This is a genomic window from uncultured Stenotrophomonas sp. (assembly GCF_963519925.1).
Taxonomy (GTDB): Bacteria; Pseudomonadota; Gammaproteobacteria; order Xanthomonadales; family Xanthomonadaceae; genus Stenotrophomonas; species Stenotrophomonas maltophilia_AE.
Genome location: NZ_CAUQPH010000002.1, coordinates 1 through 57671 on the forward strand (window position 1 = coordinate 1; position 57671 = coordinate 57671).

Below are 57671 nucleotides of genomic sequence, written 5' to 3' on the forward strand. Positions count from 1 at the left end.
GGGCACCACCACCGCGACCACGCTGCAGCCGGCGCTGTCGGCGTTCGCCGGCCTGCTCGCCCTGCCTGCAGTGCAGGCATCACTGCCGTCCCTGCACCCACCGCCGCTGTGGATCAGCGTGGATGCGGACGGCAGCGTGGTCGCGCAGGATGCCAGCGGCGTGCTGCATCCGCTCGACGCCACCGCGCCATGGCGGCAGGATGCGGCGGCCGCACCGTTGCTCGCCACCCTGCGCGACGTCGCCGCGCAGCTGGGCGGGCCGGTGCGCTCGGACGGCCGCGTCAATGTCTCGGACATCCTGACCGCACATGGCGGCTGTGGGCCGGAGGAGGAAACCCATTTCGATGGTGCTGCGCGGTGCGTGGAAAGGCTGCTGGGCGAGCTGCGGCTGGGCATGCGCGCCGATCTGCTGCACGCCTGGGACGCGCTGGATGCGTATGACCTTGAGCGGATACGCACGGCCACGGCCGCGTTCCTGGCCCAACGCGCGCCCGAACCACAGACCCTGCTCGAATACCTGGCGCGCCCGCTGCTCGAAAACGGCGACATGGGCTGGAACCAGCTGCACCGCACCAGTTACCTCGTCGCCAGCATGGCGCGCACGCCGCGCGCATTGCGGTTGCAGGCCGCCTTGCTGGATGCGCTGGGCTGGTACGCCGGCGGCGCGCACGCACCCACGTCGCCCACGCTGCTGGCCAGCCTGACCCGGGTGGCGATCGTGCTCGACCTGGGTCCGCCATCGGACCGCGATGCCCGGGTGCTGCTCGGTTACCGCCTGCACAAGTCCTCGAACTGGGGGCGCACCTTCGCGCAGATCCGGCTGGACTTCCAGGACTACCTGCACAGCATGGGCCGCATTCCCGCTTCGGCGCTCGGCATGGCCACCGCGCTGGCCCTGCAGGATCATGCGCCCGAGCTGCTGGCGACCGATGTCCCGGCGAACCTGGTGTACGCCAACACCATCGCATCGATCCAGTTCGTCAGCGGCGTGCACCTGGCCGAACGGATCCGTCGCGGCCTGTCGCAGCAGATGCGGTTCGGTGAGCTGCTCAGCCTGTCTTCGGAGTTCGCAGAAGGCGTTGGCGTGCCGGACCTGGTCAAACAGATGACGTTGCAGGCACGGCGCCTGCCCACCCATGACTGGTACGTGTTCCGCCAGCTGGAACGCGGCCCGGCACCGCCGCTGCGGCCGTCCGGGCGGATCGAAGCGGCGCTCCTCGCCTTCGACCAGCGCGTGGCAGCGATCGAGCGCGCGGTCGCCGACGTGCTGGCTCCGCTGCCGTATCGCATGCCGCTGCTGGAAGCGGAGATCCGTCGGGTGTTTCCACGTTTCCCCGGCGTACTGGCCGGGCATGCGTGGAATTCGACCGACTTCCTGCTCTGCCATGACGACAACCATTTCGGGCGCAGTTTCCCGTTCTTCGAAGTCGTCGCTGCCGGGGCGCTGCGCACCGACGCCGACCGCTGGCGTCCGTGCCGCACCTTCGTGCCGGACACGCCGCTCAACCGTGCGCAGGGCAACCCGCGTTACGAGGCGGCACTGCAGGACGCCTACGCGCTGATGCGGCCGGCGCTGCCGCGGCTGGCCGACATCAACGCGCGCTACCAGCGCCGCTTCGACGCCTATTTCCGCCACGCGCAACGCGGCTATGGGGTATTGATCGAAGAAGCGCTGTACCAGCGCCCGGAGGAGGAGCGGCACGCCCTGATGCAGGGCGCAGTGGAGGTGTTCACCCTGCGCACGCACGAACCCGACCTGGAGGCGCGGCAGGAGACCCGCAACGACACCGATCCCTACCGCGGCCGCTTCGGCGTGGTCTACACCCTCACCCTGTCCGGGCAGCCGCGCCACTTCCAGCTGTTTCCGCTGCAGAGCGGGATCGTGCCGCTGTCGCTGGACGGGCCGCTGCCGCTGGGCGGCGAACTGCAGAGCCGCAAAGTGCGCCTGCGCAGCGGCAACATGGCCACCGTGCAGGTACGCCGTGGCACGGCGTTGCCGGTGGACTGGGAAGCGTATGCCACCGACAAGGCACCGGCCGAGGGCCGCTCCTCGGAGGTGATCGTGGAACGACTGCTGACACCGCCGCACGCGCAGCGCGACAACAGCACCCTGGCCTCGCCGTTCCATGCCCTGGTCGAGCCGATCCAGCACGGCTTCTTCTGGCTCGATGCGGACAGCTTCCGTCGCGAAGGTTGGGCCCCCACCGGCTACGAGCTCCACCTGGACGACGCGCCGTTGTGGCTGAAGACGGTGGACTTCTTCGTGCCCTTCGTGGAAAACCTGCGCCGGATCTCCTCCCGGAACCGCAACGAGTTCGCCATGGCCGCGTTCGGGCTCTACCTGGAAGCGATCATCGTGGTCGGGCCGGTGGTCAGTGGCGTGGCCAAGGTGCTTGCCCGGCCTGGACTGAAACTGACCCTGCCACGCTTCGCGGAACTGTCGCGCGTGCTCGGCCACGGCACCCTGGATGCGCTGAATCCGGCCGCCGGCAGCCTGTCGCTCCTGCGGGTGGGCGTCAGCGTGGCGCAGCGCACCGCGCGCGGCAACGTTCGGTTCCTGTGGTCGGTGTTGGGCCGGCAGGCCTCGCCCGCCCAGCCACCGGTCATGCGCTGGGCCATGCGCGAGGGCATGGCCATTGCCAAGGAAGGCGGCGCATTGGCGTCGCCGCTGTATGAGATCAAGGTGCGTACCGTGGACGGCATCCCCGGCGCCATGGTCGCGCCGCCGCCGCTCGCCAGTGGCAGCCGCACCCTGCACCTGGTCGACCCGGCCACGTTGAGCCTGTACGGCCCGGCGCTGCAGGAGCGGCTCGGCGAAAGCGGCGGCGCGGCCGGGATGCTGATCAAGGTCGGCGGCAGTCCACGCACCCCGCACGTGTCTCCGGGCAAGGCGCTCAAGCCGATCAAGCAGGGCCCCAAGACCTCGGACGAACAGCCCGATGACGATACCGGACGGCTGCAGCCACCGGTGCTCACCCTCCCCGACCACCGCGCGTTGGGCGTGCCCGCCGCGCGTCCCTGAGCGTTCTGGGGTCAGGGCTCGTCGCGGGCCGGTGCGGGGTCGCGGACCAGGTGGATGTCGGTGGGCGCCGACAGCGCGATATCGGCGGCAGCGAAGTTCTGCAGCATGGTGAAATACAGGTCGCTGCGCACTCCGTACACCGCGCGCGGACCGGACGTGTAGGCAAAGCTGTTGATCGCGACCTGGCCATTGGCGATCGAATCGATGAACACCGACGGCGCCGGGTCGGCCAGCACCCCGACATGCGCCGCATAGGCATCGAGCAGGATCTGCCGCACCGCGGCGACATCGGTGCTGAGCGGCACGCTGAACTGGATCTGGATCCGTCCCTGCGCGTTGCCCATGGTCATGTTGCGGATGGTCTTGGTGATCAGCTCGGAGTTGGGCACGATCAGCGTGGACTTGTCGCCCACCTGGATTTCAGTGGAACGCACGTTGATGCGCTTGATGTCGCCTTCCTGGTCGCCGAGCTTGATCCAGTCGCCGATCTTCACCGGCCGCTCGGCCAGCAGGATCAGGCCCGACACGAAGTTCTGGGTGATCGCCTGCAGGCCGAAGCCGATACCCACCGACAACGCGCTGACCAGCAGCGCCAGGCGCTCCAGGCCGATGCCCATCGCGGTCAAGCCCCACAGCACCGCCAGGATGATGCCCAGGTAGCGGGTGACGGTGCTGATCGAATTGCGTGCGCCGGCATCGAGTTCGGTCTTCGGCAGGTAGGTGTCGGTCAACCAGCGCTGGAACGCCTGCATCGCCGCCCAGACCACCAGGAACGCCAGCACGGCATAGACCACGTCGCTGGGCTTGAGCGTGACCTTGCCCAGGGTGATGCCCTTGGACAGGGTATCCAGGCCACCGAACAACGCATTGGTGTTGCCGAACGGCGCGGTCAGCGCCAGCACCGCCAGCACGATCACGCCGATGCGCAGTACCGCCGACAGCAGCACCCCGCCCTGCTCCAGCCGCGACGCGCTCAGGCCCGTGGTGAGCACCACGGTCTGGCCGATCCGGCCGCTGGGCGAAAGCAGCCAGATCGCCAGATCGTCGGCGAACTTCAGCAGCAGCGAGGCGGCCAGCAGCACCACGGCGCCCCAGATCAGCTGCTGGCCGACGAACAGCGCGAAATTGAGGTAACCCAGCAGCGTGGCGATGACCGCTGCAGACACGACCACGTTGCCGACCACGCGGGCCAGTACGATCCAACCGCTCCTGCGCCCGCTGGCCTTGGGCTTGGCCGGGGCATCGGCGCCCTGTGCATCCAGTTTGGCCTGCACCTCGTCGGCCTGGCGGCGGTGCATGCGCGCCAGCGACACCAGGATGGCGATGATCAGCACCATGTAGGTGATGGCGATCAGCCCGTCCACCGCCACCGTGGTGACCTGGCTGGTGCGCGCCTGCTTGTTCAGCGCCACCAGCAGGATGCTCACCCAGGTCAGTCCGGCCGCGTACCAGGCGTACTTGCGCAGGCGCCAGGCCATGTCGTCGTCGAGGTTCATCAGGCGCCACGAGGGCCGCTTGGGCATCAGCAGCGCCGCGCTCAGCGCCGCCATGAACGCCGCCACGAAGGTGGCGACTTGGAAGTTGAGCGCCACTGCTTCCAGCCGCGGCGGGATCGCACCGATTTCCTGCAGCGAGCCCACCAGCATCGCCGCGGCGAAACCGGGCAGCAACGTGCCCACCGCCAGCAACCAGACCGCCAGCCCCGAGCGCCGCAGGCGACCGTCGGGCGCGCGTTCGGAGGCCGCAAAGCGCCGGCCCAGCGCGCGCAGCCAAAGGCGCAGCGGGAAGAACATCAGCAGCGCCACCACCGCACCGAACAGCGGCGTACCCCAGCCGTGCTGTGCGATGGCCTTGCGCGCGGTGGATTCGCCCTGCCGGTACAGCGCCGCAAGCCGGTCCAGGTCGGCCGGCACATGGGTCGCGAACTGACGCCACAGCGAGGGCGACAGCGGCGAATTGACCTTGCGCACCAGCTCCTCGCTGAGCTGGGTGGCGCGCATCTTCTCGATATCGGCACTCAACTGCTTGGCATCCACGGCCAGCAGGCGCGCCCGCGCGATGGCCGCCGCGATATCGGCCCGCTCCTGGTTCAGGGTCTTGCGCTGCTGGGCCAGCTCACGCGATTCCACCGTGCCTTCGGCAACCGCGCCCAGCTGGGAAATGCGGATGTCCAGCTGGTCCAGCTGCGGTTGCAGCGCGCCCACCGCGTCATCGGCGCGGCGCTGCACGCCCAGGGCCCGGTCGGACAGGGTCTTGAGCGTGTCGCGGGTGTCGGCATCCTCCAGCGACCGCTGGATCGCGGTCAGGTCCTTGCCGGCCTGCGCCAGCTGGGCGAGCGGCTGGTTCTGCGCGTCATCGGCGCCCTGCGCGAATGCGACAGGGGCGGCCAGCAGCCAGGCGGACATCAACAGGCCGAGCAGCGGCCGCAGCAGGGGGAAACCAGGACGGGAAGACAAACCAGCAGTACCAGGGCAACACGCGGACCACCGCGCCTTGGCGGACTATAAACCGCTCCGTGTTCACATCGGGTAAGCGCGCCCGGATGGCTGTCACGCGCGGATCGTTCCGGCTTCACTTGGCCGTGGCGGCGGCCCCGGCATCGTGGATTCCATGTTCCTACCGAGGCCCGCAATGAGCACCCACGCCGACCTGAAAACCGTCACCGACCTGCAGCTGCCGCGCTATCTGGGCACCTGGTACGAGGTCGCCCGGCTGCCGATGAAGCATGAACCGGATGACTGCACCGACGTCAGCGCCCACTACGAGATGAAAGACAACGGCCATGTGGCCGTGCTCAACCGCTGCCGCGTGGGCGACAGCATCGAGGAAGCCGAAGGCGAAGCGTGCCCGGTCGACAACGACCCCGCCCGGCTGGAAGTGAGCTTTCTGCCCAAGGGCCTGCGCTGGCTCCCCTTCACCAAGGGCGATTACTGGGTGATGCAGGTGGCGCCGGACTACAGCGTGGCGCTGGTCGGCAGCCCGGACCGCGACTACCTGTGGCTGCTGGCACGCCAGCCGCAGCTCGACGCCACCGTCCAGGAGCACTATCTGGCCCAAGCGCGCCTGCAGGGCTTCGACCTCAGCCGGCTGATCCACACCCCGCACACCGGCCGACCCACTGCCTGACCCCGCATGGACCTCAAAAGCGGGTACCCCTTCTGGGCCATCAGCAACGGGCTGATGCACGCCTTCCCGCCGTTGCGCGAGGATCGCAGCTGCGACGTGCTGGTAGTGGGCGGCGGCATCAGTGGCGCGTTGATCGCCAACGAGCTGTGCGCGCACGGCCATGACGTGGTGCTGATCGAACAGCGCGACATCGGCTGGGGCAGCACCGCCGCCAGCACCGCGTTGCTGCAGTATGAAATCGACACCCACCTGGTCGACCTGGCCAAGCGCTTCGGTGAAGCCGATGCGGTGAAGGCCTATCGCGCCTGCGCCGAGGCGATCCCCGCCCTGCGCAGCGTGGCAGCGGGTTTCCGCGGCGTGGACTTCCACCCCATGCAGAGCCTGTACTACGCCAGCAAGGGCCGCCATCGGGCGGTGCTGCAGGAGGAGTACGCCCTGCGCGACCGGCACGGCTTCGACGTGCGCTGGCTGGACGCCGACGCCGTGCAGGAGGAATTCGGCATCCAGGCACCGGGCGCGATCCTCAGCGCGCTGGCCGCGCGGGTGGATCCCTATCAGCTGACCTACCGCCTGTTGATGCGGCTGGCCAAAGCGGGCTGCGCGGTGCATGACCGCACCGTGCTGCACACCCTGGAGCCCACTGCGCGCGGGGTGACTGCCACCACCCCGGAGGGCGTGCGCATCCGCAGCCGCCACGTGGTGCTGGCCACCGGCTACGCCGGCCAGCGCTGGCTGAAGCAGAAGGTGGCGCGCAACCGCAGCAGCTACGCGTTCATCACCGACCCGATCGATCCCGGCCTGCTGGGACCACTGGTCGACACCATGGCCTGGGAGTCGGCGCGCCCCTACCTGTACCTGCGCAGCACCGGCGACCACCGGCTGCTGGTGGGCGGGGAAGACGATGCGGTGGACATCCCGGCCCGGCGCGACGGTCGCGTGGCCGGCAAGACCGGCACCCTGCTCAAGCAGGTGGGGAAGCTGTTCCCCCACCTGCCGCTGCAACCGGCGTTCTCGTGGGGCGGCACCTTCGCCGAGACCGCAGACGGCCTGCCGTTCTTCGGGCCGCACCCACAATGGGGGCCGCGGGTATTGTTCGCGATGGCCTACGGCGGCAACGGCATCACCTACTCGATGGTCGGCGCGGCCCTGCTGCGGGCCCGTATCGAGCGTCGCCGCCATCCGCTGGCGGACCTGTTCGGGTTCCAACGCCTGGACAGGTGATACAAACCGCGTCACGACAGGCATCATTCAAGCAACGGCTGCTAGCGTCAGCGCTGTCGGCCGCCTTGCCTGCCCCGGAGCCCACCATGATCCGCCCGCTTTCCCTGCTGCTGTGCCTGCTGGCTCCCGGCGTCGTGCTGGCGCAATCCGCTGCCGGTGCCACCGGGCCGCAGTCGGCCACCGACCTGGACCTGTCGCTGCCGCAGGCGCCGCTGCAGTACATGAACGACCCCACCCTGCGCGGCGACCCGCCCGGCACCTTCTACGGCGACAAGAGCGGCCGCCGCGCCCTCCCGCGCGACGCGGCCGGCAACCGCGTTGCCGGAGTCACCGATGACAAGCTGCGGGTCAATGGCAGCATCACCACCGGCATCGGCTACGCCAAGGGGTTCGGCAACACCCACTTCAACGCCGCCGAGTTGAACCTCAACAAGAACTACACCAACGACGACGGCAAGACCCGCAACATGAACCTCAACATCCAGATCAGCGAGGGCAAGGGCCCGGGCTTCTATGGACCGTATGGTGGGGGTTACGGCGGGTACGGCCCCGGTTACTGGAACGGTCCGCCGCCGGTCGGCTGGTAACAGACTCAGTCCCACCAGTCTTCGCGCTGGATCGAGATCACCCGGCCGTCGTGCCCGCTCATGCGCACGTCCACGCGCTGGTTGCGGGCGTTGCGCGCTTCCAGCGTCCAGGTGGCGCCATCGCGTTCCACCGATTCGATCTTCGTCAGCCCAGCTTTGCCGGCACGGCTGAGGATCTGCCCCGCGTCCAGCATCGGCCGGTCGCTGTACGGGTCGAAGATCTCGCCGGTGCCCGGGTCGATGATCACCTCGGCGAACCTCCCATCGGCGCGGGTGACATCGGCTTCCCACACGCCGTCGTCGCGCTCCAGCTCGTGGACCTGGGTGTAACCGGCAGCAGTGAGCCTGGCCTGCACGTCGGCAGCGTTCAGCGACTTGGCGAAGGCCGGGGCGGCGGTGAAGGTGGCCGCCAGCGCGGCGGCGAGGATCAGCTTGTTCATGGGGGCGTTCCTGGAAAGTGACCGGATCATCCCGGCGCCGCCAGTGTTGCAAGCGCCCTTAAGCACAGCATGAGCCCGGTTGTTAGGCGACGTTTAAACGCCGCCCGTATACCGTATCCACCCCTCCCGAGCCCCGCCGCCATGACTGCCCTGTCGCTGCTGCTGCCCCTGCTGCTGACCGCCTCCGCCCAGGACCCGATGCGGGTACTGGATGGCGGCGCGCGCCAGCAGCAGGCGGTGCGCCAGGCGGTGCAGCAGGGCCGCTACGTGCCGCTGGAAACGGTGGTGCGCGACGCCCTGCGCCGCTATCCCGGCCAGCTGCTGGAAGTGGAGCTGGACGACGGCAAATACGAGATCGAGATCCTGGGGCCCAATGGCGTGGTCATGGAGCTGGACTATGATGCGACCAGCGGCCGCCTGCTCAAGATGGAAGAGGACTGATGCGACTCCTGCTTGCCGAGGACGATGCTCTGCTCGCCAGCCAGCTGCAGCTGCTGCTGGAAGACGCCGGTTACGTGGTGGTGCACAGCAGCGAGGGCGTGGACGCCGAGTACCAGGGCCAGGTGGAAGACATCGCCGCAGCCGTGGTCGACCTGGGCCTGCCGGGACTGGACGGACTGAGCGTGATCGAACGCTGGCGCCAGGCCGGACGTGACTTCCCGGTGCTGGTGCTCACCGCGCGCAGCCGCTGGCACGACAAGCTGGCCGGGTTCGACGCCGGCGCCGATGATTTCCTTACCAAGCCGTTCCAGCCCGAAGAGCTGCTGCTGCGCCTGCGCGCGCTGATCCGCCGCAGCGCCGGCCACGCCAGTCCGCGCCTGCAGTGCGGCCCGCTGCGCCTGGACGTCAATGCCGGGCGCTTCGAGCTGGATGGCGTGCTGCTGCCGCTGAGTCCGCAGGAGCACCGCATCCTGAGCTACTTCATGCACCATCCGGACGTGGTGATCAGCCGTTCGCGGTTGGGCGAGCATGTGTATGAAGCGGGTTTCGACCCGGATTCCAACACGTTGGATGTGCTGATCGGGCGCATCCGCCGCAAGCTCGGCAGTACCCTCATCCACACCCACCGCGGCCAGGGCTTCCGCCTCTCGGCGCAGCCATGAAGAGCCGCTCGCTGCGCAGCCGCCTGCTGCTGGCCGGTGGCCTGGGCATGGTGCTGGTCTCGGCGCTGGCCACGTGGTGGCTCGGGGCGATGTTCGAGCGCTCGGCGCGTACGGCGCTGGACCAGCAGCTGGGCAACGACCTGATCGCCGTACTGGCGCTGGTCGAAGTGGACGCACAGGGCGGCGTGCAGGTGCGCGACGAGCTGCGCGACGAACGCTACCGGCGGGTGTTTTCCGGCGCGTACTGGCAGCTGCTCGATGCCACCGGACAACCGCTGGCACAGTCGCGTTCGCTGTGGGACGAAACGCTACCGGCACCCGCCGCGCTGCGGACCGGACCGGCGCTGCCGTTCGACACCAGCGGACCGTTGCAGCAGCCGCTGCGCGCCCTGGCCCAGCAGGTCACCCTGCCGCGCGCGGACACACCGCTGCGGGTGGTGGTGGCCGCCGACCGCAGCCAGCTCGACGCGCAGGTCACCGCCTTCCGGCAACGCACGGCGCTGGCCCTGCTGGTGCTGATCGCGCTGTGGTTCGCGGTACTGGTCACCCAGGTGCATTACGGCCTGCGTCCGTTGGCCGAGCTGGGGCGCATTGCCGAACAGGTGCGTAACGGCGAGGACGTGCGCTTCCCGCAGCAGGGTCTGGTGCGCGAGGTCGCGCCGTTGGCGGCCGAGCTCAACGCGCTGCTGGACCATCACGGGCGCATGGTGCAGCGCGCCCGGCGCAGCGCCGGAGACCTGGCGCACGCGCTGAAGACACCGCTCAGCGTGCTGAGCAACGAAGCCGCCGGCGCAGGTACTGACTGGCGGCAGACCCTGCGCAGCGAGACCGCGCGCATGCAGGCCAGCATCGACCGCTACTTGGCCGCAGGCATGGCCGCCGACCACCAGCAGCGCACACCGGTGGCCCCGGTGCTGGGCGCACTGTGCGGATTGATGCAGCGCGTGCATGGCGAGCGTTCGGTGGTCTTTGCCTGCGATGCGGACGCGGCGGGCGTGTTCGCCGGCGCGCGCGAGGACCTGGAAGAGATGCTGGGCAACCTGCTGGACAATGCGGGCAAGTGGGCCGCGCAGCGGGTCGAGGTCACGGTGATCCAGGTGGGATCCGGTTTACGGATCGAGGTCAACGACGACGGCAGCGGGCTGCCGGAAGCCGATCTCGAACGCGTGCTGGGTCGTGGCGTCCGGCTGGACCAGCGCGCGCCGGGCAGCGGCCTGGGCCTGGCGATCGTGGCGGACATTGCCGAGAGTTACGGCGGCAGCCTGGTGCTGCGCAATGGCGCCCCGGGGTTGCAGGCAATGTTGACGTTGCCAGCGGGTTGACGGCCCGACGGGTAGTGCCGACTGTTAGTCGGCTGCCTTTGGCGACAGACAACCAACGCCCGGATCCCGCGCTTCGCGCGGCAGCCGACTGACAGTCGGCGCTACCGGGCTGAGTGCATCCACCAACAGTCGATGGCATCCAGCACGATGTGGATGATCAACCCGATTCCAAACAGCCGCGTCTTCTTCGGTACACACAGCCCCGCGTACACCGCGATCGCCGGCGCCGTATGCAATGGATGGAAGCCGATGCTGCAGCGGTTCGGCGCATAGATCGGATCCGCCAGCAGGTGGTCCAGGTCAATGATCCAGCCGAGCAGCAGCAACGCCCACGCCGACAGGAACCGCTTGCGCCAGAACATCCACGCCAGCAGTGCCGGCACCGCGGCATGCAGGAACAGATGGAAGATGGCGCGGCTGCTCATCGAGCCGCCGCGCCCTGCCTGCCGCCGTGCGCCCCGCCGATCAGATCAGCGGCTCGTCGGACAGGTAGGTGTAGCCGGTCAAGCCGGCCTCCAGCGCCGCGGACAGCTCCTGCGCGCGTTCCGGCGACAGCTGGGCGGCGGCCACGCGGTCGGCATAGCTGGCACGCAGCTCGGCCAGGCTGTAGCCCACGTAGTCCAGCATCACGTCAGTGGTATCGCCACGACGCTGCTGGGTGATGGCGTAGCCATCGGCATCGGCCAGCACTTCGACCGCGTCGGTGTCGCCGAACAGGTTGTGGATGTCGCCCAGGATCTCCTGGTACGCCCCGACCATGAAGAAGCCGATGCGGTAGCTTTCGCCCGGGCGCACCGCGTGCAGCGGCAGCGAGGTGTCCAGGCTTTCGTTCTCGACGTAGGTCTTCACCATGCCGTCCGAATCGCAGGTCATGTCGGCGATGATGCCGCGACGCTGCGGCGCTTCGTCCAGTCGCTCGATCGGCACGATCGGGAACACCTGGTCGATCGCCCAGGCATCGGGAATCGACTCGAACACGCTGAAGTTGACGAAATACTTGTCCACCAGGCGCTCGTTGAGCTCATCCAGCGCCGGACGGTGGCTCTTCTCGTCGTAGCTCAGGCGTGCGCGCACGGCATGGGCGATCGCATAGAACAGATCGTCGATGCGCGCCCGCTGCGGCAGGTCGATCTGGCCCAGCGCATAGCTGGACAGGCCTTCGGCATGGAAGTGCTGCGCTTCCTGGAACAGCTCCACCGCCGGGCGCTGGTCCAGGTCGTCATGGATCTCGCGCAGGTGGCGGATCGCGGCGGGCTCGTCGTCGTGCTGGTCGGGCACGCGGCCCTCCTGCGCCTCTTCCACTTCCGAGACGTTGGCGATCAGCACCGCGTGGTGCGCGGTCATCGCGCGGCCGCACTCGGTGACGATCCGCGGCGGGGTCAGGCCGTGCTCTTCGCAGGCGTTGGCCAGCGGCTGCACGATGTTGCCGGCGTACGAATCCAGCCCGTAGTTGATCGAGCAGAAGCTGCGCGAGCGGGTGCCTTCGTAATCCACGCCCAGCCCGCCGCCCACGTCCACGTGGGTGATCTTCGCGCCCAGGCGCGAGAGCTCCACGAAGTAACGGGTGGCTTCGCGCATGCCGTTGGCGATGTCGCGCACGTTGGAGATCTGCGAGCCCATATGGAAATGCAGCAGGCTCAGGCAGTCGGCGTATTCGGTGTCGCGCAGCGACTTCCACAGGTCCAGCAGCTGGCGCGGGGACAGCCCGAACTTGGCCTTGTCGCCGCCGCTGTTCTGCCACTTGCCCGCGCCCAGCGAGGCCAGGCGCATGCGCACGCCCAGGCCCGGCTTCACGTCCAGCGCCTTGGCTTCCTCCAGAACCAGCTTCAGCTCGGAGGGCTTCTCGATCACGATGAAGGTCTGCAGGCCCAGCTTGCGCCCGATCAGCGCCAGGCGGATGTACTCACGGTCCTTGTAGCCGTTGCAGACGATCAGCCCGCCCGGTCGCGACAGGGCCAGCACCGCCATCAGTTCCGGCTTGCTGCCCGCTTCCAGGCCGAAGCCCTCGCCGTGGTGGCTGGCCAGGGTGCCGGCCACGCCACGGTGCTGGTTCACCTTGATCGGGTACACGGCTGTGTAGCCGCCCGGGTAGTCCCAGTCGGCCTGGGCCCGGCCGAACGCGGCCTGCAGCTTGCCCAGGCGCTGGCCAAGGATGTCCGGGAAGCGCACCAGCAGCGGCAGCTTGGCCCCGCCCGCGCGCGCGGCGTCCACGATCTGCGGCAACGACACCACCGGGCCGTCCTGGCCAGTCGGTCTCACCACCATGTGTCCAGCCTGATCCACGTCGAAGTAGCCATCCGCCCAATGCGGAATCGAGTAGGTCTTGCGGGCTTGGTCGAGGGACCAATCGGTCATTTCAGTGGGCCTGGTTGGTAAAAAAGGGGGTGCATGATAACGCCTAACTGGCGACAGCTCCGTTATCATGCGCGCCCGCGCCCGACCCGGGGGATTGAACCTGAACAGGGCGCGGACCCCGTCCGGACGTGGCTAGACCACGCGGCCATCGTGCCGCCAACCCGGCTCCAACTTCTCCGAACAGGACCGTTACACCATGACTGACAACACCAACTGGTATATCGAGCATTTCGAGCGCACCGGCTCGGCCATCGGCTACCGCCTGAAGGGCAAGCTCGATGAAGTGCAGTCGCCGTTCCAGAAGATCGAAATCTTCGCGACCACCGACTGGGGCAACCTGATGACCATCGATGGCGCCATCATGCTGACCAGCAAGGACAACTTCTTCTATCACGAGATGATCAGCCACCCGGTGCTGTTCACCCACGCCGCGCCCAAGCGCGTGGTCATCATCGGTGGCGGCGACTGCGGCACCCTGCGCGAGGTGCTCAAGCACCCGGGCGTGGAGAGCGTGACCCAGTGCGACATCGACGAGCAGGTCACCCGCATGGCCGAGAAGCACTTCCCGGAGCTGTGCGACTCCAACGACGACCCGCGCGCCGAACTGATGTTCGACGACGGCGTGGCCTACATGGCCAACTGCCCGGCCGGCAGCGTGGACGTGGTGATCGTGGATTCGACCGACCCGGTCGGCCCGGGCGAAGGCCTGTTCAACAAGGCCTTCTACGAGAGCTGCTTCAAGGCGCTGAAGGAAGACGGCATCCTGGTGCAGCAGTCCGAATCGCCGCTGATGCAGCTGGACCTGATCAACGAAATGCGCACCGAGATGGGCAAGGCCGGCTTCCAGTCGTTCAAGACCCTGCCGTTCCCGCAGCCGTGCTACCCGACCGGCTGGTGGAGCGTGACCCTGGCGCGCAAGGGCCAGAGCAGCTTCGATTTCCGCCAGTCCGATTCGGCCTCCAAGCCCTTCGAGACCCTGTACTACACCGCCGCGCTGCACACCGGCGTGCTGGTGACCCCGCCGTTCGTGGCATCAGCCCTGAAGGGCTGATGCGCCGTATCAACGCGTTGCGTTGATACCCCACGGTTTGCACGGCAAACCGCGGGGCCCGGCCTTACCAGCACCCACAACCCCTGCGCCTGTCGGCGCGCCCCCCTTGACTCAAGGGGGGCTCCTCACCGGACAGGCCACATGGAATGCTAAAAAAACCCGCGCTGGCGACAGCGCGGGTTTTTTGATTCCGGTAGCGCCGGCCGTTGGCCGGCCCTCGCGATGTCGGATTACAACGCCCAGATCCCCGCAATCACCAGCAGCACCAGGCCCCACTTGATCGCGTGATAGGCGAACGCGCTCTTCGCGCGCAGCGCCTTGGCCTTCAGCCGCACCTTGTACAGCCCACCGAATGCCTTGTTGACCCCGCCGGTCGGGTCACCGGGGAAATTCGGCGACGCACCACCGGCCAGCAGCGTAGCGGCCACCGCGCGGTTGAACAGGCCCGGCAGCCCGAACCGCAGCGGTCGGGCGATGTCGCAGAACAGGATCACCCGGTCCTGATCGGTTTCATTGTGCGCATGGTGGATGTAGGTCTCGTCGAACATCATCCATTCGCCGTCGCGCCAGCTTTTGCGCACGCCGTCCACCTCGATGTAACAGCGGTCATCGTTCGGCGTGGCCAGGCCCAGGTGCAGGCGCAGCGACCCGGCAAACGGGTCGCGATGCGGGCGCAGCTCGCTGCCGGGCGGCAGCTGGGCGAACATCGCCGCGCGTACGTCGGGGATGGATTCCAGCAGCGCGGTGGTCTGCGGGCACAGCGCCAGCGCCGACGGATGCGACGGGCCATACCACTTCAGGTAGAAGCGCTTCCAGCCGCGGCGGAAGAACGAATTGAAACCGGCATCGTTGTACGAGCTCGACGCGGCGATCTTCTCGGCATCGCGCAGCGCCAGCGCTTCGTCGCGGATCATCGTCCAGTTCGCCCGCAGCGGTTCCAGCTGCGGGAAGTCCCTGCCCGGGTCCAGGAACGGCGTGGTCGGCACCTTGGAGAACAGGTACATGATCACGTTGATGGGCGCCATGAAGCTCGAATGGTCGAGCAGCTGCCGCGACCAGCGTGCACGCACCTTGCCGCGGTAATGGATGTACAGCACGCAGGCCACGAACAGGGCCACCACAATAATCTTGATCATCAAGCTTCCACCGGCCAGCGCCGGAACCCATCAGGGCAAAGGGAACGCGGAACCGGAACCGGCCCGCATCGGGGGGGAGCGCGTGCGCGACGGAGACGTGCCGACGGGTGCGGGACTGCCACGCAGGCTGCTACAGCCTGCCAATGGTCGGGACGCGCCGGGTCGCGGTCAACCCTCGTCGCATTCAGGCGGGGGCGAGCATTTGCCTAACTCATTGAATTATTTGCATTTCGAATAATTGCCGCGTGCAGCTTTCCCACTCTGCGCGACGAACTGTTCCACGTCCGGTTACTACATTTTTTTGACAACTACTGGATTGGTGTACTGGGGAGTACTAAAATTAACGAAATCTTGATCTTCCCCCATTCAGCAGCACCGGTACGCCTGACGCTTTGCGCCGACCGCCGGGTCGCCCCAGAATGTCATGAATACAACCGTTGCCTTGTGTGTCGACGACACCGCCCCCGCCGAGCTGCTCAAGCGCGGCGAACGCCTGCTTGAACCCGACGTCTACCGCACCTGCCTCAACGGGCAGCCCGCAGTGGTCAAGGACTACACCCGTTACCGCGGCACCCCGCTGTCGCCGGTGGCCCGCCTGCTGGTGCGCCGCGAAGCGCGCATCCTGCAGCGGCTGGCCGGCTGGAAGCACGCCCCTGCCCTGCTCGGCACCATCGGCGGCCTGGCGCTGGGCATGGAGTTCATTCCCGGCCAGACCCTCAGCGCCGCCCAGTCGGTGGGCATCGAGGTGTTCGAGCAGTTGCAGATGGCCCTCAGCCGCCTGCATGCCGCCGGCATCACCCACAACGACCTGCATGGCACCAACGTGATGGTCAATGGCGGCGTGCCGGTGCTGGTGGACTTCACCTCGGCCTGGCGCAGCCCGCGCTGGCTGCCGGTCCACCCGGTCTCGCGCCAGCTGCGCCGCAGCGACATGAAGAACCTGCTCAAGATGCGCCAGCGCCTGACCGGTGCCCGACCCAGCGCTTCCGAAGCGGCCCAGGTGGCCGACCCCCGCTGGGTGGCCGGCGTGCGGGTGGCCTGGAAGCGCTTCTACCGCTGGTTCAAAGCTTGAATGCCTGCCGGGCTCTGCCCGGCAATCCCCTTACAGCGCATCGGCGTCCAGTTCACCGGTGCGGATACGCACCACGCTGCCCAGGTCGTACACGAACACCTTGCCGTCGCCGATCTTGCCGGTCCCGGCGGCCTTGACGATGGCCTCCACCACCTCCTCGACCTGATCGTCGGTCACCGCCACCTCGATCTTCACCTTGGGCAGGAAGTCCACTACGTACTCGGCACCCCGGTAGAGCTCGGTGTGACCCTTCTGCCGGCCGAAGCCCTTCACCTCGGTCACCGTGATCCCGGTGACACCGCGTTCGGCCAGCGCTTCGCGTACATCATCGAGTTTGAACGGCTTGACCACCGCCATGACCATCTTCATCTGTTGGCTCCCTTGATCTGCGGCGCAAGGATACCGCTATCCTAGTGCCTGGCCAGCCCCACCCGCAGAGATCCCCATGATCGACCTCAACCAGCTCGATGACCTTGCACGCCGCCTGAGCGACATGGTGCCGCCGGGCCTGCGTCAGTCGCGCGAAGAACTGCAGGCCACCTTCAAGAGTGCCCTGCAGGCCGGCCTGGGCAAACTGGACCTGGTCACCCGCGAGGAATTCGACGTGCAGCGCGCGGTGCTGCTACGCACCCGCGAGAAGCTGGAAGCGCTGGAAAAGACCGTGGCCGCGCTGGAAGCATCGGCCAACGCCGCGAACGCCGCGCCGGAACGCCCCGCGCCCTGACCCGCGTGCCGATGCGGCTTCTCCTGATTCCGCAGCACGGCACTGCCCGACAGCCAAAGCCCCCGTACCCGGCCAAGCTCGCAGATCGTTGAGCCAACCCGGAAACCTGCATGAGCCTTGCGCTGGTGCACAGCCGCGCGCGCGTAGGCATTGCCGCCCCCGCTGTGCGCATCGAAGTGATGTTGAGCGGCGGCCTGCCGCATACCACCATGGTCGGCCTGCCCGAAGCGGCCGTGCGCGAATCGCGCGACCGGGTGCGTGCCGCGCTGCTGTGCGCACGTTTCGAGTACCCGCAGCAGCGCATCCTGATCAACCTGGCCCCGGCCGACCTTCCCAAGGAGGGCGGGCGCTTCGACCTGGCCATCGCGCTGGGCATCCTTGCCGCCAGCGACCAGATCGACCGGCAGCTGCTGGGCAACTACGAATTCCTGGGCGAGCTGGCGCTGACCGGTGAACTGCGCGGCGTGGACGGCGCGCTGCCAGCCGCGATCGCTGCTGCGCAGCAGGGTCGCACCCTGGTGCTGGCCGCAGGCAATGGCGAAGAAGCAGCGCTGGCCCAACACGCCGACGTACGCGTGGCCCGCACCCTGCTCGAAGTGTGCGCATCGCTGGCCAGCCGGTCCCTGCCGCATGCGGTGCCCGCGCCGGTAACGCCGCTTGCGGTTGCGGACCTGCGCGACGTGCGCGGCCAGCAGCAGGCGCGGCGTGCGCTGGAAGTGGCCGCCGCCGGCGGACACCACCTGTTCATATGATAGCCGATTAACTGGTGAAAAGAGCGGGTGACCTGCCCCACGGGTGCCTGCGCCCTAGCCAAGAGGTTGCAACAACTTGCGATAGCTGCAAGCCTCCTAAGCCACAACGGCTAAGGAGGGTGAGATGGGCATATACGACGAGCTGAAGGATGCTCTTGAAGGGGAAGAACGGCGATCGGTGGGCGACAGCTTTGGAGGGGAAGGCGCCCGATCGGTGTTTAGCCTTGACCCGGCGTATCAGTCCTTAATGATGGGTGTCACTGATTACCCCTCAGACCCTCTTGGCGTGCTTATTGTGGACCTGGCACGTCGGGTGCACGATGCTCGCCTGTTCCGCTGGATGATCGGTGATGCCATGCGGTTCGCATTCCTTATTGAGCTGACCAATATCCGAGTGTCTTCGACAAAGAAGAAGACTCGCTGGATGGCGGTCCCCACGAGCTCAAACACCTCTACAAGCTTTGGGTCGACCCCGCCGTTCGACCAGGCTCACGATCCACGCGCTTCCAGCTACGCGGAGTGCTACGAGATATTCGGGAGCGTGCTCGAACTCTTGCTTAACGATCTGGAGTTCCGATCCACTGCCCTCACTCTTGCCGGACGCAATGGAGAGTGGACCTACCCTCTGACGTACCAGGTTGAAGACGCCTCACACATCCACACTGGTTCTAACATCCGTAAGGCGGATCTCACTGACCTGAACTGGCTACTGAAGGTGGAAGGCATCCTGATGCAACCGCCAAGCTTCGGCGTCGCTCCCGTTCTTGACATGGATACCGTCAAGAAGATCCGGACTAAGGCGTACCGTACAGACAGGGCGCAGACTGGCACCACGCAGACAAACCGCGCAAAAAGGTGGGAAGCGTCTTATCGCGACTACCAGTATGCAAATGTCGAGTCATGCTGGTCGGTAGAGAGAGCCCTGCTCCAGTCGCTCGCGGATTTCTCTGGATTCCCCTCGCAAGCTCGTGCGCTACTAGTCGCGCATGGTCTCGCGGATGCTACATGGGACATGCAGCGATGCCCAGTCACTCTGCAGGTGCATGGCTTCGCTGACTTCACTGCACAGATGTCCATAGGTAGATCGGACTTCCACGTTGGACACCTTCATCCGCTGAAGGCTGGCGGTAGGCATGTAGGGTCCAACGTAGCGTGGCTATCGCGGGACGGCAATCGAATTCAGGGCGATCTGTCCCTTGAAGATACGCACTTGCTTATCCGCACCATCGCTCAGCGGCTTGATACCCCCAGCTAGGCGCCAGAGACCCGCGCCCTGGAGGTGAGGGGTAGTCGGCGAGGACGGGCAACGGTATGATTCCATGATCTGTTTTTTCGTTCGAGCCAGCCAGTTCATGAAATCCACGCCCGACCCGTCCTATCAGCCTAGCCAGGCTTTCGCGGAGCTACGAAACTACCTGGCTGGGCGAGCTCTAGGCATCAGTCGCGACTCATCGCTCATGCACGAAATCGTGAAGTGCATGTTCTGTGTCTCCGTATTCCCGGACCTTGCTGGGAAGTCTTCTCCAGAGGAATGCGCTACGGCTTACCGGGAAGCCTTCCGCAAGGTAGCTGCCATGCGACAGACCGTCTTTAAGCGCGATGAAGAGTTGCTGCTTGACCCCGGCTCCATCCATCAGGTGGACAAGGTACTTTCGCGCTTCGACTTTGAGAGCGAGCAGCAAGATCCGCTCAGTGAACTCTACCAGGTCTTCGTGTCGAACGAAGTTCGAGGAAGAGAAGGACAGTTCTTCACGCCGACCGTAGCCGTGCAATGGATCGTCGAAGCGCTTGATCCCCAACTGGGCGAACGAATCATCGATCCCGCCTGCGGCGCGGGAAGCTTCTTGAGTTATGCAGCTCGTCATATGCGAGCTAATGGCGCCCCGCGAGAGAAGATCGTGAAGTCGCTGCATGGCATTGAGAAGGATCGCTACCTTGCAGATCTAGCCTCCACCCACATCGCTCTCACGTCACTAGTGCCAGGCAATGTGGTGTGCGCAGACTCCATTGAGCGGCGCATGGAATCAGGCGCGGCAATCCCGTTTGAGCTGGATGGGACGTTCGACGTGGTCGTCACCAACCCTCCGTTCGGCTCTAAAATCAAGGTCGGCACAGAAGCAACTCTGCGTGGATTTGACCTCGCTCACAAGTGGTCGCGTAAGCGAGACAGCACGATCTTTACTCGTACGGACAAGATGGCCACCAGTCCTATGCCCCAGATCCTGTTTCTGGAGCTATGTCTGAGGTTGCTGAAGCCAGGCGGGAGGATGGGTCTTGTCCTGCCGGAAAGCATGCTTTCCAACACTTCGTCGGGCTACATCAGTCAGTACCTCCTAGAGAAGGCGCACCTTGAGGCGGTCGTCGGCATGCCAGAGAACCTGTTCAAGACGTCCGGCAGTGGTGGCACCCACACCAAGACATGTCTCGTCATTGCCCGAAAGAAGGCGCGCAGCAGCAAGAGCACGTCCGTGTTCATGGCTGAAGCGAAATGGTGTGGTCATGACAGCCGAGGCTCCCGCATTCCCAATAACGACATTCCTGAGATCTTGAAGAATTTTAGGAAGAGCGAGAAGTCACTTAAGAGCTCACCACTCGGTTACCGACTCAAAGAGTCAGACATCGTCTCGAACATTATTTCCCCTCGCTACTACGAGCCGAGCTCTGCGAAGGGTCTTTCTGAGCTCAAAGCTACGCACGATCTTGTCCTGATCTCAGATTTGGTCAGAGATGGTGTGCTGGAATTTGACACGGGCATTGAAGTAGGAAAGCTCGCCTATGGCACCGGCGACATCCCCTTTGTTCGCACGTCGGACATCTCCAACTGGGAAATCAAGCTTGATGCAAAGCAGGGCGTTTCCGAGGAAATCTACGAGGCTTCTCGAGCCAAGTTGGATGTCAGAGAGGGCGACATCCTCATGGTGCGGGATGGAACCTACTTGATCGGGACTTGTGGCTTCATTTCCAAGTACGATGAGCGGATCGTCTATCAGAGCCATATCTACAAGATACGAGTGAAGAAGCCCGACGTTATTTCGCCATATCTGCTCCTTGCAGCGCTCAGTTGTAAGCCAGTAATCAAGCAGATCCAAGCCAAGCGCTTCACTCAAGACATCATCGACACCCTCGGTAACCGAGTCTACGAACTCGTTCTGCCCATCCCGAAGGACGCGGCTAAAAGGAGGAGTGTTGAGAAGATGGTGAAGAAATGTATCTTCGATCGCGTGGAAGCTCGAGAGCTTGCAAGGTCTGCTAGAGAAGAGATCTGCTCTAGCTAGGTTTTTCGCATCGCCGAGCGCCCAAACGTTGCTCAACGGAGCGGACCGCAGCTGCGGTCCACTCCTTCCTTCTAGCTGTCCGGCTACCTGACTGGTTCAGTGCGGCGGCTATGCGTCGAAAAGAGGACATCCCACTCGCTCTGAGGGCGGCAACTGCAGGTGCCATTCGAACAGCGAACTCGTCTGCCTGTTTGATCCTCATAGCCGTTCCTAGAACGCCGGCAGACCTGATGCGTGGATTTCCCAACTTCGTTCCACGTGCTTTGGCTGCCTGCAGCGCAACCTTTGTCCGGTGAGATATCAGGTCACGCTCGTACTCCGCCATGGCAGCAATCACATGTATCGTGAATTTGTTGGCGGAAGGCATGTCCGCCGCCACGAACTCCACGCCGGACTCCATCAGCTGCGCGATAAAGCTTAGATTGCGAGATAGTCGGTCCAGTTTTGCGATGACAAGCGTCGCTCGTTGTTGCCTGCACGCTTGCAGTGCCCTGGCCAGCCCCGTCCTGTCCGATCGCTCGCCTGATTCAACATCTTCATACTCCCCGACTAGATCACCGGATACAGCGCGCACATAGTCCGTGACAGATGTTGACTGGGCTGCCAATCCAAGCCCACTACGTCGCTGCACTTGAGTCGATACTCTGTAGTACCCGATGAAATTTGCCATACGTATGTTTTCCAAACGCCCGTATTGTTATTATATAACATTCACGATGCGGGCGCTAGGGCGCTAGGGCGCTAGGGCGCTAGGGCGCTAGGGCGCTTATGGGTGCAGTTCGGGTCTGGTATCAGTCCGAGCAAGCGCCGGTAAGCTGTTGCGACAACCAGCTCGCCTCGTCCAGGTCGTCATTGACTTGGACGGCAACGCAGACTGAGAGCTCGCCCTTAGACCAAGGGACTTGGCACCCCGCGTTGCCACAGGCGGCTGGATCGCCGTCGACCGTGTGCCGCAGTTCCCCGCTTGGAGCCGTTGAAGGCTCGTATCCCGCTTTCAGGAGAGCCGCCCTTCTCTTGCCGTAAGGCATCTCGCTTTCGGGCGGTGCGGAGGGGGAAGCCTCAGGATTAGGCTTCGCAGCGGACGCTCCCTTCTTGCCGGTAGGAGTTCGGTCGGGTCCAGGCGATGTCGCCTTACCCGCCGGCTGACTGGCTCCGCTCGCGCGCTCACCTGTAGCATCGCCAAGGGGCTCGACCTTCGTGAAGCGGATGTTGAACTCCGGCTCTTCCATGGACCCGCGTTCCGTCATGCTCGCTTCCCACGTCCCCGTTTTACCAGCAGGGTCGCCCAAGAACTCTCCATCGAATGTGACTTTGTCGCCCTCATGAAGGTCGGCAAGTACACCGAATAGCGGACTGCTCTGCGTGATGAGTGACCCGTAACGAGCGTCTGACAGACGGTTGCTCACAGTTCCGTAGGTGATGTCAAAGCCGTCAATGGAGGTTGTGATCCGGAAGGAAACGACGTCCGCCCCTTGATCCGTGCTGATACGTTCGACCGTACCGAGCCAGCCTCGAATCGGACCTTTCGCCGCATGGTGGGTCCGACTCTCATTGCAAGAGTTGAACGCCAAAGAGCGCTGGATCTCGTTTGTGCCTGCACGATAAGCGGTCGCGCATTCTCGGTTCAGATCAACGAACTGCCGCTGCGATTGCGGATAGGGTAGCTCGCCAGACCCCTGATGACAGGCGCTCATCGCCAGTCCAATCGACGCTGCCAGAAAGACGCTCGTACAACGCATAGACCCACGCTCCTTATGATACCTATAGGTAGTCTACCTGTAAGTCTGTAGAGCTAAAAGGAGCGGTCTCTTAGGGTTTGGGCTATGACTTCCCCCCTAATGCAGCAGCTTGGTAAGGCATTGCGCGAGCGCCGCGTGGCGGCTGGCTACAGCCAAGAAGGATTCGCAGACCTTATTGGGATGCACCGGACCTACTACAGCGCTATAGAGCGGGGCGAGAAGAACCTGCAACTCGATACCCTCCAGAAGGTCTGCCTTGGGTTGAAGTGCAAGCCATGGGAAGTACTAAGAGAGGCTGACGCGTAGCCCTTGTTTGAAGCTGACGGTAGGCGAGCGTGGACATTGAGGCGAAGTCTGTCTTACGGTGTCAGCATCGGCGGAAGCTAGAAGGCGCGCCCGAAACATTGGGTCGAAAATTCGTAAATCTGGATACTCCTCCAGATGAGCGAACGCCATGTTCTTCGACACCAAGTACTCGTATTCAAACCTCAGTGCCGGGCAGCGAGAGCGCCTTAGGTCGCTGGTGCTCGCCGTGGCACCGGCTCCGCAGGGCAGCGGGTTGCCTTTAACCGGGGCGCACGCGTCCGCTCGCCAACCGAAATCGTCCAAGTTCAGCGCAAGCGCCAGGCAGCAGGCTGGCGTTCTTAAGTATTTTAAGGAACGAGACTTCGAAGGAGTCGCCGTCACGCTCACCTTCAAGTCCAGCCGCTTTCCCGAGTACCTGAGTGAAGGCGTAGCTGAAGCTGCCGTCCGGGAACTGATCAAGAGGCTCAATAAGTTCTGCAATGGGAAGAAGCGCCCCGCACTTCAGGTGATCGCCGTCCGGGAAGGCAGCGCCGGACCCAAGGCAGCTGTACGCCTGCACTACCACCTCAAGATCGAGGTTCCAGCTGGTGTCAGCAACGAAAACTTTGCCCAAAAAGTGGAGCATTATTGGAGTCAGTTGAGATGGGCAGGTCGCGAGATGAAGGTTGTGCCCAAATGCGATCACGGCTGGCTCAGCTACATACTGAAGACGAACAGCAAGCCGGACTATGCGGACGCCATCGATTGGCTGAACACGCAGGTCCCGCCCCGCCCGGTTGCCGAGCGCACGGTCGGAGGATGACGTCGGTGAAGCTATCAGGGTAGCCATGCTGCCTTGATAGCTCCGCCGTGGGCGATAGGACGAACCGGGCTGCAGGAACTTGAAAAGAAATTTGGACTGCCTATCGCCGAGCATGAACACGCCCTCTCGCCGCTCTTCCAAGAAACCTACTAACGGCTGACCCGTCCTCTCGTTGAGGCGTCTTCGACGACCAAGCGCATTTCCTTCATGGGCAGGCTAGCCTGGACCTTGTACGTCGGTCCGGTCAACGCATCGACCCTCTCGGAGGCGCCTGATCTGTAGATGATGTGGACCTCAAAGCAGCGTTCACGAAGTAGCCTGCGGAGCCCCGCTATGGACTTGACCCCGTACCTGCTCTTCCAGTCCATCTCGCTCGGCTCAATGGCGTCTTCGCCTAGTGGGGGAAGTGCCCCGCCGCTGGCAATCTCTTCAGCCACGTGCATCGAGGGGTGAACAACCACCTTCTCAATTAGCGAACTAAGTTCCCCGGCGAGCGCCCTCCGCTTCCCTACGGCGGAGTCCCCTTCCTCTTTGATCTCAACCAGCAACTTGGATAGCGCTGCTCTCCGCTGCTTGATGTCACCGACGTTCAGGTCCTCGAGTTCCCGCTCAACGCTGGCGAGCTCAGTATCAATTTTCCGGACCTGTGCTTCCTGCTCCGACAAACGAGCTATCAGCTCGCGGCTACTTCCTTCGTCACCTATCGCGTCGGCGTAGTTCGCGACCTTCTGCGCCGCCTTGTTCCTCGCATCACTTAGCTGCGCGCGCTTTGACCTGGCTTCCACCGAGCGCCTGTTCATGGTCGATGGGTCTAAGATCTTTCGTGCGTCAAGGCTGTCAACCACATCCAAGAGCAGCGCCTCCATGACCTTATATCGGATTGCGGGCATTGAGCAGCTTCCCTTCGAGGCAGAGACGGAGCATTGCAGGTACTCTCCACCCTTCGGCGGCGCCCCCTTGTACACGTACCGATACCCTGCACCGCACCAGCAACGCAGAAGACCCGTGAAGAGGTTGGCATACTTTGCGCCCTTACGCCCTGCCCCGACAGAACGTCGGATCGTAAGTGCCCTTCCCACATCGTGAAACAGCTCAATGTCAATGATGGCAGGGTAGTACCCCTCTATGGGGTCTCCGTCCGCGATTCTTTCCTGCTTCCCCCTCACAGTCTCGACAAGATGCGGCTGGTACTCGCCTAGGACAGTCCGGCTGTGAAGGATCTTCTTAATGTATGAATCACGCCACACGGCATTTGGTCGTGTTCCCCAAGGCTTTTCCCGACGTTGGTTCAGAGCCTTGGCAATTGAAAATGCGCCCCAACCGTCTCGAGCTAGCCGAAAAATCTCTTCAACGGTCTTGGCTCGATCTTCGTGAACCCTTAGTACTCCGTGCTCCAAGTAGAGCCATGCGGGTACCCTGCGGGTTGCCACCTGACCTGAAGCGCGCGCTCTATCTCGCTTAGCCTTCCATGCCTCTCGCCCGCGCATCGCCTTAATTTTTGACTCTTCATGCGCGCGAGCCATAACGAATAGCGCGCCGAACAGAAGGAGTCCGTCGCCTATCGTCTCGTCTGAATACACTTCTTCTGGCGAGAGCGTGACAACTGTGATGCCTTTTCTGATCAGCTCCATGAGGAGGTTAAGCGCTTGCGCCACGGCTTGACGGCTGAGTCGGTCAATTGACTCTACGATCAGAACGCTACCTCGCTCCACCGTGCCGTTGTCGACAGCCCCAATGAACCTGCTGAGTGCTCCAAGTTCTGCGTTCGCCCCACGGTAAGCAGACACCCCCAGATCGTCGTATCGCTCCACGATCTCTAGGTCGTGCCTATGAGCGTATGCGCGCGCCATCTCGACCTGACGACGCTTAGAGTCACCCTTCTGCTGCTCAGGGGTGGACATCCGGGTGTAGGAAAAGGCTTTAGTCATGGGCTGCATGATGCATCGTCCATTAATTGGCTACAACAGGTTGCTGCTCGGCACCCCCGGCTGCGGCAAGACCCTGCTGGCCTCGCGCCTGCCCGGCATCCTGCCCGACGCCACGGAGGCCGAGGCGCTGGAGACGGCGACCATTGCCTCGTGCACCGGTACCGGCATCGACGCCGCCCGTTGGCGGCATCGCCCCTATCGCGCCCCGCACCACACGGCCAGCGCGGTATCGCTGGTCGGCGGCGGCGCGCACCCGCGCCCGGGTGAAATCTCGCTGGCGCACAACGGCGTGCTGTTCCTTGACGAGCTTCCCGAGTGGAGCCGCCACACTCTGGAAGTGCTGCGGGAACCCCTGGAATCCGGCACGGTGATGGTGGCACGCGCCGCGCGCACGGACGCCTTCCCCTCGCGCTTCCAGCTGGTGGCGGTCATCGAGTGTATTCTAGGAAATGTGTACCTACCGACCACGCGGCTTAAGCTATTGGAACCGAACACTTTTTTTTTATCCACTGCTGAGGGATCACTAGGATCGCGTATAGCAGGGAGCGAGAAGCGAGATCTTGCCATTTCAGTGGAGCGTCAACGCGGAGGCAGGCGCAGCATCGGCACCAGCTTGCTGGATCTGTCAGATTGGCCAGCGGATTCAGCGCTTTACCAAGCGGTAGTCGCCTTCCAGCAAAAAGCCCTCTTGACACCTATGCCTTGCGGCCCGGTGTCCTCCTTCAGACGGGCACTCAAGTGCCTACAGATCGGTTCCATCGCTTTGTTGCGAAAGCGTGTAGACCAAATCACCGCAGGAGAGGTAGTTGCGTTACTGCATGCTATCGAGGGCGACCTTCAGAGCACGCAGGGCCTCTCCATTAATACTAGGACCAAGTACTCAGCGGCGCTTCGTCAGGTCATCACATCCGGGCCTGACGTTCTCAAGGACGGAAATAGTTTGCAGCACACGATCCAAGAACACTTTCCCCGACTACGTCGCCCGCCGAAGCTCCGCCGAAATGATCTTCCGGCAAGTATTGCCGTCCAATCTCACGAAGACTGGGACGATCTACGCCAGAAGACTCACGCGCTCCTGCAGAGTCGCAATAATGCGATTGAATCCGCGATCGCCAATGAGTTTGCGGCGTACGAGCGTCTCTGCACGTGGCAGGAGGAACTGCTAATCGTCCAAGTTCCAGAAGGCACGCGCGACCTGGTCCTTCGCTGGATGAACGCATCGAACCCTGTCGGGGGGCGTGTCAGATTACAAGATGCTCCGATCAGCGACATCGTCGCAGTGCTTCTGCAGGAGCAAACCGGCCCGCGCACGGCATACGCAGCGAACGGTTGGCCCATCGGACGTTATCCCGTGCAAGAGGAGTTCGCAGCGCTTGAAGGTTTCGGCGCATACCTATTTCGCGCGGTATCTTCACCATGGTTCCACGCACGCGATCGACTGCCCAACGCGGTGTTGACCGCCATCTTTCTTGCCCTAATGCTACACACGGGCTGGAACACCGGCTCGGTGGGCTCGCTCACCCTTAATGGCATTCAGCCACTTGTCCAAGGAGGGTATCGACTTCAAGGATACAAAGGCAAAACCGACGACGACACTCCAGTCGTAGACATCCCACCTTCCGCGAGAATGGTGTGCAAGGCGGTTTCCTTACTTCTATGGAACCGTAGCCAACTGGAGAAGGCCGGACTGATAGACGCTTCCGAACGTCGTGTCTGGTTTGGCTGGCAACGCGACAACTTCTCCAACATCACAGCCTTCACCTCGGACAAGCGAATCCACGCCTTCTGCGAGAGAAATGGCCTAGAACGCTTCAGACCTTCGGAGATACGAACGCTGAAGGCTGGGCTCACTTACCTCCCGCAGCGTGATCTCGAGGCGGTACGCGTCCTACTTGGACATAACGACTTGACCGTCACTGATTCGTACCTCCGTGACACGCTCTTCTTCCGCATGAACGAAGCAAACATGCTTCAGTTTCAGCGCCGCATCGAGACCACGATTACTTTCGCTCAAGGCGGCGAGACCCTCGTAGATAAGCGCCAACTACGATTGCTCGATGTCGATGCCGCGCTCATGCTACCCACCGGTGACGGGGGCTTGTGCACGAACCCTTTCTCCGGACCACCAGGCCACTCAATGGAAACCGACGAACCATGTGCGGGCTTGCATTGCCAGACAGGGGTGGGCTGTCCTCACTATCGGCTTCACGCCGACGAGCACACGCTAGAGATGGCACTACGAACCCAGAGTTACTATCGCGCACGTTGGTTCGAGCTCTCACGCTCCAATCCTGAGGCATTCTCCCGCATTCACCTTCCTCGCCTGCTGTATATGCACGTGCTATTGAAGATCGTGCAGGACCGTCGCCCAGACCTTCTCCGAAACGCGCAAAGGGCACTGACATGATGCTGCCTAAAGCACGACTTGGTTCCGAATCCGCTTCCACTGCATCCGATCCCTATCTGGTTCAGTCCAACCGCTTGACTCTGGAAGGGACTTACCTGAGCTATCGAGCAGACGACAGCACTCACCAATTTGATCTGTCCGAACTATTTCTCCCTCCGACCAGCTCGCACCAAGCCGTATCACGGCTGCCCGACGAGCCGGCGTACTTGGCCACCGCACTGGCCATCGCCGATCGCCGACTGCTTAGCGCAAAAACGGGCATGCCTGCGCCGCGCATGCTTAGTCGCCAGCTCTACCTGTTCCGCCATACTCTCGACTGGCTACGTGCACACGGTGTGTATCGCCTATCTGACGCTACTTCAGAACACACCAGCACCTTGATCAAAGAGTTTGTTACCCGTGGCTGGCCCGGAGCATTGGACCTGACCGCCCGATGGCACCGCGCTCTTGATGTGATCACACCTGACGAGCTCGCCCGCGGTTTCCACTACCGCATTCAAGGTGGCTCTATCGCGCACATCGAAACGCTTCTGCAGCCTTTCTGGCGAGCACGACTAGGCTGGGGCGGGATTCTGGGACTTCCAGAGATCATCAAGGCGCGCATCGAGAGCATGGTGGATGCACCACTCTCGCAGGGATGGACAGACCGGTCCGTCATCTCAGACGGTGCTCCAGGAGAAGGAGTAGTTCATAACACACTGGGCTGGCTTAACGACTGGTGCAATCTACCCGCTACTGTTGATCGCCTTCGGCACCGCGTTGCTAACCGACCCTCGCATGTCGCAGCGCGTATGTCACTTAAGGCAGCAGGGCGCACCGACAACCTCAGCCTGCCAACGGCGATTGATCTTCTGAAGGCTTCCTTGCGCCTTCTGTATGACGTCGCGCCACGCGTTGTTGAACTCTGCCAGTACGCAAAGGCTGTCCAGTGCGCCGTTACACCCGCCCCAATCCTATCGGCCGAATGGCTGCAGTCACAGCCTATTACCAAAGAACTTGGCACGCTGACAGGAAAGCCCGTGGCCCGCTGGGTTAATAGCGGCCATTACGGCAAGCAGGATGATGTGTATACGGTGGAACAGTTGATTGGTGCAGTCCAGGGAGCGTGCGGCGTGCTATTGGCCGCGATGAACGCCCGCCGACAGCGAGAGATCTGCGATCCTCATATTGGCGTGCGCGTGGGCGACCTAGAAGTTCTCGATGACGATCTTGGGATCTATCAGACAAGCTTCTACATCCAGAAGACGTACTTCGATCGCCATACCTTCTACATCAATCGCACCTCTGCCGATTCCCTGCGCTGCCTAGAGATGCTTAAAATTGCCTGCGCTCCGTTCGATACCGCGATCACTGCTGGTGATAGCTTATTCGCTTGCGGGCGACGCACCCAAGTTGGAGTGAAGCCAGAAGCCCACTATGCATTCACCTTCGATAAGGGGCGCACGCGATCTTTATCGAGCTTCTTGCAGGTAGCGTTTGGCGACGCGGAACGTTCTCCCTTCTCCACTCATATGTTCCGACGCTTCTATGCAATTCTTTACTACCATCAGTACGACCACGCCGAGTTGCGCGCGCTCAAGCAACATTTGCGACATCTTGACGTAGCGATGACGCGAGTATACGTCACCGATCCCGCATCACGCCCATTAGCTGAGCAGATCCGCGCTACCCTGGGACGCGACCGGTTCATGGTCGCTAATGAGAAGGTGCGCACTGCACTCGATGAACAGCAAGGTGACCTGGACGCTGCATTGGCTGAGGTTGAGCGAGAGAAATTGGAGCAGGCGATCGAACAGGTTCTGGAAGGTAGACCCACCGCAGGAGGCTTTAGTCGTGTTGTGCGGAAGCTGTATCGACAGATGTCTTCGCAGATCACGATAGGCGCTGATCAGATACCCGAGATTGCCGATAAGCTCGCCGGGCGCGGCTACCGAGTGCGGCCAATGAGCCATGGCCAATGCCACGCGCCAGACAGCAATCGTCACCTGAAGGCGCGATGTGAGCGCGCAGGCGAGCTTGCACGCGAGCATGCTGGTGCGCGCCAATGTCACGCCTGCCCCTATCATTTCAACAATGAGGCTTACTTGGAGAACCTGCAAGAGGACTTGCGGCAACTGGAGCAGGAAGCGCACGACATTCTGCTACCCCCGATGCAGCAGGCACGCGCTCGCTTTGATCACTCCAATCTTGACCGCTTGATCAGTCTCACACGGGAGAACATGGACTCCAATGCCGAGCACATGCGCGCCTTGCGGGCTCAGCGGGCCAAGTCATGAAGACCTCAGCTCACCAGTCGCAAGTTGCCAAGCAGGCCGCGCAGGCGGCAATCGACCGAAAATTGGCTGTGCTGCGCGACTGGGCAAGCAACGGCATCCCCTATCGGCACGACGCGAGTGGACACACCTTGCTGGATACGCATGACAGAAAGCTACTGGAATATTTTCCGTCGAGCTTGCGTCAATTCAAGCAATGGGATGGTTCGCAGAACTCACCTGAACTGAGGACCGCCTTGCCCAGGCTGAGTGTTACAGGCAACGATACACTTGCGAAACGACCAACCAGTACAGAGCAGGCGGTAAGACTGATCGCCACCTTGCGAGATCGCGCAAGGAGCCAAATGGAAGAAGGGCGAGCGTCGACCCTGCGCCGCCTTGAGGTGGAGCTACGATTGACGCGCCAGGCCGTAGACCTGCGTATTGGGGAAATCCGAGAGCAACAGCGTCAAATTCGGGACTTGCGTCGTGATTACTCAAACCTGCAGGCCAAGCATCAAGGCGAAACTGAAGAGTTCAAACGCGTGTTCGACCGCTTGAGCAGTGCTCTGAACGAGGAGCGCGGGCGCAACGCAGAGTTAGCCGCTCTGATGGCAAAAATTACTCCGCTGAGGAAGAGCGGCCATGGCACCTAAGGCAAATGATCCAGGCATCTCTTTGGTGGAACGACTGGAGGGCTGGCTCACCGAGGGCCATAGGGTTCCGCGAATTCGTGGTCGGGTAAACCGTGCTGCTCTGTGTCGCTTGGTTGGCCTTAGCCGGTCTTCGGCCAACAGTAACGTCGACCTGCGCGCACTGATAGATTCACTGGATGGTGGCGACGACTCCCTGTCTTATCCTTCAAACACCAGATGCCCCACTCAGGCGGTAATCGAGCACGAACTCGCCAGACTGCGCGAAGAGAACGCGCAACTCAAGCGTCAACTGAAGTCCGTCTCATGGCTACTGTCATCCGGTCGGATCATTCGATCATGAAGGGCACATTAGCGAACGAGGATCCGGTGTGGCACATCGGCATGATTGAAAGCGTACTGGAGATTGATGAAGCTGGCCTGTTTGTACGCTGGCAAACCGAGAATGGAGCTTGGCGCATCCATGTTCCCACTGGCGTACTGCCCGCTGGACCCAAGACAGGGCAGGTATGGAGATTCTTGGGGAGGGCGATGCATCACCCTATGGGTGGAGAGCTATGGCAAGTTCAGCGCGGAGAGCGCGCCCTGCCCCCAGGTGCTCTGATTTCACGCTTTCTGAGCTACCACATTCCAGGCTTGGTGGAATACCGGGCGGCGCGCTGGCAGAAGCGTTGGCCCGGATCACTTGGTGATGCTCTTACTAGAGCCCGATACACAGAACTCGCGGAAGTGCTCGCCCCCCACCCGTTAGCGGACTGCTGGGCCACGCAAGCTGTGGAGTACTGGCAGCGCCAGACCCACCATTTGGCATTGGTGCGAGAGATGAACGAGCACGAAGCAAGCGACGAGTTGGCCGCACATATGCTGGACCATTATGGCGAAGCTGCCGCTGCGATGCTAAACGATGACCCTTATAGAATGCTCGCCTTTGCGTCCTTTGCTACGGTGGACGCCATTGCGGGCAATCTCGGCGTTCAATCTCACGACCTTCGTCGGCTGCGTGGCGCCGTGGATGACCTGATGCATCAGGCGCTCGATGTTGGACGGGATGCATTGCCGGATTCCGACTTGCGAGAGGCGCTGGTGAGCGTCTTAGGTGATCGCGTAGGTGCAACGCTAGCTATCTCTGCTTCGTGTCAATCTGGCCGCATTGTCAACGCCCCACGGGATGCGTGGATCAGTGATGCAACAAGCCATGTGATCACATTCGTTGCAACGCGGCTCCATATGATGTGTAGCGGCGATGCAGGCGGCGCTTGGGAACCTGCGGATCGTCCAGAAGTAGACGCGCAACCCTCGGAGCCGAGAAGAATTCACTGGGTGCGAGGGTGGACGGATACCAACCAAATCGCACAGCTACATAGCCGCCTTGAAACCGCGCCACAGGGTGGCATCACAGTTGTCGTGACTGATAGCGCGGTCGTCACCAACTGTCTACGGACTCGATTGCCTGGCGCCACTATCGTGGAACAGCAGAAAATCGGCATGCCCTGCGCCTTGCTGGAAAGCGCGACCCGGGTGATATGGGTCACCGCCAGAGCCAGGGTTCGTGTCTTAGCCCGCATTCTGGCCAACGTGCGGCACGTATGCTGCCTGACCGTCGTCGATGATGGATCAGCACGATCTGGGGACGATGTCGTGGCGACGATGTTGAAGCGCTGCGAATCGGAGGAGACGCGGCTAGCGCAATTAGTCACCGATGATGGACGTATCCCCGCGATTGACTCAGATGGTGTCTTACAGCTGCCTTCGTACGACTCTCGACGGGCTGACCGCAAAGGTGATTTGGTGCTTCAGATAGCGCAACAGCAGCTCGAGGCTGCACTACTGGGGGTATGCTATCAAGCTGCTTTAGAGGGTTCGGTGTGTGTGGTGGGGCTGAGCGATTCCCAGCGCGATGCCCTTCTGCGGCAATGGCATCACAAACACATGCGATGCACCAACATCGTCGAGATGCACACTGGAACGGCTCCCCATAGCTGGTTCGAGGGGAGTGAATTCGAAACCTTGATCATCGTCTGGCCGACGGCACAGTCGCCAACTATCGGCTGGTGGGAGGAAGTTCACTGCCTTGCCAACCAGCGCACGGTCGTGGTTGCCACCCAGATGCTGAAGATCGATTCCAGCTCTGACCAGTTGATATCTTTAGCCGTGCCCAAGATCACCGACCCCGTATCACTCAACGACCGAGTGGAGGTGGTAATTTGATTTGCGTCGACAGAGTCGTCCTACGTAAGGACCGCGCCCATGACGGACGGATATTCTGGCATCTAACGGGATCTGATGGCCATACTGACTGGCCATTCTTGGATTACATCATTGACTGCATTGATACGCAGCAGTTGGCTAACAAGACGGTTGAAAACCGCGCCTACACACTGGTGAAGTGGTATCGATACTTAGCCGAACGGAGACTTGAACTGTGGCAAGCCTCGGATAACTTGATCAAACAGTTCCGCGATGGGCTGATGGCACGTGATGCGATCAATAGCAGTGGCGACCAGCAGGCCCGGCGGCGCACAGTCAACCTTGACTTGCGCAACGTTTACTTGTTCTACGCTTGGTTACAGCGGGATTACGTGTATGGCAACGGCCGTCGTCTACTCGGTCGCACAGCTTGCCAGATTACAAGCACGTTGGTGGATGAAAGATCCGAAAAGATAGCTTCACCACGTAAGCGCTATCCGTTGACCTTCCGCAATGCCGGAGAACGTAGCAAGCACAGGATGGGCTTTGTACCAGGTGAAGCCGATCGCGCCGCGCTCACCGAGTACTTCTACGATACCTGCCCGCCAGATCAGGCGCGTCGGAACTGCCTTCTTTTTGGGCTGGCGTGGGCCGTCGGATGGCGACGGGGATCGATCCTCAGCCTGACCACAGGTGACTTCGATCCCGCACGCAATCGGCCTGACACGGACCTACAGATAGCACCATCGGCACAGAAATTTGGCTACAGCAATAGTTTCAGTGTGCCCGCTGGCGCTGCATTGCAGGTGCTTGATTACATCGACAACGAAAGACGCGCGATCATCCAACGTACGGATAGTGTGAGTCGCGCTGTATTTCTCAACGAGAGGACCGGGAATCCACTCACCGCTGGCGCTGTATCCACGATGTTTAGCAAGGCCCGCATTGCGCTTGCTTGGCCCAGGGGAGCTGGGCTTCACGCTTGGCGACGCGGATTCACCAACGCCTATCTGGAGCGCGAGTTGGACGCCCGCATTGAACTGGGCTTAGACACAGGAGGCGATGCAATCGCGATGTCAATCGCAAGTGCACTTGGCCAAGAAAGCCTTGGCAGCCAAGCTGCTTACGTACGAGATGTACAGCGACGTATACGCGGAACTGCGACCTTTAGGGACAAGGAGGAACACGTCCGCCTATCCGATGAGAATGCTCACCTCCGCGGCCAGATCGCTTCTCTACGTGAGGCCCTAGCGAAGCGAGGTGTTGGCAATGACCGTGCATGAGATGTTTGCGGATTTCTTTTTCGCAAGCCGATCCTTGCTTGTGCACCGCGACGTGGCTGTCCGCCGGAAGAGCATCGAAGCATGGGGGGTCTACGTTCAGTTGTCATTTCCATTGATTGCCGAGGTCGGACGTTCATTGTTGAGAATGAATGCAGGCGGACGCCAAGACCCCAATCACAACTTATTGATTCGTCTGGGAGTCGCTGCAGTTGAGTCAGAGTGATCGTTCACGCCTAACGAACCTTCTGCCGCCTCGGTGTCACTTGCAAGCTACTGGAACAGGTAACCCAGTCCAACCGGCCCCACTGCGAACTACGGGCTCAAGCATTCGCCTAACCAGTAGGCGCGCGAGATAGACAGAGACACGCCAAAGGAGCAATGTGTGCGCAAGCATCTTTCGCAGAGACAGGGGATGAAGCCGACAATCTTGGCGCTGGACCTTGAAGGAACGCTCATCTCCAATGCAATCAGTCAGATTCCCAGGCCCGGACTCTGCCGGTTCCTGGAGGACGTCCGAACGCGATTTGATCGATTGATGATCTTCACCACTGTTCCCGAAGAGCGATTTCGGACCATCGCCACACTTCTGGCTCGAGATGGCAGTGCCCCTGACTGGTTTGCATCACTCCAGTACATCAACTGGTCGGGGAAGACAAAGGACCTACGACTCATTTCGCCACATCTAGGTCAAGCGCTGTTACTCGATGATTACGGCCCCTATGTGCATCCTGGCCAAGAGCATCTATGGGTGAAAATTCCTTTGTTTGGATCTCCCTATCCAGCAGAAGACGACGGCCTCAGCCTCGCAATGGAACGCCTGCTTGGATGCCTCAATGATGGCGACGAACTCTCTATCACCTAGTAGCTGGCGAGTAAGGAGCCAACTAGCTGCGAGTTTTTTATGAACCCTGAGCCTGATCCATGCCGCTAAAGCAATCGCATTAAGCCGATATCTAAGAGTGTCACGAGTCACGATCAACGCGACTAGCTCATGCCGTTACAGCAACCCTTGGGGTACTTTCCGGCGACACATAGCTCTGATCCAGTCGACTGGCCACAGTGCCGCGCACCATCTTCCATGCGCGGCCGAACTGCACAGTGGCGTCGGGACCAGCCACACTTTTCGGAAGTGAATAGGCCAACCTAGGCAGGCTCAGATCAGCGATCTTTGGCAGCTTGCAGTGTCTCGATTCGTTTAAACAGCTGCTGTTACGCGACCTTCATGCCTTCGTCCTCCAGCGGATAAGGAGATCCGAACAGCGGTATCTCCACCCAGAACTTCTCCTGCCCGGGGTGGACGTAGGGGCCATGGTCATCCAGTAATAGCGCCTCGCCAAGGCGAGCAGACACAAAGCTAAGATCCTTGGTCTTGCCGGACCATTTCACATATCGAAGCTGCGCGAACCAGGCCGGAGCACTGCCCTCGCTGACCAGCAGGGCGGCGATGCTGCGCATCCGGTCCTCAGGAACGGTGGTAAACATCACCAGCTCCCCAAATCGCGATCGCGCATCCTCAAGAAATCCATAGAGGCCAGCCCGTGGGATCTGGCTGATGGCGTTAAAGATGAGTGTTCCTTCCAGGTCCAATGCCAGGATAGAGGGCTTCATGTCTGGCCCCTCAAAGGTCGCGTCCACTTACATTGCCCCTCCCCAAGGGCTTGTCGATCACTTAAGCCTTCTGACAAGGATCAGCCCGCCGTGCTTCGGTGTCGTACGCTGGCTCGGACCTGGTAGGGACAGCACCTGAATTACCCCAATTGAAGTTCAAGATAGTCCCGGACCGCCTGCAAGCTACCAGCAGCCCCGCTGCACAATGGCCTGACGGCCGGGTCACCACCGAACAATGGCGCAGAGTTGGCGCGATGGATCCAGGTATCGGCTTGAGCCGCATCAGGGAACAGGGTGTGCAAGGCCCTGTAGATCGAAAGGATGTACCCGATCCGCAAAAGGACCGAATCATCAACCATTCCTTCCACGGACTCATCTAACCGAGGCAGGTCGGGCACCCCAAGGATCTGGCGTTGCTCATTGTCAGACAGCCGCCACGCCTGCGAGATCCGTATGAAAGTCCGAACCGCGGCACCTTTCACGTCTTCGATTTGGCCAACCGATGGTTGAGGCATGGTCCAAAAACCTCCTTGTGGTCTGGTCCGAGAATACTCTCAAAATCCGACCTTATCCGGCACAGGTCCCGGCCAGGCCATGACAGGCCATTTGGTCACGATGGCATCCCAAAGCAGAGGCGCAGGACTCCACCCAAAAGAAGAAGGCGTGCCGGGTACGGCACGCCCTTCCGTTACATCTGTCGAGTTATTAGGGACTCGGGCGGTGCGTCCTTAGGACTCACCGGAGTTGGTGCCCGGCGTGCGCGCGGACCACATGCTGGCGGCGGCATTTACCGGTTCCTGGTATTCCAGAACAGCCTGCGCCAGTTCGTCAGGAGATTGGGCGGACAAGATCCGTTCCTCCAAGCCCTGCATGCCAGACTGAAGATCATCGATCTCGCTGTCAATTGGACCGCGCAAGGGATGAGCATCGTTCATCGCACCCTGCAGAGCCTTCAGGTTCGTCCACGCGTGGCTCTTTGTGACTTCCAGTTGGTCCGGGATGTCAGAGCACTGTGCCCAGCTCATGAACGCGTGCTTACGATCAACGCTGAGCCCGGATGCTGCACTGAAGGTCGTCACACCAAAATTGGTGATGAGATCTAACGTGCTGGGCGTGTCGGTATTTGCTTCATTCCTTTCCATTTCTCTAATCACTGGTGAAAGTACTCGCGACAGTCCCCTTGGACGGCAGGTCGAGGCTGGCAGTGCCGGCAACTCAGTTTTAGCACGATCACCTGTCACTGCAAGCTACGAGCTAATTTTTTACCGGCGAGAATCAAGAACTTAGATTTGCTGCGACTGAAACAGCTTAAATGGTGGGTCGGAAGTCGCACATTCGTTCATACTTCCGACCCCGTTCTGGCCCCCCCCCATAGAACCGTCAGTCGCCCCTCCCATCACGACGACCTAGCCGGCTCGTCACCTGGCCAGGTCGACGGCGGCGTCGAAGCACCTCAGCGCCATCCTCGCTCGCTTCTCAGGTCTTCATAGTCCACCTACTCGAAGAGTAGGCGCTTCGCAGCTGTTCCTCGGTTCTCTTGATGCCTACTTCTTTCAGCACCATGAGCATGGGCTGTCGGTGAGGTCGATTCGGCACCCCGGTGTCGCCGGCGAGATTGACCGCGCGATGCTGGCCAATGTCGTACGGTTCATCCTGACCGCGTAACTGCTGCTCTCCAATCGTCGGCAAGATGCCCCTTCGGCCGCTCGCGTCTAGAGCGGGGTCCACCCGAGCTGTTGCTCGATGTCCCGCCTGTAGGGTGTCGCGATCTGCAAAGGCGTGCGGCGGATGTACTCCTCTGCCCGCTCCCGCACCTCACCGTTGAGATCACTGAGGTAGGTCAGCACCTCGTCCGCACTGGCAATCAGGTTATCTTCGCCATTGAACTTGGGCGGCAAGGCCGTCCATAGAACTACGTCGATCTCACGGGCCGCAGCCCATTGCTGCAACCCAGGGATGCCGGCCGGATCGGCTGATCCGGAAAGCCAGACGCCAACATGGCGATCAAGGTTGCGAGGCAGAATTTTCTCACGAGCACGCAGGCTGTCTTTGGCCTGCAGGACATCCTCTCCACCGTCGTAGACGGTCCAGAACGATGGGAGCGCAGATGTGTTCGGGCTTAGAACCAGGGTAAGGCGTCCGTTGCCTGACTGCCGCAGGTACTCCACCTGCACGGGCGGCCCATCTTCCCGCCAGCCCCCGACCATCGATAGATCACGAGGCTGCCACACCAGAGAACCCCATCCCAGGTACACGATCATGCCCAGCTCCCCTCTCAGTCGGTGTTACGCAGGCCCCTCGCGAGGCGGATCAGCCATTAGGTCCTGGACATCCGCATCGAGTTCCGTCGACCTCCCATCCTGACGAAGGAGGTGTCGCCACAGAGCCAATGATGGTTGGCGCTCAGGCGCTGGATACACCAGCGCCTGGCGACCTGTGAGTACCACAACCTGGCTCAAGACGGATTGGCCTCCAAGCACGCTGCTTGCGGTGGATGGTTGCCGATGCCTGTCCTGACCCAAAACGTTTAGGGATCAGGAGCTACTTATCACAGAACTGCGCCCTCAGTACTTGACGCGATAATTTGAGGCCGGCTCCCGTTTCCCAGGCATGATCCGTCCCCGCAGACGTTCGTCACCTCCCCGCCGGAGCAACCAACGGCGTACCACTGCTGCGGCTTACGGCTTCCAGCCTAAAATTTTTGGGCGGTGGCGTACCGCTGCGGACATCACACACTCCGTGTCAATTGCATTGGGCACCGGTGCGGGGTTACGGGCTTGCCAGCTGAAGAGCATGGAGAGAAGCCGGCATTTGCCTAAATGAAATGGCGCTCGGTCTTTGGGTCGGGTGATTTGACTCTTTCTCAAAACCCTAAGAGTATCTGGGCTACTCCATGGAGGGAGTTTCCTTCAGGAGTGATATTGCTGGCGATGTCCACCAATGGCTCGCCAGGACATATTAACTGCCAAGGAGGGGGCCATGGCGGCTCGATTCGACACGCATCCGCAATATGTTCCGATCATCAAGTGGCAGAAATTCGAGCAGCGCGCATTGTCCGAGCTGGTTGCTCCAGTGGTGGGGCGAACCCTGCCGTGCATCGAGGTTCGCTTGCCTGGGCAGCACGCATCCATGCTCGAATCCTATGCTGATGTATGGAAGCAGCCAGCGCTGATTGATTACTCCAATCCGGATGGCGACCTCAATGCCAGCCGCATCAAGGAACTCAACGAGTTCTTAAAGGTGGTAGGCGGCTCAGGCAAGCTGGTCACGCCGGTCCTCAACCCCGCCACCGCGGCAAAGGACTTCCCGGCCATTGGGCCATCCCTGGGCAACAGGAAGATAGCCCTTCGTCTGCGCCTCCCTGAGCCAGGCGATGCGCCAGGCGCAATCCTGATTGTTAAGGCCGCCCTTGAAGTCCCCGGACTACGACAACGGGTGGAGCGACTCATCGTCGACTTGGGCCAGACGCCGGCGATCTCTGCTGCAAACCGACCGGTGCTAGCGGCTTCCCTGCAGGCGCTGAAGGGCCAGGGCTTCAAGCACGTGCACCTTGCGTCGGGTTCCTTCCCTGCATCGCTGGCTCACATCAATGGTGCTGGCGAGGTAAAGCGCAAGGACTGGGAGCTATGGACGCAGATCAATGCGTTGGCACCGGACACGCTCATTGGCTTCGCCGACTATGGACCGCTCAACCCCAACTGGTCCGAAGAGACGCTCAAGCGGCGAGGCAATCGGGTCATCATTCGCTACGCCCTGAATGACAAGTGGCGCATCATACGCGGTCAGAACGCCACCAAGGCCGAGTCGATCGCCATCTCCAAGGTCATGACCACGGTGTATGCCAACGAATTCTTGGGAGCCCCGTTCTCATTCGGCGATCGCCTGATTGCAGATCGGGTCGATCCAGCCGTTCCGCTGAAGAACAAAGCCGGCGGCCATCTGCACATCTCTGAGTTCTGGACACATCACATCAGCTATGTGCTGAAAAAACAGTATTAGTGGAGCGCCACTGCGCTGTTCGCCCGCACGAGCAGCGCAGTGCGAATGTGTGCCTTGATCTCCTCCAGACTCAGCGTCTCGGTGATGTGCTGCTGGATCAGGTACAGGCTCTTGCTCTTCCAGCCTCTCAATTGCCCTTCCAAGCGCAGTACCTCCAATGCCTCCTCCTTGTTCAGGATGGAAGCGAGGGATGCGGCCTTGTGCCGGACATTCAAGCCCGCCTCGCGCAAGCACTGGAAGGTACCCGTCTCAGCGTCGACCACCATTGCACCCCACCAAGGCGGCAACAGGTCCATAGCCTTGGCCACGTGGCAGGGGGCCATGACCAAGGTGACCCGATCGAAGACCCAGCCGTAACGAGAGCCTTGATTGATCAGCCGGGACAGGCTATCGGCCTCGCTCTTGATCTCAAAGCAATGCATATCCTCAACCAGCACCAGATCGGCCCGCACCTCCCCACCGTGCAGCCGCAGCTCTTCCAGCAGCGAGATCGCTTGGACAGCAGATTGCCTCGCCAGATGGCCGGCCAAAGCCTGTTTGATCTGTAGCTCTCTCATGGGAACCAAGGCGGAGGGGTGTACAGCGGGAGGATATCATAGTTATGCTTATATGCACTTCACAATATCTATTTGCATGAAACGTCTGAAGCAGCCGCACCGCCTGGCTCTGGAGTTGCGTGGAAGGTTTGAGGCAGACGGGCTCACCACCAGTTCTGCGATTGCCCGCGCTGCGAGCATTGGCCAGCCTCAGGTCTACCGGAATTTGTTCGGTGGGCCCAAGCGCGTTACTCGGACATTGAAGCATCTATGCAAATATGCAGGCATTGATGCATACGAGGGCACCAGTGATCCCGGGGAGTCCAAGGTGTTGATGGATGCTCTGTCGGCTGTATGGGATGGAACCGACGGGCACGCTCATCGCCTGGCGAAGCTTCTTTTTGCCCACCAGCGGGCCCACATGTAAGAATTGGCCTAGGCCCAACGGAGGCCAAGGATGAACAAGAACACGCCAACGGTGACGGTCAAGAGCGCATATCACGCGCTCGGCGCGGCCGGCTACCCTAAGAGTTTTGTATCTCGCCTTTTACCGGACTGGTGGGACAACGCACTTTTCAAGACAAGCAGCGGGGCTATCGAGTTTGCCTCGATACTCAAGCAACGGCTTGGCTTGGATGTCCGATTTGGTGACAGCGGTGAGCTTGAAGTGCTCGCCTCAAATCGCCCTGCCCGTTACAAAAAGAGATCTGCCACGCTGGTGAGCGAGCTGCAGGTCTGCTCGAGCCTGGGCATGGCCCTGGGCAAGCTTGCGCTGTATTGCACTGATGGCACCGCCGACCCGCTCCCGGCAGACCCCAAGGAGCTGTCCAAGAGGGTGCGCACCTCGACCGGGGCTGCGGCAATAGGATTCGGGTCGTTGCTGGATTTCTGCTGGCAGCACGGTATCCCCGTGCTGTTCTTGAAGGAGCTCCCCCGCGGCAGCAAACGCATTACCGGTATGGCCATGCGGATTGAAGACAGGCCGGTGATCGTCCTAGGCTTCCAGTCTGGCCAGAATGCAAAGCAGCTGTTCGTGCTAGCCCACGAACTGGCCCATATCTGCCTTGGCCACGTCGCCGGTACCGGCGTGCTGATCGATGAGGGAATGGACGCCATCACGGAGGCTATCGAGCGTGAGGCGGATCAGCATGGCGACGCAGAGGAGCGCCAGGCCGATCAGTTTGCACTGGCCATGCTACGCAACGGGCGACTTACCCTTCCCCTCGATAACCACGGCACGATGTCGGCTGCCCAGCTGGTAAACATGGCCATGAGTCTCGGCGACAGCCTCAGTGTCGACCCAGGACACATCATCTTGAGCTACGCACGCGATCATGATGACTGGCTGTTGGCTAATCAGGCCCTTGGCTACTTCCCAGACCAGGCCAACGCAAAGGAACTGCTCAAGGATCGCTTCCTGGCCAACTGCGATGTTGACAGGCTCACGGACGACAATCGCGCCTACCTGCTCAGCATGCAAGGATTCTGATGAGCGCCAAGCACTACCTCTTGGACAGTGACGCCGCCAAAGCGCTTTGTCAGTACGGCCTCCTTCAGGACATGGCCACCGCCCTGCGGGTCGAGCTTCGGGACTTTTCGATCCTGGCCCAGCTGCGGTTCCAGCTGCACGCAGCCAATCCCGCCAAGGCGCTTGCCAAACTGGGGAGCGCGCTGGCGGTTGAGCAGCTCAACCTACTCGTAGCGCAGGCGAGCGAGGTCGTGGTTCTGGTTGAATCGGCGAACTACGCCCTGCTGGATGGCACACCGGACATAGATGGCGGAGAGCTGGCCCTGTTTGCCGCGCTCTGTGAGGACAGTAGCGCCGGCCTGATCACCGGCGACAAGCGATCGCTCGTTGCGCTGTGCAAGGTCGGCGGGACGGTGGAAGGAAGTTTCAGCTGGGCTCAGATCCTCTGCCTGGAGGACGCCATCGCAATCATCATCGGCCACTTCGGGTTGGCCTATGTATCGGCCAAGGTAAGATCCCGTCCGGACGTCAACAGCGCCCTGTCCAGCATCTTCGGAAGGTCCGTGGCGGCTGACGAACAAGCCATCTCTGATGGGCTATTAAGCTACCTAAATGACCTGCATCACAGGACCGCAGGAAAGTATCAATCTCCTTACGTGGCCGCGGTTTCCCGGTAGCAACCCGTCTTCCTGCATTCTGCGAAGGCGCTTAGGGATGTAGTGACCTTCCCTACAGCAGCAGCAGTGCATTGTCGCTTTTTATAAATTCTGTACGTCATGTCCTATGGCCGCGTCAGCCGATGCGCTGCTACGATTCGCGTAGGGCTGGACTGCCGAGGGCAACACCTCGGCCTGGAACAGCGTTGTCTTCGGCAAAGTGTGCACAGGGGGTGCCATGGCTTTGGTGAACTGCCGCGAATGTGGCAAGCAAATCAGTGATCAGGCTTCGGCTTGTCCGAATTGTGGATTCCCGATGTCCGCAGGAGTCAACCCGACTCCTGGCATCCCAACTCCACCACCGCTGGGCCCGTCTTCAGATCTGAACCGAGCCGCGCCAGCAGCGCCTGTTGCGACCTCCATTCCGGCACCGCGCCCAGCACCGAAGAAGTCGGGCTGTGGAACATTCGTTATGCTTGGACTCGTCGGCCTTCTCGTCCTGTTGGTCTTGGGCTACGGCATGGGGCCCGAGACGAAAGTAGCCACTCCATCGGCAAGCCGCGGCACTGCCAGCCAGAGCGGGGCAGCCTCCGGTCACGCATCGGACCAGAGCGCTGCGAAGGCAACAACGGTCGAGGTGTCTGCGCCCGAACTTCTGGCTGCCGCAAAGGACCAGGCCCGGCCAACTTCCGAACGCTTGGCGAACCTCACGCTGATCCTCAAGAATCATGCCGGCTCGGCCCAAGCCAAGGAGGCTGATGCAATGCGGCCGAAGCTGGAGGCTCAACTCCACGCCGAGCTTAACCCGATAGGCCTGCAGTGGTCCTATTCCACCCAGCAGGATGACATGTCGGGAAAACCCGTCCGCACGGCACGGGTAACCAGCACCAACAGCTTCAACTTTGACTTCCCCTACTCAGGCCGGCAGAAGGCAGAGCTCACGATCAGGCGTCACCCTCGATGGGGCAACGATGTAATGGTCAGCATCGAGAAGGGGCAGATCCTGTGCCATAGCTTCAGCTCCTGCCCCGTGCGTATCCGATTCGACGATGAGTCCGCCAAAACCTTCACCGGAACTGAGCCATCCGACAACAGCAGCGAGATGGTCTTCATCCCGGGATACAAGACCCTCACGAGTAAGCTGGGTAAAGCCAAGCGCCTCCGAGTGGAGTTCAATGTGTATCAGCAAGGCTCGGTCATGGCCGAATTTGACGTCAGCGGATTTGACGCAAAACGCATGACTCAGTAGCAGACTCTAACGGGAAACGAGGTGGTGGGTACATCGCGGTACGTAGCCTAGCCGGAGCCAGTACCGCTCCAGCGAGGATTCAAATCCGGCCATCTCACCGCCGCCCAAAGTTTGGAATATGTGCTTACCTCGTCCGCTCAGAGGAGAGCTAGAGCTAATTTTCAAGCCGATTTCGACCGATTCTGTGGAAGTTTCCGCTTCTTCGTACGTTGCTTCAGCCTCCATTGACTCCATTCCGTTGTCGACCCCTCAGCTATGAAGGTTACCAGGAGCCGCTTGAGTAAGGGCGAGAACTTCACCTCAGAATCGCGCAGAAGATTTGTCCAATACCGGCCCACAAGGAACGAAAGCAGACCCATGGATGCAACAGATGTCGCAAACCAAGATCGGCTAGTAACGCTGACGTTTGTTAGCACGCCCTTCCGGTACATGTATGCTGCAAACACGAGGGCGCTGCACTCAACAAAAACTACTAGCGCTGTGGGCATTGCCCGAGCTCTGTAGTACGCGGCAGACGTTAGCGTCTCCCCAAATGACAATCCAATCAAAAGAAGAACAGAGCTCAGCAATATTGGATCGAACGCTGCGGCTCCGGAAAGAGTGAGACCGATCGGGAACAGTACGAAAGGGACCAACTCAGAGCAAAGACTGGGGTAGGCCTTACTGAAGCCTCTCCATCTCTTCAGTCCGAACAAGAACATGTCTTGCAGGATTGCGGCAACCGATGCTATCGCCGCGCTCGTAAGTGCTAAGGACACCGGTATCCAGAACATATCTTCGTCCGGCCCTGGTGCGAACGGCACCATGGCTGCAGCGCCCCAAATTGCTGCGCCCATGAACGCAGCAAGCGGAAGAGCCGAGAGCTTCAACATGCTCATGAGCCGCTCAGCGCCCACAGCCAAGAAGTTGGCCGCACCACGTTTGCACTGACCTTTCCGAGATCATGGCTGCTCCTCACCATTAGCAGGGGGCGAGTGCACAGGTGCCGATACTGATATCAGCCGATAACCAAAGCGCGGCAACGTTTGGATCATTTTCTCATCAAACGGGCCGTCAAGAGCTCGGCGAAGGCTGGACATCTGTGAACGCAGAAGGTCGTCGTCAGGAGGGTTATCGCCCCAAAGCCGGCTCTCCAGTTGCTGCCTGGTGACAGCGGCAGGACTTGCCCGCATCAGCGCCTCAAGGAGCTTCCGGCAAGCTGGATAAAGATGCAGTCGCCTTCCAGCCCTTGTAGCTTCCAATGTCCTAAGATCTAACGTCAGATCTCCAACCACCAGTTGTCTCCTTGTCACCCGCCCTTCTGTGCGAGTGACCAAGGCCTCCAGTCGAACCTCAAGCTCGGTGAGATCAAAAGGTTTGGTTACATAGTCGTCGACACCAGAGCGGAACGCGGTGATCTTGTCCGAAAGGTCGTCCTTCGCGGTCAGCATCAAAACCGGCACTGGAACACCGTGGTCAAGCCGCATCCTTTTAAGAACCTCCAGTCCTTCCATGCGAGGAAGCAACCAGTCAAGCACGACTGCGTCGTATAGATTGGTAGCCGCCAGATGTAGGCCCGCCAGACCATCGGCCACTACATCAAGCTGATGACCACGGGACTCGAAGTAGTCCAGAATTTGCGCTGCGTCCTTGAGGTCGCGCTCAATCAATAGAATGCGCATGTCAGGATTGGCGGTAGCCGAGGAGTCTCAGCGCATTGAACACGACCAACAGAGTCGATCCCTCATGCACTGCTACAGCAGGACCAATCCCAAGACCCATGACTGTCGCAGGCACCAACACCGCCACTACGCCCAGGCTCACGTAAACGTTCTGGCGGATCACACTTCGGGTGCGTCGACTAAGCGCCACTGAGAACGCTACCTGCCTCAAGTCTTCGGACATGAGTGCTACGTCGGCCGTCTCCAGAGCAACGTCCGAGGACGCGGCGCCCATCGCGATGCCGACGCTCGCACTCGCCATCGCAGGCGCGTCGTTCACACCATCACCAACCATCGCCACTCGCTCCGTATCCTTGAGCTGGCGGATGGCCTTCACCTTGTCATCGGGCATTAGATTGCCCCAAGCATCGTCTAGGCCCACGTCCGTTGCCACGGCCTGTGCCACTGTCTGATGGTCGCCGGAAATCATGATCATCCGCTGGATGCCCAAGCTTCGCAGCTTGTCCAATGCTTCTCGTGCTTCTGGGCGCGGCGTATCCATAAGGCCAATGACACCGATATCACGGTCACCTAGGCGAACTGCCATCGTGGTTCGTCCAACGTTGCGAAGCTCGTCGATGGCCGACTGCGCCTCCGCAGTCAGGGTGCTGATGCCGCCGGTGCCGAACATCTCTGCCTTTCCGATCCAGACGTTTAGGCCATTCACCCTCGCCTGAACCCCGCTTCCAGTGAAGTTAGCGAGATCCGTGGCTACTGGCACGGGAACCTCTCCCAAGCGAGCGTTGCCATCTCGAACAATGGCTGCCGCCAGTGGGTGATCACTCAAGGCCTCTACGGCGACCGCAACCTGCAGCAGTTCCTGCTCTGTAGAGCCTTGCATCACCTTAATGTCGGTGATTCGCGGCTTTCCCTCGGTGAGGGTTCCAGTCTTGTCAAACGCGATGGCGCGAACCATTCCCAGTTCTTCTAGCGGGGCGCCACCCTTGATGAGCACTCCGCCCCGGGCCGCTCTAGCAATACCGGCCAGAACGGCACTTGGTGTGGCAATAGCCAGTGCGCACGGGCTTGCCGCGACCAGTACTGCCATCGCTCGATAGAAGCTATCTCGGAATGGCTCGTCGATCACTACCCACGAGAAAAGCAACAGCACTGCCAGAATCAGAACTGCCGGAACGAATACTCTTTCGAATTTGTCGGTGAAGCGTTGAGTTGGCGACTTTCTGGTCTCGGCCTCACTCACCATCTTGACGACGCGGGCCAAGGCCGACTCCCCTGATCGGCGGGTCACCTCAACTTCCATTGCGCCGGAGCCGTTAATGGTGCCGGCGAAGACGCGGGACTGCATCTCAACGGAGTCCGGACGCACCCGCGCCAGCGCACGATCACCTACCGGCAGCTTATCTACCGGGATGCTCTCACCGGTTACAGGCGCTTGATCAACGCTGCTGGTTCCTTTAACAACGAATCCGTCCGCCGGCATCCGATCATTGGGACGAACAACCACCACGTCTCCAGGTATCAGCGACTCAACCTGGACTTCAGTGACCTTCCCGTCTTTGACAACCCTGGCTGTCTCCGGGGCCAACTTGGCAAGCGCCTCAATCGCTCTCTTTGCGCGGCCCATCGCATAGTGTTCGAGCGCGTGGCCGAGGCTGAAGAGGAACAGAAGCAGTGCGCCCTCTGCCCATGCGCCCAGCGCAGCAGCACCTGCCGCCGCAACAAGCATCAACGTGTCGATCTCAAAGCGCTTTAGCTTGATGTTCTCAATAGCTTCGCGGAGCGTGAACCAACCTCCGAACAGGTAGGCAGCCACGTAAAGAGAAGTAGGGACCCAGTCGTTTGCGAGCAAGCCGAGCTTTTCAAGTGCAAAGCCAATCAGGAGGAGCAGGCCACATGCGAGTGAGAACAGTAGCTCACTGTTGGCACCAAGGATTCCACCATGGGAATGAGCATGGTCCTGCCCATCCTTATGATTGTGACCTTCGTGCTGACCTTGCGCGCCTTGGTCGGGGGCGGGGCCGCTCCTTCCCACTCCAAAATCCTCGAGCTTCGCCCTCAGATCAGCTTCTCCTGTCTGGGTCCGGTCGTACTCGATGTTCACCCTTCCAGCAGGGCTGGTGGTCGCTTCAACGACACCGGGTATAGCTTGTAGCTGCCCCGCGATCGTCCTTGCCTTGCGGGCATGCACGGACGAGTCCATCTCCAAGGACAGATGGCCGTATCGCTCACCCAGGCCAATCCCCATAGACGACGCTAGTTCGCGCACGCGCTGAAGTGAGATCAGCTCGGGGTCATAGTGAATGCATAGGGCCTCCGGAGCTCCTGCGCTTACCCCGCGCAGATGCACGCGTGATATACCGGCCATTTCCTCCAGCTCATCGGCCAGTCTCTGTACGCAGTGGTCCTCTTGAGGTACGCCGGGGAGTACGACCGGCAGTTCGACTTCTGTGGTCATGTTCACGTATTGCCTCCAACGTCAAGAGATTGGATCGGGAGGCCCGGCAGGCAGATGCGCTGCCGGGCCCAAACACTCATTCAATCAGTGGGCGGTCTCCGGCTCCACCTTAGGATCTGACTTGGCCAGTCGCCCCGCGAAGGTCGGCAAGACAAGCAGCGTCAAGACCGTTGCAGTCAACAAGCCACCAATGACCACCGTAGCCAGAGGCTTCTGCACTTCGGCACCCGAACCACTCGCAATAGCCATCGGAATGAAGCCGACGATGGCGACCAACGCGGTGGTCACCACGGCCCGAATTCGGCTGCCGGCGCCATTCATCGCAGCAATCAGAGGGCTATCGCCGGCGTCCAGGCGCTCTCGAATAGCCTGCATGAGCACCAGACCATTCAGCGTTGCCACGCCAGAAACCGCAATGAATCCGACTGCAGCAGACACCGAGAACGGCATGCCACGAACGAGCAAAGCGAGAATGCCGCCGACCAGTGCTAGCGGAACGCAGCTGAACACGAGGCCCGCTTCCTTTGCACTGCCCAGTGCCATGAACAACAGGCTACCGATCAGCAGGAACACGATCGGCACGACGGTCAAGAGTCGCTTTTCCGCCCGCTGGAGGTTCTCGAACTGCCCGCCCCAAGTCATGTGTGCACCCGGGGGCAACTGAACATCCTTCACTGCAGCTTGGGCTTCACCTACGAACCCGCCCAAGTCACGGCCGCGTACATTGGCCTGAACCACTACACGCCGGCTACCGTTGTTCCGGCTGATCTGATTAGGTCCCTCGCTGATGTCGATGCGTGCAACAGATGAGAGGGGCACAATCCCGCCGGTGGGAGTTGCAATTGGCAGTGATGCAAGCTGATCGGGATCATTGCGGGCATCGTCTCCGAGGCGAACGACGACATCGAAACGACGATCCCCCTCAAAGATCTTGCCGGCCGCCGCGCCGCCGATGCCCGTTGCAAGGGCGTCGCTAACATCTGCAGCCGTCAGACCGTACTGTGCTGCTGCAAGGTGGTCGATCGCTACATTGAGCGTGGGCAGACCAGAGATCTGTTCCACACGAACATCCGCAGCGCCCTCCACGTTCCTCAGCTTCAGCGCAACCTGATCGGCAACAGCCTGAAGCTGCTCGAAGTTGTCGCCGTAGATCATGACAGCCAAATCCGTACGCACACCCGAGATCAACTCGTTGAAGCGCAGTTCGATGGGCTGACTGAACTCGAAGCTGTTACCTATCTGCGAGGCTGCGATCTTCTCAAACCTGGCGATTAGATCCTCCTTGCTCAAGGAAGAGTCAGGCCAATCCTTGCGCGGTTTGAGCACGATCACGCTGTCAGAGATGTTGGTTGGCATTGGATCGATAGCAGCTTCGGCAGTACCTGTTCTTGAGAAGACGGTCACTACCTCAGGCTCAGCCGCGATGGACCTCTCCAGCGCCAGTTGCATAGCCAGCGATTGCTCCAAGGACGTCGAGGGAACGCGAAGCGCCTGCATGGCAAGGTTTCCCTCATCAAGCGTTGGCATGAACTCCCGACCCAGCATCGTGAAGCCGACCACGCCCATCACAAGCATCATCAGAGCGCCAGCAAGCACAGCCTTGGGCCTACGAATGGCACCTTGGATTGCTGGCTCAATGCGCCTTCTCAGGACGCGGATGATTGCAGTCTCGTGCTCTTCATTGTCGTGAGAATCCTTGCCGTCCTTGTTCGCATGAGGCTTTGGATCTCTCACAAGGAGCGCAGCCATTGCAGGCACGAAGGTAAAGGAGAAGATAAATGCGCCAATCAGGGCGAGCATGAAAGTAGCTGCCATCGGTTGGAACGTCTTACCTTCAACGCCCTCCAAGGTGAGGATCGGTGCGAACACCAGCAGAATAATCATCTGCCCGAACGCCGCAGGACGCGCCATCTTCTTGGCTGAATCTGCCGCCACGCGGAGCCGTTCCATGGCATTCAGAGGCCGGCCAAGTTCTGCTCGGCGTTTGCCCAGCATCAGCAGGGTGGACTCGATCACGATCACCGCACCATCTACAAGAATGCCGAAATCCAGGGCGCCCAAGCTCATCAGGTTGCCGCTGATACCAAACTTGTTCATGCCGATAACGGCAAACAGGAACGAGAGCGGAATCACCAGCGCGGTAATGGCTGCTGCACGGAAGTTTCCCAGTAGCAGGAAGAGAACCACAACTACCAGCAGAGCACCTTCAGTCAGGTTCTTGGCGACCGTCTTGACGGTCGAGTTGACCAGCACGCTTCGGTCAAGCACCGGTTCTGCAAAGATATCGGCCGGCAGAGATTCGTTGACCTGCGCCAGACGCTCAGCGGCCGCCTGTGCCACGGTGCGGCTATTACCTCCGGCGATCATCAGAGCAGTGCCAAGCACGGCCTCATGTCCGTTACGGCTAGCCGCGCCCAGCCGCGGGGCACGACCCAGACCGACCTCTGCTACATCGGCTACGCGAATAACCACGCCGTCCTTGGTCGCTACCGGGGATTGGGCCAAGTCGTCGGTCGTCAACGCAAGGCCGTCGGCCCGTACTACCAGGCCCTCACCTGCACGTTGAACGAAGCCCGCACCTGCTTGAACGTTGGAACGCTCCAATGCCTGTACGAGATCGGCCAAGCCAAGTCGGTATGCCGCCAGCCGTGCGCTGTCGGGGTAGATACCGTATTCCTTGACGTAGCCACCTACCGTATCAACCCCCGCCAAGCCCGGGCTTGAGCGCATCTGGGGCGCGATAATCCAATCTTGGACGGTACGCAGATACGTTGCGCGCTCCTGCGCGGTAGCAAGGCGATCGCCTTCCGGGGTCAGGTAGACCTCGCCCTCGTGCCAACCGGCTTGGCCAGGTTTGGCCAGCTTCTTGGGGTCGAATGGCCTGAAGTCCACTGTCCACATCAGTACCTCACCCAAACCCGTAGTAACGGGCGAAAGCATGGGTGAGACATTGTCAGGCAGGTCCCCGGCCGCTTCCCGCATGCGCTCAGCGACCTGCTGGCGTGCGAAGTAGATGTCAGTCTTGTCGGTGAAGATTGCAGTGACCTGGGAGAAGCCATTGCGCGATAGCGAACGGGTGGTGTTCAGCCCCGGGATGCCAGCCAAGGCCGTCTCCAAGGGGTACGTAACCTGACGCTCGATTTGCTCAGGGGTCAGGGCTGGGGCGATGGTATTGATCTGGACCTGGCGGTTGGTGATATCTGGTACGGCATCGACTGGTAGCTTGCTTAGTTGGAACAAGCCAAAGCAGGCAATCAATGCGGCCAGAAACACCATGAGCCAGCGGAACCTGACCGCTGCTTCGATGATGATGTTGAACATGGTGAATGAGTTCCCTTAGTGGCCGTGTTCGGCTTCGCCCTTGGCCAGTTCGGCTTTGAGCAGGAAGGCGTTGGCGCCTACGACGCGCTCACTGCCCGTCAGACCGTTAAGGATCTCGATTCGATTGCCTGCACGGCGCCCGGCGAGTACCGGCGTTGCTTTGAAGCCGCCCTCGACGGCCACGAAGACAACGCTTCTGCCGTCAACGGTTTGGACCGCGTCAGCAGGCACGCTCATACCTTCGGCGGCACCACCGGCAATGATCAGTGCCGAAACGGGGGAGCCGGCCGGTGGAAGTTTCTCGGAGATTGGCTTGGCACGAATCGTGGCGGTGCCACCCTGCTGCATCACATTCGCAGCCGCAGCAATTACTTCAGCCTCGAAGCTACCTCGGGGGCCCGTGACCTCCAACTTCATCCCTGGCATGGCGACGGTGGCCAGCGCGGGGGGCGCGGTAAACACGAGTTCATTCATGTCGGGATTGGAAACCTCCGCCACCAAGGTTCCAGCCGAGACGACACCACCTGGTGTTACCTGGACGTTGCCTACCAACCCAGCGACCGGACTGGTGATGGTCACCCGGCCGGAACTGTCCGGAGAGCCGCTGGCAGCGACTTGAGCACGGGCAGCACTGGCCGCAGCATCGGCCGCCAAAGAGCGGGCCCGCGAGGCCTCCAGCTCCTGACGCGCCACCACACCTTGGTCCACCAGAGATTTATCGCGGCTGTAGGCCAAGCGAGTAGCTTCTGCCTCTGCCGCCGCCGCAGTAGCTGCGGCCTTGAACGTCGCAGCTTCGCCGCTAACCACAACTACTAGAGGTTGATTGCTTTTGACCGCTGTTCCTGGCGCAACGAGTACGCGCTCAACCCGGCCAGTGACCGTCGAGGCGATCGCTGCGCGCCCCCCGATGGCGGGCTCGACGCGACCTGCAAGCCTAGTTGAAGCGCCACCGCCCCGCCCTACTGCAACCACGCCGATGCCAGATGCCTTGATCTGATCGGACGTCAGCTTGACTAGCCCCTCCTCAGCCTCCTCCTCGCCGTGTTCACCGTCGCCGTCGCCATCATTGTGGGCTTCTGCACCATCAGGCGTGGCCTCATCTGCGTGACCACCCTTCCCTTCTTCTTTGCTGCCCTTACTCTTGGCCTCGGTGCCGGCGGCTTTTTCCGTTTCCTCCGCACCGCCACTGCATGCGGTAAGCCCCCCGGTGAGCAGGAAGGCAGCCACCAGCGTCGCTCCGATGAGCGTCTTGTTTCCGTACTTATTCATTTTGCCTCCACAAACGGTGCGCGCCCTTCAAGGCGAGCGAGGTCGATTTCTGCTGTCACCCGGCTAAGGCGGGCATCTACAGCGCTGCCACGCGCAGCAATCAAAGTTGATCGGGTGCTACGCAGCTCCAATTGCGATATACGACCTGCCTCGAATCCGATGCGGGCCAACCGATAGGCTTCGTCTGCGGCTTGTACGCTCTCATCCGCAGCTCGCGCGCGGCTGTTGGACGCTTTGAGACTCGCTACCGCTCCCAACCGAGCCGCCTCGCTGTCACGCTTCTGACCCTCTAGAACCGCCTCAGCTGCACGTTGCTCGGCATATGCAGCCCGAATCGCCCCGCGGTTGCGGTCAAACAGGGGAATGGAAAGGCTGATGCCAACGTTGTAGGCCTCGTCGCCTGCTTGGCGGAAGCGCGTTTGAGCCACAGATGCGCTCAGTTGTGGCAAAGCGCGCTTACGCTCGACATCGATGAGCCGACCTGACGCCTCCGCTTCGGCTTGGGCGATTCGAACAGCGAGCGGGGCGGCCTCGTTTGCGACCGGGTGAGATGGCACGCGATCCAGAAGGCTTTCACCGATCTCGGTAAGCCGGCCATCCAACAAAGACACCCCGGCTAGCCGCGCTAGAGCCGCGTCCCGGAAGGCCTCGGCCTCATCCAGGCTGGCCTTCGCGTTAGCAACCTCGCTACGCGCCTGGACGCCGCGCAAGTTGGGTTCCCGACCTTCGCTAACCATCGCACCTACGGCTTTCGCGTCTTGTTCAATCAACGCCAAAGCTTCGCTAGCCAACTCATAGCGGCGCAGAGCAGCCTCTGCCTCCGCATACGTGGCTGCCAGACGACCAGCCGCATCGCTGCGCATCAGATCGCCCCGCAGGCCCGCTGCGCCTGCCTCTGCACGCGCAGCGCGCACTCGCGCGCCCCGCTGACCCCAAATTTCGAGCGGCTGGGAAAGCGTCACAATGGTGTCAGCGTTGGAGAAACCCCGATAGGCACCAGTACCGTACGCGTTCTCTGCGTCGATGGAGACCGTCGGATTGGGTACAGCCCGGGCCTGTTGCACCCGAGCCTCTGCGGCCTCGGCCAGCGCGGCACCTTGGACGGACGCAGGCATCTGGTCCAAACGAGAAAGCAACGATTCGTAAGACGGTGCAGTTTGAGCACCTACATCCCCGCCAGGCACCAATGCCAGCAGAACAGCAACAGCCAACCCGGTCGCTGATAGCGACCGACCTGTCAAAATCGACATAAAAACTCCCGTAAATTATCTGAGCGAACTACCCGCTAGCGCGGGGCAGAGCGAGATCAGATACGGGGGGGGCGCATGGGCCCGTCGAGTCGAAGTGCGTAGACATCCCCGTGCTCGGTATTGCGCAGCAAGGTTCGACCATTGGCGAGCAGATCGTCGTGGCCGGCGGCGGGGAGACTAGCGGTTGAGTGGTGGCAATGCCCGTGACCGCAGGAGTCGGCGCCGGATGATTGCTTACTCTTGTCCTTGCCCGATTCCAGGTCTGAGTCACTGCTCAGGGCGTGAACATCTCCCTGGCTAGCCGGTGCTTCCTGCGCACACGCCAACGACTCGGCCACAGGCACGACCACAAATACCGCCAAAAGCAGCAGCATTAGGTACATACGAATGGCAGGAAGGGACCGGCGCATGGTGGGAAGGCTATCAACCTGATTGAGACGGATACAATTACATAGAAGGGTGGAAGCGACCGCTTTTGGCACGATTTAGGCTTCCGTTCAGGTTTGGAGCTAAGGTGGTCAGTCTAGGAGGAGGAATGCCCAGGTCAGTCCGACATTGCAAAGTGCTACGAACACAGCGGCTGAGCCCATGTCTTTGGCACGACCAGCGAGCTCATGGATCTCCGGCCCGTATCGTTCAATAACTGCTTCGATGGCCGAGTTCAGTAGTTCCAACGCAAGCACCAACAGCACACTCCCTACCAAGAGGGCTCGCTCTACCCCTGAGTCGCCTAACCAGACTGCGGCGGGTAGAGCCGCCAGGGCCATGACGACCTCTAGCCTAAAAGAAGACTCATGCAGCCAGGCCGATCGCAGCCCCTGAAGAGACCAGCGCAGCGCTTTCAACACACGGGCGATGCTCCGTGGACGATGACCATACATGTCTGCCATTGTGATGTTTCCTTCTTCTGCCGTTAGGAGGCGCTGCCGGGATCTCCCGGCAGCGCTGCTCCCGAGAAATGGTTATGGGGCGGCGACACTGCCAACGGAGCAGCCGGAGAACAGATTTAGGCTCTGGTCCAACGCTTTTGTCCGCACCTGCATGAGACCGAGCACAGAATGGAAGAGGTTGTCGTGAGTGGCTGGCAGCCTTGAACGTCCCTGGACGCATTCAATATCCAGCTTGTTGCTGCTCTTCATGCCCTCTGACATCCACATCACCATCGGCACTTTGATCTGAGTCTCCGGGGCAATGGCGTAGGGAAGACCATGCAGATAGACGTTCGCCTCGCCCAATGACTCCCCGTGGTCGGATACATAGATCAAGCCTGTATCGTGGCTCTTGTCCTGTTCGAGCATACGGATTGTCTTTGCCAGAAAGTCATCCGTCGCTAAGACTGCGTTGTCATAGGCATTGACTATCTCGGCGCGAGTACACTTGCCAAGGTCGGCGTTGCGGCAGTCAGGAGTAAACTTCCTCAGGCTCTCGGGGTATCGCTTGTAGTAGCTAGGTCCGTGGTTACCAAGCTGATGCAGAACCACGACGACGTCGCCGGGATTGTCGTCAATGGAGTCATGCAATCCCTGCAGCATGATTTCGTCGCGACAAGCCTGATCGTCACATAGACTATCTTTGGCGGGAACGCGGTAAGACTCAAATGCAAGATCAGAGCACACCCCCTTGCATCCCGTCTGGTTGTCGCGCCACAGGGTCTTGATTCCGGCGCGCTCCAATACGTGCAGAAGCGACTCGGATCTTTTGATCTTGTCTCGGTCGTAGTCTCGCCTTCCATACATAGAAAACATGCAAGGAACGGACACCTCGGTATTGGAACCACAGGCCGTCACGTCGGTGAAGTTCACGACGTCCAGGGCTTCAAGTTGCGGTGTCGTGTTCCTAGCGTATCCGTTCAGCCCCCAGTTCTGGGCGCGAACCGTCTCGCCTACAACAATGACAAGAAAGTGTGGCTTCGCGCCTGGTGGATGAGGATCCATCGTGGCGTCGGGACCGACTACTTTGATCGGTCCACGCTCTGCGCGCGTCTCCTCTTTGATGACCTTCCCTATCGAGGCAAGGTAGTTCCCGGGCGTCGCAAGGTATCTGACTGACTTGTGGTTGCGCATAAGCGAGGATAGGTTGTCGAATGAGGCCAGTGCCGCACCAACAACTACCACTATAGCCATGCCCAGCAAGAGAGCTCTGGAAAGTAGTCCGCGCGCCATGGTGCAGTGAGGTCGAATTCGTACCGCACATACCGCAACGGCGGGAAGCAGACCTTTGACCAGCACCGACAGGAACAATCCCCAGGTCAGCAGCTCTCCGGCCTCCGCGCTGTCAGTCTTCAGCACGTTTCGAATCATGCTCGAATCGAAGTACACGCCGTAATTGTCGGAGTTGTATGCCGCCGCTGCTGACACAATGAGGAGCAAAGCAACAATCGGTTTCAACGTCCATCGGACGCACAGAAGCCCAAGAATAAGTACGTTCATAGCCGTAAGAAGCGCGGCCGTAGACGAGACAAGCAGCGCTCGCGCCACACCCTCCACACCACTCTTTTCAACTACCTCTGCAAAGAAGGCGTTGTTGAGGAACAACGTGAAGTAGAGTGCGACGATCACGATTAGTGTGTTGATCCCGGCCTGAGGCCCACGAAGAGGCCGGCCGAGCCGTCCTAGTGGATTTGAGCCATTCCCACCAAGCTTCCAACTGTGGTTCAGGTATTTTTTCATGTAACGCATAGCTGCTTCCTTTTGATCGACCGCCAAATGCGCTCATGGCGCATGCGGAGGCACTTCGCAGACCGCGCCAACTCGTCGAAGGGCGTTCCTGCTCGCGGGTCTAATTCCAACGGGCGCTTAGAGATGCGATGCAGGTCTGGGAGAAGGTGCGTCTGCACTCGCAAGAGGCGATGCATAAGGCCGCTGTATTGAGTCCGCGCAAGCAGACGCATCGCCGCCAAGAGGCAGAGTCCTGAAGTAGCGATTGGTTGGGGTAGAGAGCTTGCGAGGTTTCGGATCTTCACCGGGACAGTCGCCGAGCGCTGATCCCTCGATAAGTAGTCGACGCCTGCGCAGTCGGTGGCGGTTACAGTTCATCACCAGTGCAGGCTGCCGCTGACTGGCTTGCGCGAATCCATAACCGGTCGCGACTGACTGCGTCGAAGCCGAATGCTCCCCGAGCCACTTGTAGCGTCTATGCGCTGCGGAGGGCCGGGTACGTCTGGCTACTCGCGCGGAAGTCCCTGGAAATAGCTTTGAAGCGCTGTGCCATTTGGAACTCGCAAGCGCCTGGACGACTCCTACGGCGCTCATGCCCGGGGAAGGCCTCTTCAACGCACCGCGTGAGACTGAAAGCACTGAGACACTACGTATCCACGCATACGCAGAGACTGATACCCGGGAGGCACCCAAGAAGGAAGTCCGCAAGGTTTCGGTTAGTTGCGCCAGCGTGGCTTGAATCCCGGTCAGTAGCGGAGGTCTGCCTACGACCAGGCCGCCCCTGTGCCACGGCAACCAG

45 protein-coding genes and 2 pseudogenes are annotated in these 57671 nt (G+C 61.2%); 27 read left to right on the top strand and 20 right to left on the bottom strand.

The window, feature by feature from the left end:
- Nucleotides 1–3022, top strand: a 3022-nt coding sequence (locus tag RWO33_RS00810; RefSeq protein ID WP_314101057.1) for a hypothetical protein, incomplete at its 5' end; no start/stop codon positions are given.
- A gap of 11 nt (nt 3023–3033) precedes the next feature.
- Here RWO33_RS00810 and RWO33_RS00815 read toward each other — a convergent pair.
- Nucleotides 3034–5427, bottom strand: a complete 2394-nt coding sequence (locus RWO33_RS00815) for a DUF3772 domain-containing protein (RefSeq protein WP_314101211.1) — start codon at nt 5425–5427, stop codon at nt 3034–3036.
- A 226-nt stretch (nt 5428–5653) separates the two neighbouring features.
- On the opposite strand from RWO33_RS00815, the gene RWO33_RS00820 reads away from it, so the two are divergent.
- The 3 genes from RWO33_RS00820 (at nt 5654) to RWO33_RS00830 (ending at nt 7956) form a co-directional block, all read left to right on the top strand.
- Nucleotides 5654–6148 carry a lipocalin family protein gene (locus RWO33_RS00820; protein ID WP_314101060.1) on the top strand — a complete coding sequence of 165 codons (495 nt, stop codon included), beginning with the start codon at nt 5654–5656 and terminating at the stop codon, nt 6146–6148.
- Between the two features lie 6 nt (nt 6149–6154).
- A complete protein-coding gene (locus tag RWO33_RS00825) occupies nt 6155–7369 on the top strand; it encodes an FAD-dependent oxidoreductase (RefSeq protein WP_314101062.1) in 1215 nt (404 codons plus the stop codon).
- An 86-nt stretch (nt 7370–7455) separates the two neighbouring features.
- A complete protein-coding gene (locus RWO33_RS00830; RefSeq protein WP_314101064.1) occupies nt 7456–7956 on the top strand; it encodes a hypothetical protein in 501 nt (166 codons plus the stop codon).
- A gap of 5 nt (nt 7957–7961) precedes the next feature.
- Here the strand turns inward: RWO33_RS00830 and RWO33_RS00835 are convergent, their stop codons facing one another.
- Entirely contained in the window at nt 7962–8396 is a 435-nt protein-coding gene (locus RWO33_RS00835) for a PepSY domain-containing protein (protein WP_145478883.1), read from the bottom strand.
- A gap of 198 nt (nt 8397–8594) precedes the next feature.
- On the opposite strand from RWO33_RS00835, the gene RWO33_RS00840 reads away from it, so the two are divergent.
- The 3 genes from RWO33_RS00840 to RWO33_RS00850 are packed head-to-tail and all read left to right on the top strand — an operon-like array spanning nt 8595 to nt 10821.
- Complete coding sequence (locus RWO33_RS00840) at nt 8595–8837, top strand: PepSY domain-containing protein (RefSeq protein WP_313955405.1); 243 nt, start codon at nt 8595–8597, stop codon at nt 8835–8837.
- Nucleotides 8837–9499: a response regulator transcription factor gene (locus RWO33_RS00845; protein ID WP_314101067.1), complete on the top strand. Its 663-nt coding sequence runs from the start codon at nt 8837–8839 to the stop codon at nt 9497–9499. The genes RWO33_RS00840 and RWO33_RS00845 overlap by 1 nt, the downstream gene beginning before the upstream one ends.
- On the top strand, nt 9496–10821 hold the full coding sequence (locus tag RWO33_RS00850) for an ATP-binding protein (RefSeq protein WP_314101069.1): 1326 nt from the start codon (nt 9496–9498) through the stop codon (nt 10819–10821). The genes RWO33_RS00845 and RWO33_RS00850 overlap by 4 nt, the downstream gene beginning before the upstream one ends.
- A gap of 101 nt (nt 10822–10922) precedes the next feature.
- Here the strand turns inward: RWO33_RS00850 and RWO33_RS00855 are convergent, their stop codons facing one another.
- Both RWO33_RS00855 and speA read right to left on the bottom strand, forming a co-directional pair.
- Nucleotides 10923–11246, bottom strand: coding sequence for a DUF6122 family protein (locus tag RWO33_RS00855; protein ID WP_145478879.1), 324 nt, complete (start codon nt 11244–11246; stop codon nt 10923–10925).
- A gap of 40 nt (nt 11247–11286) precedes the next feature.
- Nucleotides 11287–13176, bottom strand: coding sequence for an arginine decarboxylase (gene speA, locus RWO33_RS00860; RefSeq protein WP_314101070.1), 1890 nt, complete (start codon nt 13174–13176; stop codon nt 11287–11289).
- 196 nt (nt 13177–13372) lie between these two features.
- On the opposite strand from speA, the gene speE reads away from it, so the two are divergent.
- Complete coding sequence (speE, locus tag RWO33_RS00865; protein WP_314101071.1) at nt 13373–14227, top strand: polyamine aminopropyltransferase; 855 nt, start codon at nt 13373–13375, stop codon at nt 14225–14227.
- Between the two features lie 230 nt (nt 14228–14457).
- Here the strand turns inward: speE and RWO33_RS00870 are convergent, their stop codons facing one another.
- Entirely contained in the window at nt 14458–15363 is a 906-nt protein-coding gene (locus RWO33_RS00870; protein ID WP_314101074.1) for an aspartyl/asparaginyl beta-hydroxylase domain-containing protein, read from the bottom strand.
- A gap of 424 nt (nt 15364–15787) precedes the next feature.
- Here RWO33_RS00870 and RWO33_RS00875 point away from each other — a divergent pair, with 424 nt between their 5' ends.
- Nucleotides 15788–16435, top strand: a complete 648-nt coding sequence (locus RWO33_RS00875; RefSeq protein ID WP_145478875.1) for an RIO1 family regulatory kinase/ATPase — start codon at nt 15788–15790, stop codon at nt 16433–16435.
- Nucleotides 16436–16465: 30 nt separating this feature from the next.
- Here the strand turns inward: RWO33_RS00875 and RWO33_RS00880 are convergent, their stop codons facing one another.
- A complete protein-coding gene (locus RWO33_RS00880; RefSeq protein WP_145478873.1) occupies nt 16466–16804 on the bottom strand; it encodes a P-II family nitrogen regulator in 339 nt (112 codons plus the stop codon).
- A gap of 76 nt (nt 16805–16880) precedes the next feature.
- Between RWO33_RS00880 and RWO33_RS00885 the strand changes: the two genes are divergently transcribed.
- The 4 genes and pseudogenes from RWO33_RS00885 (at nt 16881) to RWO33_RS00900 (ending at nt 21186) form a co-directional block, all read left to right on the top strand.
- Nucleotides 16881–17159 (top strand): accessory factor UbiK family protein, encoded by a 279-nt coding sequence (locus RWO33_RS00885; RefSeq protein WP_314101078.1) that lies wholly within the window; start codon nt 16881–16883, stop codon nt 17157–17159.
- A 110-nt stretch (nt 17160–17269) separates the two neighbouring features.
- A pseudogene (locus RWO33_RS00890) lies at nt 17270–17908 on the top strand (magnesium chelatase domain-containing protein); the annotation flags it as partial.
- Between the two features lie 127 nt (nt 17909–18035).
- Nucleotides 18036–19166, top strand: a complete 1131-nt coding sequence (locus RWO33_RS00895) for a hypothetical protein (protein WP_314101080.1) — start codon at nt 18036–18038, stop codon at nt 19164–19166.
- 64 nt (nt 19167–19230) lie between these two features.
- Complete coding sequence (locus RWO33_RS00900) at nt 19231–21186, top strand: N-6 DNA methylase (RefSeq protein ID WP_314101082.1); 1956 nt, start codon at nt 19231–19233, stop codon at nt 21184–21186.
- Nucleotides 21187–21977: 791 nt separating this feature from the next.
- On the opposite strand, the gene RWO33_RS00905 is transcribed toward RWO33_RS00900, so the two are convergent.
- Entirely contained in the window at nt 21978–22925 is a 948-nt protein-coding gene (locus RWO33_RS00905) for a hypothetical protein (protein WP_314101084.1), read from the bottom strand.
- A gap of 99 nt (nt 22926–23024) precedes the next feature.
- Here RWO33_RS00905 and RWO33_RS00910 point away from each other — a divergent pair, with 99 nt between their 5' ends.
- The gene (locus RWO33_RS00910) at nt 23025–23231 is read left to right on the top strand and encodes a helix-turn-helix transcriptional regulator (protein ID WP_314101087.1); all 207 of its coding nucleotides are present in this window, start codon (nt 23025–23027) and stop codon (nt 23229–23231) included.
- Between the two features lie 148 nt (nt 23232–23379).
- Nucleotides 23380–24033 (top strand): hypothetical protein, encoded by a 654-nt coding sequence (locus RWO33_RS00915; RefSeq protein WP_314101090.1) that lies wholly within the window; start codon nt 23380–23382, stop codon nt 24031–24033.
- A 149-nt stretch (nt 24034–24182) separates the two neighbouring features.
- Here RWO33_RS00915 and RWO33_RS00920 read toward each other — a convergent pair whose 3' ends face one another.
- Nucleotides 24183–25970, bottom strand: a complete 1788-nt coding sequence (locus RWO33_RS00920; protein ID WP_314101092.1) for a recombinase family protein — start codon at nt 25968–25970, stop codon at nt 24183–24185.
- 19 nt (nt 25971–25989) lie between these two features.
- On the opposite strand from RWO33_RS00920, the pseudogene RWO33_RS00925 reads away from it, so the two are divergent.
- The 7 genes and pseudogenes from RWO33_RS00925 to RWO33_RS00955 form a co-directional block, all read left to right on the top strand.
- A pseudogene (locus tag RWO33_RS00925) lies at nt 25990–26541 on the top strand (ATP-binding protein); the annotation flags it as partial.
- 1823 nt (nt 26542–28364) lie between these two features.
- Complete coding sequence (locus RWO33_RS00930; RefSeq protein ID WP_146033471.1) at nt 28365–30644, top strand: hypothetical protein; 2280 nt, start codon at nt 28365–28367, stop codon at nt 30642–30644.
- Nucleotides 30641–31276 (top strand): hypothetical protein, encoded by a 636-nt coding sequence (locus RWO33_RS00935; RefSeq protein ID WP_101099260.1) that lies wholly within the window; start codon nt 30641–30643, stop codon nt 31274–31276. The genes RWO33_RS00930 and RWO33_RS00935 overlap by 4 nt, the downstream gene beginning before the upstream one ends.
- A 303-nt stretch (nt 31277–31579) precedes the next feature.
- On the top strand, nt 31580–33481 hold the full coding sequence (locus RWO33_RS00940) for a helix-hairpin-helix domain-containing protein (protein WP_172448145.1): 1902 nt from the start codon (nt 31580–31582) through the stop codon (nt 33479–33481).
- A 98-nt stretch (nt 33482–33579) separates the two neighbouring features.
- Nucleotides 33580–34743: a tyrosine-type recombinase/integrase gene (locus RWO33_RS00945; RefSeq protein WP_101116217.1), complete on the top strand. Its 1164-nt coding sequence runs from the start codon at nt 33580–33582 to the stop codon at nt 34741–34743.
- On the top strand, nt 34730–34966 hold the full coding sequence (locus tag RWO33_RS00950) for a hypothetical protein (protein ID WP_146033470.1): 237 nt from the start codon (nt 34730–34732) through the stop codon (nt 34964–34966). The genes RWO33_RS00945 and RWO33_RS00950 overlap by 14 nt, the downstream gene beginning before the upstream one ends.
- 159 nt (nt 34967–35125) lie before the next feature.
- Nucleotides 35126–35605 carry an NIF family HAD-type phosphatase gene (locus RWO33_RS00955; RefSeq protein ID WP_232767659.1) on the top strand — a complete coding sequence of 160 codons (480 nt, stop codon included), beginning with the start codon at nt 35126–35128 and terminating at the stop codon, nt 35603–35605.
- A gap of 347 nt (nt 35606–35952) precedes the next feature.
- On the opposite strand, the gene RWO33_RS00960 is transcribed toward RWO33_RS00955, so the two are convergent.
- The 3 genes from RWO33_RS00960 to RWO33_RS00970 form a co-directional block, all read right to left on the bottom strand.
- Nucleotides 35953–36351, bottom strand: coding sequence for a hypothetical protein (locus tag RWO33_RS00960; RefSeq protein ID WP_101099348.1), 399 nt, complete (start codon nt 36349–36351; stop codon nt 35953–35955).
- Between the two features lie 728 nt (nt 36352–37079).
- Entirely contained in the window at nt 37080–37493 is a 414-nt protein-coding gene (locus RWO33_RS00965) for a hypothetical protein (protein ID WP_101099255.1), read from the bottom strand.
- Between the two features lie 570 nt (nt 37494–38063).
- Nucleotides 38064–38612, bottom strand: a complete 549-nt coding sequence (locus RWO33_RS00970; RefSeq protein WP_101116305.1) for a hypothetical protein — start codon at nt 38610–38612, stop codon at nt 38064–38066.
- Between the two features lie 718 nt (nt 38613–39330).
- Here RWO33_RS00970 and RWO33_RS00975 point away from each other — a divergent pair.
- Nucleotides 39331–40350, top strand: a complete 1020-nt coding sequence (locus RWO33_RS00975; RefSeq protein WP_157825119.1) for a hypothetical protein — start codon at nt 39331–39333, stop codon at nt 40348–40350.
- Here the strand turns inward: RWO33_RS00975 and RWO33_RS00980 are convergent.
- A complete protein-coding gene (locus RWO33_RS00980; RefSeq protein ID WP_101099251.1) occupies nt 40347–40907 on the bottom strand; it encodes a sce7726 family protein in 561 nt (186 codons plus the stop codon). The genes RWO33_RS00975 and RWO33_RS00980 overlap by 4 nt on opposite strands.
- 76 nt (nt 40908–40983) lie before the next feature.
- On the opposite strand from RWO33_RS00980, the gene RWO33_RS00985 reads away from it, so the two are divergent.
- From RWO33_RS00985 to RWO33_RS01000, 4 genes are all read left to right on the top strand, one after another.
- Nucleotides 40984–41313 carry a hypothetical protein gene (locus RWO33_RS00985; RefSeq protein ID WP_102946302.1) on the top strand — a complete coding sequence of 110 codons (330 nt, stop codon included), beginning with the start codon at nt 40984–40986 and terminating at the stop codon, nt 41311–41313.
- Between the two features lie 30 nt (nt 41314–41343).
- A complete protein-coding gene (locus RWO33_RS00990; protein WP_101099249.1) occupies nt 41344–42375 on the top strand; it encodes an ImmA/IrrE family metallo-endopeptidase in 1032 nt (343 codons plus the stop codon).
- Complete coding sequence (locus RWO33_RS00995) at nt 42375–43031, top strand: hypothetical protein (RefSeq protein WP_101099248.1); 657 nt, start codon at nt 42375–42377, stop codon at nt 43029–43031. Before RWO33_RS00990 ends, RWO33_RS00995 begins: the two co-directional genes overlap by 1 nt.
- 451 nt (nt 43032–43482) lie before the next feature.
- Complete coding sequence (locus RWO33_RS01000) at nt 43483–44259, top strand: hypothetical protein (protein ID WP_101099247.1); 777 nt, start codon at nt 43483–43485, stop codon at nt 44257–44259.
- A gap of 161 nt (nt 44260–44420) precedes the next feature.
- Here RWO33_RS01000 and RWO33_RS01005 read toward each other — a convergent pair whose 3' ends face one another.
- The 8 genes from RWO33_RS01005 to RWO33_RS01040 form a co-directional block, all read right to left on the bottom strand.
- Nucleotides 44421–45137: a hypothetical protein gene (locus tag RWO33_RS01005; RefSeq protein WP_101116303.1), complete on the bottom strand. Its 717-nt coding sequence runs from the start codon at nt 45135–45137 to the stop codon at nt 44421–44423.
- Between the two features lie 63 nt (nt 45138–45200).
- Nucleotides 45201–45920, bottom strand: coding sequence for a response regulator transcription factor (locus RWO33_RS01010; RefSeq protein WP_054663593.1), 720 nt, complete (start codon nt 45918–45920; stop codon nt 45201–45203).
- A gap of 1 nt (nt 45921) precedes the next feature.
- On the bottom strand, nt 45922–48375 hold the full coding sequence (locus RWO33_RS01015; RefSeq protein WP_232767661.1) for a heavy metal translocating P-type ATPase: 2454 nt from the start codon (nt 48373–48375) through the stop codon (nt 45922–45924).
- An 84-nt stretch (nt 48376–48459) separates the two neighbouring features.
- A complete protein-coding gene (locus RWO33_RS01020) occupies nt 48460–51696 on the bottom strand; it encodes a CusA/CzcA family heavy metal efflux RND transporter (protein WP_101099244.1) in 3237 nt (1078 codons plus the stop codon).
- Between the two features lie 15 nt (nt 51697–51711).
- A complete protein-coding gene (locus tag RWO33_RS01025; protein ID WP_054663599.1) occupies nt 51712–52965 on the bottom strand; it encodes an efflux RND transporter periplasmic adaptor subunit in 1254 nt (417 codons plus the stop codon).
- Entirely contained in the window at nt 52962–54215 is a 1254-nt protein-coding gene (locus tag RWO33_RS01030) for a TolC family protein (protein WP_101099243.1), read from the bottom strand. Before RWO33_RS01030 ends, RWO33_RS01025 begins: the two co-directional genes overlap by 4 nt.
- 518 nt (nt 54216–54733) lie before the next feature.
- Complete coding sequence (locus RWO33_RS01035; RefSeq protein ID WP_101099241.1) at nt 54734–55105, bottom strand: diacylglycerol kinase; 372 nt, start codon at nt 55103–55105, stop codon at nt 54734–54736.
- A 72-nt stretch (nt 55106–55177) separates the two neighbouring features.
- Nucleotides 55178–56893: a phosphoethanolamine--lipid A transferase gene (locus tag RWO33_RS01040; protein WP_282243132.1), complete on the bottom strand. Its 1716-nt coding sequence runs from the start codon at nt 56891–56893 to the stop codon at nt 55178–55180.
- Nucleotides 56894–57671: the final 778 nt, after the last annotated feature.

What these genes read in the sequence shown, in the direction of transcription:
- RWO33_RS01025 (WP_054663599.1), bottom strand. Translation starts at nt 52,965, where the DNA reads ATGAATAAGTACGGAAACAAGACGCTCATCGGAGCGACGCTGGTGGCT.
- RWO33_RS01005 (WP_101116303.1), bottom strand. Translation starts at nt 45,137, where the DNA reads ATGAGCATGTTGAAGCTCTCGGCTCTTCCGCTTGCTGCGTTCATGGGC.
- RWO33_RS00840 (WP_313955405.1), top strand. Translation starts at nt 8,595, where the DNA reads ATGCGGGTACTGGATGGCGGCGCGCGCCAGCAGCAGGCGGTGCGCCAG.
- RWO33_RS00825 (WP_314101062.1), top strand. Translation starts at nt 6,155, where the DNA reads ATGGACCTCAAAAGCGGGTACCCCTTCTGGGCCATCAGCAACGGGCTG.
- RWO33_RS00995 (WP_101099248.1), top strand. Translation starts at nt 42,375, where the DNA reads ATGAGCGCCAAGCACTACCTCTTGGACAGTGACGCCGCCAAAGCGCTT.
- RWO33_RS00885 (WP_314101078.1), top strand. Translation starts at nt 16,881, where the DNA reads ATGATCGACCTCAACCAGCTCGATGACCTTGCACGCCGCCTGAGCGAC.
- RWO33_RS00960 (WP_101099348.1), bottom strand. Translation starts at nt 36,351, where the DNA reads ATGAAGCCCTCTATCCTGGCATTGGACCTGGAAGGAACACTCATCTTT.
- speA (WP_314101070.1), bottom strand. Translation starts at nt 13,176, where the DNA reads ATGACCGATTGGTCCCTCGACCAAGCCCGCAAGACCTACTCGATTCCG.
- RWO33_RS00855 (WP_145478879.1), bottom strand. Translation starts at nt 11,246, where the DNA reads ATGAGCAGCCGCGCCATCTTCCATCTGTTCCTGCATGCCGCGGTGCCG.
- RWO33_RS00970 (WP_101116305.1), bottom strand. Translation starts at nt 38,612, where the DNA reads ATGATCGTGTACCTGGGATGGGGTTCTCTGGTGTGGCAGCCTCGTGAT.
- RWO33_RS00820 (WP_314101060.1), top strand. Translation starts at nt 5,654, where the DNA reads ATGAGCACCCACGCCGACCTGAAAACCGTCACCGACCTGCAGCTGCCG.
- RWO33_RS00895 (WP_314101080.1), top strand. Translation starts at nt 18,036, where the DNA reads ATGGGCATATACGACGAGCTGAAGGATGCTCTTGAAGGGGAAGAACGG.
- RWO33_RS00850 (WP_314101069.1), top strand. Translation starts at nt 9,496, where the DNA reads ATGAAGAGCCGCTCGCTGCGCAGCCGCCTGCTGCTGGCCGGTGGCCTG.
- RWO33_RS01035 (WP_101099241.1), bottom strand. Translation starts at nt 55,105, where the DNA reads ATGGCAGACATGTATGGTCATCGTCCACGGAGCATCGCCCGTGTGTTG.
- RWO33_RS00900 (WP_314101082.1), top strand. Translation starts at nt 19,231, where the DNA reads ATGATCTGTTTTTTCGTTCGAGCCAGCCAGTTCATGAAATCCACGCCC.
- RWO33_RS00990 (WP_101099249.1), top strand. Translation starts at nt 41,344, where the DNA reads ATGAACAAGAACACGCCAACGGTGACGGTCAAGAGCGCATATCACGCG.
- RWO33_RS00930 (WP_146033471.1), top strand. Translation starts at nt 28,365, where the DNA reads ATGATGCTGCCTAAAGCACGACTTGGTTCCGAATCCGCTTCCACTGCA.
- RWO33_RS00835 (WP_145478883.1), bottom strand. Translation starts at nt 8,396, where the DNA reads ATGAACAAGCTGATCCTCGCCGCCGCGCTGGCGGCCACCTTCACCGCC.
- RWO33_RS00920 (WP_314101092.1), bottom strand. Translation starts at nt 25,970, where the DNA reads ATGCAGCCCATGACTAAAGCCTTTTCCTACACCCGGATGTCCACCCCT.
- RWO33_RS00985 (WP_102946302.1), top strand. Translation starts at nt 40,984, where the DNA reads ATGAAACGTCTGAAGCAGCCGCACCGCCTGGCTCTGGAGTTGCGTGGA.
- RWO33_RS00950 (WP_146033470.1), top strand. Translation starts at nt 34,730, where the DNA reads ATGACCGTGCATGAGATGTTTGCGGATTTCTTTTTCGCAAGCCGATCC.
- RWO33_RS00845 (WP_314101067.1), top strand. Translation starts at nt 8,837, where the DNA reads ATGCGACTCCTGCTTGCCGAGGACGATGCTCTGCTCGCCAGCCAGCTG.
- RWO33_RS00875 (WP_145478875.1), top strand. Translation starts at nt 15,788, where the DNA reads ATGAATACAACCGTTGCCTTGTGTGTCGACGACACCGCCCCCGCCGAG.
- RWO33_RS01030 (WP_101099243.1), bottom strand. Translation starts at nt 54,215, where the DNA reads ATGTCGATTTTGACAGGTCGGTCGCTATCAGCGACCGGGTTGGCTGTT.
- RWO33_RS00830 (WP_314101064.1), top strand. Translation starts at nt 7,456, where the DNA reads ATGATCCGCCCGCTTTCCCTGCTGCTGTGCCTGCTGGCTCCCGGCGTC.
- RWO33_RS01000 (WP_101099247.1), top strand. Translation starts at nt 43,483, where the DNA reads ATGCTTGGACTCGTCGGCCTTCTCGTCCTGTTGGTCTTGGGCTACGGC.
- RWO33_RS00910 (WP_314101087.1), top strand. Translation starts at nt 23,025, where the DNA reads ATGCAGCAGCTTGGTAAGGCATTGCGCGAGCGCCGCGTGGCGGCTGGC.
- RWO33_RS00935 (WP_101099260.1), top strand. Translation starts at nt 30,641, where the DNA reads ATGAAGACCTCAGCTCACCAGTCGCAAGTTGCCAAGCAGGCCGCGCAG.
- RWO33_RS00940 (WP_172448145.1), top strand. Translation starts at nt 31,580, where the DNA reads ATGGCTACTGTCATCCGGTCGGATCATTCGATCATGAAGGGCACATTA.
- RWO33_RS00965 (WP_101099255.1), bottom strand. Translation starts at nt 37,493, where the DNA reads ATGGAAAGGAATGAAGCAAATACCGACACGCCCAGCACGTTAGATCTC.
- RWO33_RS01020 (WP_101099244.1), bottom strand. Translation starts at nt 51,696, where the DNA reads ATGTTCAACATCATCATCGAAGCAGCGGTCAGGTTCCGCTGGCTCATG.
- RWO33_RS00975 (WP_157825119.1), top strand. Translation starts at nt 39,331, where the DNA reads ATGGCGGCTCGATTCGACACGCATCCGCAATATGTTCCGATCATCAAG.
- RWO33_RS00880 (WP_145478873.1), bottom strand. Translation starts at nt 16,804, where the DNA reads ATGAAGATGGTCATGGCGGTGGTCAAGCCGTTCAAACTCGATGATGTA.
- RWO33_RS00980 (WP_101099251.1), bottom strand. Translation starts at nt 40,907, where the DNA reads ATGAGAGAGCTACAGATCAAACAGGCTTTGGCCGGCCATCTGGCGAGG.
- speE (WP_314101071.1), top strand. Translation starts at nt 13,373, where the DNA reads ATGACTGACAACACCAACTGGTATATCGAGCATTTCGAGCGCACCGGC.
- RWO33_RS00905 (WP_314101084.1), bottom strand. Translation starts at nt 22,925, where the DNA reads ATGCGTTGTACGAGCGTCTTTCTGGCAGCGTCGATTGGACTGGCGATG.
- RWO33_RS00915 (WP_314101090.1), top strand. Translation starts at nt 23,380, where the DNA reads ATGTTCTTCGACACCAAGTACTCGTATTCAAACCTCAGTGCCGGGCAG.
- RWO33_RS00815 (WP_314101211.1), bottom strand. Translation starts at nt 5,427, where the DNA reads ATGTCCGCCTGGCTGCTGGCCGCCCCTGTCGCATTCGCGCAGGGCGCC.
- RWO33_RS00870 (WP_314101074.1), bottom strand. Translation starts at nt 15,363, where the DNA reads ATGATCAAGATTATTGTGGTGGCCCTGTTCGTGGCCTGCGTGCTGTAC.
- RWO33_RS01040 (WP_282243132.1), bottom strand. Translation starts at nt 56,893, where the DNA reads ATGCGTTACATGAAAAAATACCTGAACCACAGTTGGAAGCTTGGTGGG.
- RWO33_RS01010 (WP_054663593.1), bottom strand. Translation starts at nt 45,920, where the DNA reads ATGCGCATTCTATTGATTGAGCGCGACCTCAAGGACGCAGCGCAAATT.
- RWO33_RS01015 (WP_232767661.1), bottom strand. Translation starts at nt 48,375, where the DNA reads ATGACCACAGAAGTCGAACTGCCGGTCGTACTCCCCGGCGTACCTCAA.